This is a genomic window from Apilactobacillus xinyiensis, from assembly GCF_019656235.1.
GTDB lineage: Bacteria > Bacillota > Bacilli > Lactobacillales > Lactobacillaceae > Apilactobacillus > Apilactobacillus xinyiensis.
Window position 1 is genome coordinate 1 of sequence record NZ_BPLL01000006.1, and the last position, 56716, is coordinate 56716.

At 32.1% G+C, this 56716-nt stretch carries 72 protein-coding genes, 1 tRNA gene and 1 other annotated feature (1 of these 74 cut by a window edge); of the genes, 65 read left to right on the forward strand and 8 right to left on the reverse strand.

The window, feature by feature from the left end; all coding sequences use genetic code 11:
• The first annotated feature begins 312 nt into the window (after positions 1-312).
• The 36 genes from rpsJ to K5Q11_RS02230 all read left to right on the forward strand — a co-directional run bounded on the left by rpsJ (position 313) and on the right by K5Q11_RS02230 (position 19325).
• Positions 313-621, forward strand: coding sequence for a 30S ribosomal protein S10 (rpsJ, locus tag K5Q11_RS02055; protein ID WP_056966150.1), 309 nt, complete (start codon positions 313-315; stop codon positions 619-621).
• Between the two features lie 38 nt (positions 622-659).
• A complete protein-coding gene (gene rplC / locus K5Q11_RS02060; RefSeq protein ID WP_220728635.1) occupies positions 660-1295 on the forward strand; it encodes a 50S ribosomal protein L3 in 636 nt (211 codons plus the stop codon).
• A 17-nt stretch (positions 1296-1312) separates the two neighbouring features.
• Entirely contained in the window at positions 1313-1936 is a 624-nt protein-coding gene (rplD, locus tag K5Q11_RS02065) for a 50S ribosomal protein L4 (RefSeq protein ID WP_220751059.1), read from the forward strand.
• Positions 1936-2223: a 50S ribosomal protein L23 gene (rplW, locus tag K5Q11_RS02070; RefSeq protein WP_220728637.1), complete on the forward strand. Its 288-nt coding sequence runs from the start codon at positions 1936-1938 to the stop codon at positions 2221-2223. Before rplD ends, rplW begins: the two co-directional genes overlap by 1 nt.
• Positions 2224-2249: 26 nt before the next feature.
• Complete coding sequence (gene rplB, locus K5Q11_RS02075; protein WP_220751060.1) at positions 2250-3086, forward strand: 50S ribosomal protein L2; 837 nt, start codon at positions 2250-2252, stop codon at positions 3084-3086.
• A gap of 63 nt (positions 3087-3149) precedes the next feature.
• The gene (gene rpsS / locus K5Q11_RS02080) at positions 3150-3428 is read left to right on the forward strand and encodes a 30S ribosomal protein S19 (protein ID WP_220728639.1); all 279 of its coding nucleotides are present in this window, start codon (positions 3150-3152) and stop codon (positions 3426-3428) included.
• 16 nt (positions 3429-3444) lie between these two features.
• Positions 3445-3792, forward strand: a complete 348-nt coding sequence (rplV, locus tag K5Q11_RS02085; protein ID WP_054657574.1) for a 50S ribosomal protein L22 — start codon at positions 3445-3447, stop codon at positions 3790-3792.
• Positions 3793-3805: 13 nt separating this feature from the next.
• Positions 3806-4471, forward strand: a complete 666-nt coding sequence (gene rpsC, locus K5Q11_RS02090; RefSeq protein ID WP_220728640.1) for a 30S ribosomal protein S3 — start codon at positions 3806-3808, stop codon at positions 4469-4471.
• Between the two features lie 2 nt (positions 4472-4473).
• Positions 4474-4908 (forward strand): 50S ribosomal protein L16, encoded by a 435-nt coding sequence (gene rplP / locus K5Q11_RS02095; protein WP_220728641.1) that lies wholly within the window; start codon positions 4474-4476, stop codon positions 4906-4908.
• Positions 4898-5092: a 50S ribosomal protein L29 gene (rpmC, locus tag K5Q11_RS02100; RefSeq protein ID WP_054657580.1), complete on the forward strand. Its 195-nt coding sequence runs from the start codon at positions 4898-4900 to the stop codon at positions 5090-5092. Before rplP ends, rpmC begins: the two co-directional genes overlap by 11 nt.
• A 26-nt stretch (positions 5093-5118) precedes the next feature.
• Positions 5119-5379: a 30S ribosomal protein S17 gene (gene rpsQ / locus K5Q11_RS02105; RefSeq protein WP_220728642.1), complete on the forward strand. Its 261-nt coding sequence runs from the start codon at positions 5119-5121 to the stop codon at positions 5377-5379.
• A gap of 51 nt (positions 5380-5430) precedes the next feature.
• Positions 5431-5799 carry a 50S ribosomal protein L14 gene (gene rplN, locus K5Q11_RS02110; RefSeq protein WP_054657584.1) on the forward strand — a complete coding sequence of 123 codons (369 nt, stop codon included), beginning with the start codon at positions 5431-5433 and terminating at the stop codon, positions 5797-5799.
• 30 nt (positions 5800-5829) lie between these two features.
• On the forward strand, positions 5830-6138 hold the full coding sequence (rplX, locus tag K5Q11_RS02115) for a 50S ribosomal protein L24 (protein WP_054657586.1): 309 nt from the start codon (positions 5830-5832) through the stop codon (positions 6136-6138).
• 28 nt (positions 6139-6166) lie between these two features.
• Positions 6167-6709 carry a 50S ribosomal protein L5 gene (gene rplE / locus K5Q11_RS02120; RefSeq protein WP_054657587.1) on the forward strand — a complete coding sequence of 181 codons (543 nt, stop codon included), beginning with the start codon at positions 6167-6169 and terminating at the stop codon, positions 6707-6709.
• 14 nt (positions 6710-6723) lie between these two features.
• Positions 6724-6909, forward strand: a complete 186-nt coding sequence (locus K5Q11_RS02125) for a type Z 30S ribosomal protein S14 (protein ID WP_054657589.1) — start codon at positions 6724-6726, stop codon at positions 6907-6909.
• Positions 6910-6941: 32 nt separating this feature from the next.
• Positions 6942-7340: a 30S ribosomal protein S8 gene (gene rpsH / locus K5Q11_RS02130; RefSeq protein WP_220728643.1), complete on the forward strand. Its 399-nt coding sequence runs from the start codon at positions 6942-6944 to the stop codon at positions 7338-7340.
• Between the two features lie 29 nt (positions 7341-7369).
• A complete protein-coding gene (gene rplF / locus K5Q11_RS02135; RefSeq protein WP_220751061.1) occupies positions 7370-7909 on the forward strand; it encodes a 50S ribosomal protein L6 in 540 nt (179 codons plus the stop codon).
• Between the two features lie 50 nt (positions 7910-7959).
• Positions 7960-8316, forward strand: a complete 357-nt coding sequence (gene rplR / locus K5Q11_RS02140; RefSeq protein WP_220728645.1) for a 50S ribosomal protein L18 — start codon at positions 7960-7962, stop codon at positions 8314-8316.
• Positions 8317-8338: 22 nt separating this feature from the next.
• Positions 8339-8842 carry a 30S ribosomal protein S5 gene (rpsE, locus tag K5Q11_RS02145; RefSeq protein WP_220728646.1) on the forward strand — a complete coding sequence of 168 codons (504 nt, stop codon included), beginning with the start codon at positions 8339-8341 and terminating at the stop codon, positions 8840-8842.
• 14 nt (positions 8843-8856) lie between these two features.
• A complete protein-coding gene (gene rpmD / locus K5Q11_RS02150) occupies positions 8857-9039 on the forward strand; it encodes a 50S ribosomal protein L30 (protein ID WP_056966161.1) in 183 nt (60 codons plus the stop codon).
• Positions 9040-9062: 23 nt separating this feature from the next.
• On the forward strand, positions 9063-9494 hold the full coding sequence (rplO, locus tag K5Q11_RS02155) for a 50S ribosomal protein L15 (protein WP_054657599.1): 432 nt from the start codon (positions 9063-9065) through the stop codon (positions 9492-9494).
• Positions 9494-10810: a preprotein translocase subunit SecY gene (gene secY, locus K5Q11_RS02160; RefSeq protein ID WP_220751062.1), complete on the forward strand. Its 1317-nt coding sequence runs from the start codon at positions 9494-9496 to the stop codon at positions 10808-10810. The genes rplO and secY overlap by 1 nt, the downstream gene beginning before the upstream one ends.
• Positions 10811-10837: 27 nt before the next feature.
• Positions 10838-11488, forward strand: coding sequence for an adenylate kinase (locus K5Q11_RS02165; protein WP_285289884.1), 651 nt, complete (start codon positions 10838-10840; stop codon positions 11486-11488).
• A 156-nt stretch (positions 11489-11644) separates the two neighbouring features.
• Positions 11645-11863: a translation initiation factor IF-1 gene (infA, locus tag K5Q11_RS02170; protein ID WP_054657603.1), complete on the forward strand. Its 219-nt coding sequence runs from the start codon at positions 11645-11647 to the stop codon at positions 11861-11863.
• Positions 11864-11893: 30 nt separating this feature from the next.
• The gene (rpmJ, locus tag K5Q11_RS02175) at positions 11894-12010 is read left to right on the forward strand and encodes a 50S ribosomal protein L36 (RefSeq protein WP_034531530.1); all 117 of its coding nucleotides are present in this window, start codon (positions 11894-11896) and stop codon (positions 12008-12010) included.
• Positions 12011-12040: 30 nt separating this feature from the next.
• A complete protein-coding gene (gene rpsM / locus K5Q11_RS02180; RefSeq protein WP_220728649.1) occupies positions 12041-12403 on the forward strand; it encodes a 30S ribosomal protein S13 in 363 nt (120 codons plus the stop codon).
• Positions 12404-12425: 22 nt separating this feature from the next.
• Entirely contained in the window at positions 12426-12815 is a 390-nt protein-coding gene (gene rpsK, locus K5Q11_RS02185) for a 30S ribosomal protein S11 (protein ID WP_220728650.1), read from the forward strand.
• A gap of 72 nt (positions 12816-12887) precedes the next feature.
• Positions 12888-13838 (forward strand): DNA-directed RNA polymerase subunit alpha, encoded by a 951-nt coding sequence (locus K5Q11_RS02190; RefSeq protein ID WP_056966168.1) that lies wholly within the window; start codon positions 12888-12890, stop codon positions 13836-13838.
• A 21-nt stretch (positions 13839-13859) separates the two neighbouring features.
• A complete protein-coding gene (rplQ, locus tag K5Q11_RS02195) occupies positions 13860-14243 on the forward strand; it encodes a 50S ribosomal protein L17 (RefSeq protein ID WP_054657608.1) in 384 nt (127 codons plus the stop codon).
• A gap of 172 nt (positions 14244-14415) precedes the next feature.
• A complete protein-coding gene (locus K5Q11_RS02200) occupies positions 14416-15255 on the forward strand; it encodes an energy-coupling factor transporter ATPase (protein ID WP_220751064.1) in 840 nt (279 codons plus the stop codon).
• On the forward strand, positions 15225-16097 hold the full coding sequence (locus K5Q11_RS02205; protein WP_220751065.1) for an energy-coupling factor transporter ATPase: 873 nt from the start codon (positions 15225-15227) through the stop codon (positions 16095-16097). Before K5Q11_RS02200 ends, K5Q11_RS02205 begins: the two co-directional genes overlap by 31 nt.
• A 1-nt stretch (position 16098) precedes the next feature.
• The gene (locus K5Q11_RS02210) at positions 16099-16893 is read left to right on the forward strand and encodes an energy-coupling factor transporter transmembrane component T family protein (protein ID WP_220751066.1); all 795 of its coding nucleotides are present in this window, start codon (positions 16099-16101) and stop codon (positions 16891-16893) included.
• A 9-nt stretch (positions 16894-16902) separates the two neighbouring features.
• Positions 16903-17688, forward strand: coding sequence for a tRNA pseudouridine(38-40) synthase TruA (truA, locus tag K5Q11_RS02215; RefSeq protein WP_220751099.1), 786 nt, complete (start codon positions 16903-16905; stop codon positions 17686-17688).
• Between the two features lie 125 nt (positions 17689-17813).
• Positions 17814-18257 carry a 50S ribosomal protein L13 gene (gene rplM, locus K5Q11_RS02220; protein ID WP_220728654.1) on the forward strand — a complete coding sequence of 148 codons (444 nt, stop codon included), beginning with the start codon at positions 17814-17816 and terminating at the stop codon, positions 18255-18257.
• A gap of 13 nt (positions 18258-18270) precedes the next feature.
• Positions 18271-18663, forward strand: coding sequence for a 30S ribosomal protein S9 (gene rpsI / locus K5Q11_RS02225; protein ID WP_054657612.1), 393 nt, complete (start codon positions 18271-18273; stop codon positions 18661-18663).
• Positions 18664-18749: 86 nt separating this feature from the next.
• Complete coding sequence (locus K5Q11_RS02230) at positions 18750-19325, forward strand: ECF transporter S component (protein ID WP_220751067.1); 576 nt, start codon at positions 18750-18752, stop codon at positions 19323-19325.
• Positions 19326-19355: 30 nt separating this feature from the next.
• Here the strand turns inward: K5Q11_RS02230 and K5Q11_RS02235 are convergent, their stop codons facing one another.
• Entirely contained in the window at positions 19356-19577 is a 222-nt protein-coding gene (locus K5Q11_RS02235) for a DUF2187 family protein (RefSeq protein ID WP_220728656.1), read from the reverse strand.
• Between the two features lie 136 nt (positions 19578-19713).
• Between K5Q11_RS02235 and K5Q11_RS02240 the strand changes: the two genes are divergently transcribed.
• The 12 genes from K5Q11_RS02240 (at position 19714) to asnB (ending at position 35251) form a co-directional block, all read left to right on the forward strand.
• A complete protein-coding gene (locus tag K5Q11_RS02240) occupies positions 19714-20340 on the forward strand; it encodes a glycoside hydrolase family 73 protein (RefSeq protein ID WP_251067897.1) in 627 nt (208 codons plus the stop codon).
• A gap of 17 nt (positions 20341-20357) precedes the next feature.
• A complete protein-coding gene (locus K5Q11_RS02245; protein ID WP_220751068.1) occupies positions 20358-20930 on the forward strand; it encodes a xanthine phosphoribosyltransferase in 573 nt (190 codons plus the stop codon).
• Between the two features lie 21 nt (positions 20931-20951).
• Positions 20952-21989: an ATP-grasp domain-containing protein gene (locus tag K5Q11_RS02250; protein ID WP_220751069.1), complete on the forward strand. Its 1038-nt coding sequence runs from the start codon at positions 20952-20954 to the stop codon at positions 21987-21989.
• Positions 21990-22105: 116 nt separating this feature from the next.
• Complete coding sequence (pcrA, locus tag K5Q11_RS02255) at positions 22106-24352, forward strand: DNA helicase PcrA (RefSeq protein WP_220751070.1); 2247 nt, start codon at positions 22106-22108, stop codon at positions 24350-24352.
• A 15-nt stretch (positions 24353-24367) separates the two neighbouring features.
• The gene (ligA, locus tag K5Q11_RS02260; RefSeq protein ID WP_220751071.1) at positions 24368-26398 is read left to right on the forward strand and encodes an NAD-dependent DNA ligase LigA; all 2031 of its coding nucleotides are present in this window, start codon (positions 24368-24370) and stop codon (positions 26396-26398) included.
• Positions 26399-26414: 16 nt separating this feature from the next.
• Positions 26415-27524 carry a CamS family sex pheromone protein gene (locus K5Q11_RS02265; protein ID WP_220751072.1) on the forward strand — a complete coding sequence of 370 codons (1110 nt, stop codon included), beginning with the start codon at positions 26415-26417 and terminating at the stop codon, positions 27522-27524.
• Positions 27525-27592: 68 nt separating this feature from the next.
• On the forward strand, positions 27593-27898 hold the full coding sequence (gene gatC / locus K5Q11_RS02270; RefSeq protein WP_220728662.1) for an Asp-tRNA(Asn)/Glu-tRNA(Gln) amidotransferase subunit GatC: 306 nt from the start codon (positions 27593-27595) through the stop codon (positions 27896-27898).
• Positions 27899-27900: 2 nt separating this feature from the next.
• Entirely contained in the window at positions 27901-29370 is a 1470-nt protein-coding gene (gene gatA, locus K5Q11_RS02275; RefSeq protein ID WP_220751073.1) for an Asp-tRNA(Asn)/Glu-tRNA(Gln) amidotransferase subunit GatA, read from the forward strand.
• The gene (gene gatB, locus K5Q11_RS02280) at positions 29370-30791 is read left to right on the forward strand and encodes an Asp-tRNA(Asn)/Glu-tRNA(Gln) amidotransferase subunit GatB (protein ID WP_220728664.1); all 1422 of its coding nucleotides are present in this window, start codon (positions 29370-29372) and stop codon (positions 30789-30791) included. The genes gatA and gatB overlap by 1 nt, the downstream gene beginning before the upstream one ends.
• Before the next feature lie 21 nt (positions 30792-30812).
• The gene (locus K5Q11_RS02285; RefSeq protein ID WP_220751074.1) at positions 30813-31793 is read left to right on the forward strand and encodes a diacylglycerol kinase; all 981 of its coding nucleotides are present in this window, start codon (positions 30813-30815) and stop codon (positions 31791-31793) included.
• 78 nt (positions 31794-31871) lie between these two features.
• Positions 31872-33242: a 23S rRNA (uracil(1939)-C(5))-methyltransferase RlmD gene (gene rlmD / locus K5Q11_RS02290; protein ID WP_220751075.1), complete on the forward strand. Its 1371-nt coding sequence runs from the start codon at positions 31872-31874 to the stop codon at positions 33240-33242.
• Between the two features lie 93 nt (positions 33243-33335).
• Positions 33336-33595, forward strand: a binding site (T-box leader).
• A 66-nt stretch (positions 33596-33661) separates the two neighbouring features.
• Positions 33662-35251, forward strand: coding sequence for an asparagine synthase B (gene asnB / locus K5Q11_RS02295; protein ID WP_220751076.1), 1590 nt, complete (start codon positions 33662-33664; stop codon positions 35249-35251).
• 41 nt (positions 35252-35292) lie between these two features.
• Here asnB and K5Q11_RS02300 read toward each other — a convergent pair whose 3' ends face one another.
• From K5Q11_RS02300 to K5Q11_RS02310, 3 genes are all read right to left on the reverse strand, one after another.
• Entirely contained in the window at positions 35293-36615 is a 1323-nt protein-coding gene (locus tag K5Q11_RS02300; protein ID WP_251067898.1) for an APC family permease, read from the reverse strand.
• A gap of 105 nt (positions 36616-36720) precedes the next feature.
• Complete coding sequence (gene gntK / locus K5Q11_RS02305) at positions 36721-38262, reverse strand: gluconokinase (RefSeq protein WP_220751077.1); 1542 nt, start codon at positions 38260-38262, stop codon at positions 36721-36723.
• A gap of 17 nt (positions 38263-38279) precedes the next feature.
• Entirely contained in the window at positions 38280-38654 is a 375-nt protein-coding gene (locus tag K5Q11_RS02310; protein ID WP_220751078.1) for a DUF4828 domain-containing protein, read from the reverse strand.
• Positions 38655-38797: 143 nt separating this feature from the next.
• On the opposite strand from K5Q11_RS02310, the gene K5Q11_RS02315 reads away from it, so the two are divergent.
• The 10 genes from K5Q11_RS02315 to K5Q11_RS02360 all read left to right on the forward strand — a co-directional run bounded on the left by K5Q11_RS02315 (position 38798) and on the right by K5Q11_RS02360 (position 47176).
• Entirely contained in the window at positions 38798-40120 is a 1323-nt protein-coding gene (locus K5Q11_RS02315; RefSeq protein ID WP_220751079.1) for a DEAD/DEAH box helicase, read from the forward strand.
• 67 nt (positions 40121-40187) lie between these two features.
• Positions 40188-40260: transfer RNA gene (locus K5Q11_RS02320), tRNA-Arg, on the forward strand.
• A gap of 156 nt (positions 40261-40416) precedes the next feature.
• Complete coding sequence (locus K5Q11_RS02325) at positions 40417-41271, forward strand: phosphate ABC transporter substrate-binding protein PstS family protein (RefSeq protein WP_220751080.1); 855 nt, start codon at positions 40417-40419, stop codon at positions 41269-41271.
• A gap of 137 nt (positions 41272-41408) precedes the next feature.
• Positions 41409-42272, forward strand: a complete 864-nt coding sequence (locus tag K5Q11_RS02330) for a phosphate ABC transporter substrate-binding protein PstS family protein (protein WP_220751081.1) — start codon at positions 41409-41411, stop codon at positions 42270-42272.
• A 23-nt stretch (positions 42273-42295) separates the two neighbouring features.
• Positions 42296-43228: a phosphate ABC transporter permease subunit PstC gene (gene pstC / locus K5Q11_RS02335; protein WP_220751082.1), complete on the forward strand. Its 933-nt coding sequence runs from the start codon at positions 42296-42298 to the stop codon at positions 43226-43228.
• A complete protein-coding gene (gene pstA, locus K5Q11_RS02340; protein ID WP_220751083.1) occupies positions 43218-44111 on the forward strand; it encodes a phosphate ABC transporter permease PstA in 894 nt (297 codons plus the stop codon). The genes pstC and pstA overlap by 11 nt, the downstream gene beginning before the upstream one ends.
• Positions 44111-44908 (forward strand): phosphate ABC transporter ATP-binding protein PstB, encoded by a 798-nt coding sequence (gene pstB, locus K5Q11_RS02345; protein WP_220751084.1) that lies wholly within the window; start codon positions 44111-44113, stop codon positions 44906-44908. Before pstA ends, pstB (K5Q11_RS02345) begins: the two co-directional genes overlap by 1 nt.
• A gap of 14 nt (positions 44909-44922) precedes the next feature.
• The gene (gene pstB / locus K5Q11_RS02350) at positions 44923-45678 is read left to right on the forward strand and encodes a phosphate ABC transporter ATP-binding protein PstB (RefSeq protein WP_220728675.1); all 756 of its coding nucleotides are present in this window, start codon (positions 44923-44925) and stop codon (positions 45676-45678) included.
• Between the two features lie 14 nt (positions 45679-45692).
• A complete protein-coding gene (gene phoU, locus K5Q11_RS02355; RefSeq protein ID WP_220728676.1) occupies positions 45693-46430 on the forward strand; it encodes a phosphate signaling complex protein PhoU in 738 nt (245 codons plus the stop codon).
• A gap of 26 nt (positions 46431-46456) precedes the next feature.
• Positions 46457-47176 (forward strand): winged helix-turn-helix transcriptional regulator, encoded by a 720-nt coding sequence (locus K5Q11_RS02360; protein WP_220751085.1) that lies wholly within the window; start codon positions 46457-46459, stop codon positions 47174-47176.
• A gap of 44 nt (positions 47177-47220) precedes the next feature.
• Here K5Q11_RS02360 and rbsU read toward each other — a convergent pair whose 3' ends face one another.
• From rbsU to K5Q11_RS02375, 3 genes are all read right to left on the reverse strand, one after another.
• Positions 47221-48102 (reverse strand): ribose/proton symporter RbsU, encoded by an 882-nt coding sequence (gene rbsU / locus K5Q11_RS02365; RefSeq protein WP_220751086.1) that lies wholly within the window; start codon positions 48100-48102, stop codon positions 47221-47223.
• 173 nt (positions 48103-48275) lie between these two features.
• Positions 48276-48686, reverse strand: a complete 411-nt coding sequence (locus tag K5Q11_RS02370; protein WP_220728679.1) for a GtrA family protein — start codon at positions 48684-48686, stop codon at positions 48276-48278.
• Between the two features lies 1 nt (position 48687).
• Positions 48688-49614, reverse strand: coding sequence for a glycosyltransferase (locus K5Q11_RS02375; protein ID WP_220728680.1), 927 nt, complete (start codon positions 49612-49614; stop codon positions 48688-48690).
• Positions 49615-49813: 199 nt separating this feature from the next.
• Between K5Q11_RS02375 and wecB the strand changes: the two genes are divergently transcribed.
• Both wecB and K5Q11_RS02385 read left to right on the forward strand, forming a co-directional pair.
• A complete protein-coding gene (gene wecB, locus K5Q11_RS02380; RefSeq protein WP_220751102.1) occupies positions 49814-50908 on the forward strand; it encodes a non-hydrolyzing UDP-N-acetylglucosamine 2-epimerase in 1095 nt (364 codons plus the stop codon).
• Positions 50909-50922: 14 nt separating this feature from the next.
• A complete protein-coding gene (locus K5Q11_RS02385; protein ID WP_220751087.1) occupies positions 50923-51819 on the forward strand; it encodes a YihY/virulence factor BrkB family protein in 897 nt (298 codons plus the stop codon).
• A 23-nt stretch (positions 51820-51842) separates the two neighbouring features.
• Here K5Q11_RS02385 and K5Q11_RS02390 read toward each other — a convergent pair whose 3' ends face one another.
• On the reverse strand, positions 51843-52298 hold the full coding sequence (locus K5Q11_RS02390) for a flavodoxin (protein ID WP_220751088.1): 456 nt from the start codon (positions 52296-52298) through the stop codon (positions 51843-51845).
• 91 nt (positions 52299-52389) lie between these two features.
• On the opposite strand from K5Q11_RS02390, the gene K5Q11_RS02395 reads away from it, so the two are divergent.
• From K5Q11_RS02395 to K5Q11_RS02415, 5 genes are all read left to right on the forward strand, one after another.
• Positions 52390-53214: a regulatory protein RecX gene (locus K5Q11_RS02395; RefSeq protein WP_220751089.1), complete on the forward strand. Its 825-nt coding sequence runs from the start codon at positions 52390-52392 to the stop codon at positions 53212-53214.
• A complete protein-coding gene (locus tag K5Q11_RS02400) occupies positions 53207-54328 on the forward strand; it encodes an AI-2E family transporter (protein WP_220751090.1) in 1122 nt (373 codons plus the stop codon). The genes K5Q11_RS02395 and K5Q11_RS02400 overlap by 8 nt, the downstream gene beginning before the upstream one ends.
• Before the next feature lie 72 nt (positions 54329-54400).
• The gene (gene tagD, locus K5Q11_RS02405) at positions 54401-54811 is read left to right on the forward strand and encodes a glycerol-3-phosphate cytidylyltransferase (protein ID WP_220728685.1); all 411 of its coding nucleotides are present in this window, start codon (positions 54401-54403) and stop codon (positions 54809-54811) included.
• Positions 54812-54919: 108 nt separating this feature from the next.
• Positions 54920-56497 carry a peptide chain release factor 3 gene (locus K5Q11_RS02410; RefSeq protein ID WP_220751091.1) on the forward strand — a complete coding sequence of 526 codons (1578 nt, stop codon included), beginning with the start codon at positions 54920-54922 and terminating at the stop codon, positions 56495-56497.
• A gap of 55 nt (positions 56498-56552) precedes the next feature.
• Positions 56553-56716, forward strand: the beginning of a protein-coding gene (locus K5Q11_RS02415) for a C69 family dipeptidase (protein ID WP_220751092.1). It continues 1261 nt past the right edge of the window; the window shows 164 of its 1425 coding nt (coding positions 1-164); it begins with the start codon at positions 56553-56555; its stop codon lies beyond the right edge, outside the window.

The window sequence follows — 56716 nt, forward strand, 5'->3', positions numbered from 1 at the left end:
TTTTAGTTGAATATTTTGACATAAAAAAACCGCCTTAAAAAATTAGATATTATGTCTAACTTTTTTAAGGCGGTACAAAAAGCATTACTCTTTTTTTATTTTTATATTTATAACCCCTTGCATTTATATAATAAATCTAGTATTATAAATAGGTAATTGCCGCAGGGGATTAGTATGCTCTTGGGGTATATGTTTACATTCGGCTTTGATGTGAAAGGTTGCGACACACCCGGCCGCTTTGCCATGATAGGGCGTGGCGGTAATTTTCACGGAGCTAGTCTTATTTTCAAATAAAGGCGAGGAGGGAAAACAATGGCAAAACAAAAAATTCGTATTCGTTTAAAGGCATATGAACACCGTATCTTAGATCAATCTGCTGAAAAGATTGTTGCTACTGCGCAAAGAACTGGAGCAAACATTTCTGGTCCAATTCCATTGCCAACAGATAGAACTGTTTATACTGTTTTGGCTTCACCACATAAATTCAAGAAGTCACGTGAACAATTTGAAATGTTAACTCATAAACGTTTAATCGATATTTTGAATCCAACACCAAAAACTGTTGATTCATTAATGAAACTTGATTTACCAAGTGGCGTTGATATCGAAATCAAACTATAATAAAAACTATAAAATACATTAATATCGGAGGTGTACTCATGACCAAAAAAGGAATCTTAGGTAAAAAAGTTGGAATGACTCAAGTTTTCGATGAAAACGGTGAGTTAATTCCAGTAACTGTTGTTGACGTAACTCCTAACGTTGTATTACAAACTAAGTCTGCAGAGGCTGATGGTTACAACGCTATTCAATTAGGTTACGATGACAAGAGAACTGTTTTAAGTAACAAACCAGAACAAGGTCATGTAGCAAAAGCAAAAACAGATCCTAAGCGCTTCATTAAAGAAATCAGAGATGTTGAGCTTGGTGATTATAAAGTATCAGATGAAATCAAGGCAGATATTTTCCAAGCAGGAGATGTCGTTGATGTAACTGGAATTACTAAAGGTCATGGATACCAAGGTAACGTTCATAAAGATGGTCAAGCTCGTGGACCTGAAACTCATGGTTCAAGATATCACCGTCGTCCTGGTTCTCTTGGTGTTATTATTAACCGAGTAACTAAGGGTATGAAACTTCCTGGTAGAATGGGTAACAAACAAGTTACTATTCAAAACCTTGAAATTGTTAAAGCTGATGCTGAAAACAACGTTCTTTTAATTAAAGGTAACGTACCAGGTGCAAATAAATCATTCTTAACTATTAAATCTGCTTCACGCGGATCACAAAAATAAGAAAGGAGGAACCATAAATGACAAGCGTAGCATTATATAAACAAGATGGTAGCAAAAACGGAAACGTTGATTTAAACGATGCAATTTTTGCTATTGAACAAAACGATAACGTAGTATTCGACGCCGTAACTATGCAAAGAGCATGTTTACGTCAAGGTACTCACGCTGTTAAGAATAGAAGTGCTGTTCGCGGTGGTGGTAAAAAACCATGGCGTCAAAAGGGTACTGGACGTGCTCGTCAAGGTTCAATTCGTTCACCACAATGGCGTGGAGGCGGTATTGTATTTGGACCAACTCCTCGTTCATACAGTTACCACTTACCTAAAAAAGTTAGTCGTTTAGCTTTAAAATCTGTATTAACAGAAAAAGTTACTAACGATAATTTCGTAGTTGTTGACTCAATTAACTTCGATGCTCCTAAAACAAAGAGTTTTAAAGACATGCTAAGTAAATTAGATTCTGCAGCTAAAACATTAGTAGTTTTGGAAGAAGACAACAAAAACGCTGCTATTTCAGCTCGTAACATTGAAAATGTTAGAGTAGTAAACGCTGAAGGTATTAATACTTTAGACGTTTTACGTAGTGAAAAAGTTGTCATCACAAAGGCTGCTCTTTCTCAAGTAGAGGAGGTGCTCGCATAATGGAATCACGCGATATTATTTTACGTCCAGTTATTACTGAAGCATCTACTTCATTAATGGACGACAAGAGATATACATTTGATGTTGATTTACGAGCAACTAAGACACAAGTAAAGAAAGCAATTGAAGATATCTTTGATGTTAAGGTTGTTAAAGTTAACATAATGAACCTTAAAGGTAAATTAAAACGCCAAGGTCGTTATGTTGGATATACTAAGAAACGTCGTAAAGCAATTGTTACTTTATCTGACGATTCAAAAGAAATTAAATTATTTAGCGATAAATAAAATAAATAATATAGGAGGGAAATACAGTGGCGATTAAAAAATACAAGGCAACCACTAATGGTCGTCGTAATATGACTGGTTTTGATTACAGTGTTATCACTACTTCAACACCTGAAAAGTCATTATTAGCTGCTAAAAAGCATACTGCTGGTCGTAATAACTACGGTCACATGACTGTTCGCCATCGTGGTGGCGGTAACAAAAACCAATACCGTATTATTGATTTCAAGAGAAATCATGATGACGTAGATGGTATTGTTAAGACTATTGAATACGATCCAAACCGTACTGCTAACATCGCTTTAGTTGTTTATACTGATGGTATTAAATCATACATTATTGCACCTAAAGGATTAAAAGTTGGCGACAAAGTTCAATCAGGTTCAAACGCTGATATCAAGGTGGGTAACGCACTACCATTAAAGGACATTCCTGTTGGTACCGTTATTCATAATATTGAATTAAAACCTGGTAAGGGTGGACAATTAGTTCGTTCTGCTGGTGGTTCAGCTCAATTACTTGGTAAGGAAGGTAAATACGTATTAGTAAGATTATCTTCTGGTGAAGTTCGTATGATTCTTTCTGTTAACCGTGCCACAATCGGTAGCATTGGTAACGAAGAACACGAATTAATCAACATTGGTAAAGCTGGTCGTAACCGTTACAAAGGTCAACGTCCTCACGTTCGTGGTTCTGTAATGAACCCTAACGATCACCCTCATGGTGGTGGTGAAGGTAAAGCTCCTGTTGGTTACCCATCACCATTATCACCATGGCACAAGAAGACTAACGGTAAGAAAACTCGTTCTAAGAAAGCTCGTTCTAACAAGTTTATCGTTCGTCGTCGTAAAGCAAGAAAATAATATAATATATCTGCAAGAAAATGTAGATTATTTTGATAAAGTTATCGAAGAGGAGGTTTCATAATGGGTCGTAGTTTAAAAAAGGGACCTTTTGCCGACAAACATCTTTTGAAAAAAATCGATGCTCAAAAAGATCAAGAAAAGAAATCAGTAATTAAAACTTGGTCACGTCGTTCAACTATTTTCCCTAGTTTCATTGGTTACACTATCGCAGTTTATGATGGGAGAAAACATGTCCCAGTTTACGTTCAAGAAGATATGGTAGGCCATAAATTAGGTGAATTCGTACCAACTCGCACATTCCATGGTCATGGTAGTGGCGACGATAAGAAAACTGTTTAACAAGGGAGGATAACTAATGGCTGAACAAATTACATCAGCAAAAGCTACTGCTAGAACTGTTCGTATTGCAGCTCGTAAGGTCCGCCTTGTAGTTGATCTTATTAGAGGTAAAAGCGTTTCAGAAGCAAATGCAATTTTGAAGTTCACTCCAAGGAGTGCATCTCCAGTTGTATCAAAAGTTCTTATGTCTGCCGTAGCTAATGCAGAAAACAATTTTGATTTAGATAGAGAAGACTTGGTAGTAAGCGAAGTTTTTGTTAACGAAGGACCAACTTTAAAACGTTTCCGTCCTCGTGCTAAAGGTTCTGCTTCTCCAATTAACAAACGTACTAGTCACATTACAGTAGTAGTCTCAGAAAAATAGGAGGGATAAAGCCGTGGGTCAAAAAATTAATCCAACCGGATTACGTGTAGGAATCATTCGTGATTGGGAAGCCAAATGGTATGCAGAAAAAGATTTTGCTGCTAATTTGAATGAAGACTTAAAAATCCGTGCTTATATTGAAAAAAGACTCGCTGACGCATCCGTCTCAACAGTAGAAATTGAACGTGCAGCTAAACGCGTTAACGTTTCAATTCATACTGCAAAACCAGGAATGGTTATTGGTAAAGGCGGTTCAGAAGTCGAAAATCTTCGTAAAGAATTAAATGCTTTAACAAGCAAACGTGTACACATCAACATCATTGAAATCAAGAAACCTGATTTAGATGCTAAATTAGTTGGTGAAAACATTGCTCGTCAACTAGAAGGCCGTGTAGCTTTCCGTCGTGCAATGCGTCAAGGTATGCAACGTGCAATGCGTTCAGGAGCAAAGGGTATTAAAACTCAAGTTGCTGGTCGTTTAAATGGTGCAGATATGGCTCGTATCGAAACATATTCTGATGGAACTGTTCCTTTGCATACATTAAGAGCAGATATTGATTACTCATGGGTAGAAGCACATACTACTTATGGTTCAATTGGTGTTAAGACTTGGATTTACCGTGGTGAAGTATTACCAACTAAACCAAGTGATAAGAAAGAAAATAAAGGAGGGAAATAAACATGCTAGTACCTAAACGTGTTAAGTTCCGTCGTGAACACCGTGGTAAGTTACGTGGACACTCAAAGGGTGGAACTAAGGTAGCTTTCGGTAGTTATGGATTACAAGCTTTAGATTCACATTGGATTTCAAACCGTCAAATCGAAGCTTGTCGTATTGCTATTACTCGTTATATGAAACGTGGTGGGAAAGTTTGGATCAAGATTTTCCCTCATAAATCATACACTGAAAAAGGTGTAGGAGTTCGTATGGGTAACGGAAAAGGTTCTCCAGCAGGATGGGTAGCACCCGTTAAACGTGGAAAAGTATTATTTGAAGTTGGAGAAGTTTCTGATGAAGTTGCTAAAGAAGCTTTGCGTTTAGCTTCAACAAAACTTCCTGTTCGAACTAAGATTATTAAACGTGAGGAAGTAGGTGGCGAATCAAATGAAGGCTAAAGAAATTAATGAACTAACCACTGCTCAAAAAATTGAGAAGGAACAAAGTTATAAAGAAGAATTGTTCAACCTTCGTTTTCAATTAGCTACTGGTCAATTGGAAAACACTGCAAGATTGAAACAAGTTCGCAAAAATATTGCTAGAATTAAGACATCTTTACGTCAAGAAGAATTAAACAAGTAGAATACGATAAAAGGAGGTTGTAATGTATGGAACGTAATATGCGTAAGGTCTACAAAGGCCGTGTGGTTTCAGACAAGATGGATAAAACTATCTCTGTTGTTGTTGAAACATATAAAATCCATCCTACTTACGGAAAACGTGTTAAATACTCTAAAAAGTACAAAGCTCATGATGAAAACAACGCAGCTAAAGTTGGCGATGTTGTTGAAATTATGGAAACACGTAAGCTTTCAGCTACTAAGCATTTCCGTTTAGTAAATATCGTTGAAAAAGCGGTAACTATCTAGGTTTTATATTTTATCGTATTCTGAGTAAATACCGGAAGGAGGGTATTAACTGTGATTCAACAAGAAAGTCGTTTAAAAGTTGCTGATAACTCAGGTGCCCGTGAACTTTTAACTATTAAAGTTTTAGGTGGATCAAGTAGAAGATACGCTGGTATCGGTGATATAATTGTTGCTACTGTTAAGCAAGCAACACCAGGTGGCGTTGTCAAAAAAGGTGACGTTGTAAAAGCTGTTATTGTTAGAACAAAGGCGGTTTCTCGTCGTGCAGATGGTTCATACATTCGTTTTGATGAAAATGCTGCTGTTTTAGTACAAGACGATAAGAGTCCAAAGGGAACACGTATTTTTGGACCAGTTGCTCGTGAACTACGTGACAACCAATTTATGAAGATTGTTTCCTTAGCGCCTGAAGTACTTTAATACTATTGTTGACCAAGGAGGTGCCGTTAAATGTTTATTAAGACCGGTGACAAAGTTCGCGTTATTAGTGGTAAAGATAAAGGTAAAGAAGGAACTGTTACCAAAACTATTGCCTCAAAAGACCGCGTAGTCGTTGAAGGTATTAACAAAGTTAAGAAACATCAAAAAGCTTCACAAGCTAATCCACAAGGTGGAATTCAAGAAGTTGAAGCTCCTATTCATGTTTCAAACGTTATGTTAATTGATCCATCAAACAATGAACCTACTCGTGTTGGTTTCAAAGTTGAAGATGGAAAGAAAGTTCGTATTTCTAAAAAGACAAACAAATCTATCGATTAATACTTAATTGAAAGGAGGATACCTTTTCATGTCAAACCGTTTGCAAGACAAATACAAGAATGAAATAAGCAAATCTTTAGTTGAAAAATTCAACTACTCATCAATTATGCAAGCTCCTAAGCTTGACAAAATTGTTCTAAACATGGGTGTTGGTGACGCAGTTACTAACGCTAAAAACCTAGACGAAGCTGTTGCTGAATTAGCATTAATTTCAGGTCAAAAACCTTTAATTACTAAAGCTAAAAAATCAATTGCTGGTTTTAGATTACGTGAAGGTAACGCTATCGGAGCTAAAGTTACTCTTCGTGGAGAACGTATGTATGATTTCTTAGACAAATTAATTAATGTTTCATTACCTCGTGTTCGTGATTTCCATGGTGTAAACAATAGATCATTTGATGGTCGCGGTAATTACACTTTAGGTATTCGTGAACAATTAATTTTCCCAGAAATTAACTATGATAACGTTAACCGTGTTCGTGGTTTAGACATTGTTATTGTTACAACTGCTAACACTGATGAAGAATCAAAAGAATTGTTAGGTCAATTCGGAATGCCATTCGCTAAATAAGAGGAGGTTATACAATGGCTAGAAAAGCATTAGTTGTAAAGAGTGAACGTCCAGCAAAGTTTTCTACTCAAAACTACACACGTTGTGAACGTTGTGGACGCCCTCATTCAGTTTACAAGAAGTTTCATTTGTGCCGACTCTGCTTAAGACAACTTGCTCATAAGGGACAAATTCCTGGTATGAAAAAGGCTAGTTGGTAAAATATATTTAAAAACAAGGGAGGTTTACGTTAATGTCCATGACAGACCCAATTGCAGACTTTTTAACACGTATTCGTAACGCTAACATGGTTCGTCACGAATCTGTTGAAGTTCCTGCTTCAAAAATCAAGCGTAACATTGCTGAAATTTTAAAACGTGAAGGTTTTATTCGCGATGTTGAATACATTGATGACGACAAACAAGGCGTTATTCGTGTATTTCTTAAATATGGTAAAAACAATGAACAAGTTATCTCTGGCTTAAAGAGAATTTCTAAACCAGGTTTACGTTCATATGTTAAATCTGATTCAGTTCCTAAGGTTTTAAACGGTTTAGGAATTGCTATCATCTCAACTTCTGAAGGTTTAATTACTGATAAAGAAGCTCGTGCTAAAAAAATTGGTGGAGAAGTATTAGCATACATTTGGTAATACTTTTTTAAAGAAATGGAGGTGTAATAATGAGTCGTATCGGTTATAGAAAAGTTGTATTACCTGAAGGTGTTGAAGTAAAAAGAGATGGTGATATGGTTACTGTTAAAGGTGCAAAGGGTACTTTAACCCGCGAATTTTCACCAATGATTAAAATGAACATTAACGATAACATCGTAACTTTTGAACCTACTGGTAAGTACGATAACAAAGAACGTGCAATGCACGGAACAATGCGTGCTAACTTCAACAATATGGTTGAAGGTGTTACTAAAGGCTTTAGTAAAACTCTTAAATTAGTCGGTGTTGGTTACCGTGCACAAGCTAAGGGTAGTAACTTAACTTTAAATGTTGGTTACTCAAACCCAGTTGAAATTGCTATCAATGATGATTTAACTGTTGAAACACCTAACAACACTACAATTAATATTAGTGGTATTAACAAACAATTTGTTGGTGACTTTGCTGCTAAAGTTCGTGCCGTTCGTTCACCAGAACCTTACAAAGGTAAAGGTATTCGTTACGAAAACGAAGTTGTACGTCGTAAAGAAGGTAAAACTGGTAAATAATCTATTTGATTATATTACTTTATTAATATTTGAATTTAGAGGTGACTATTTTGATTTCAAAACCAGACAAAAACAAAACACGTCAACGTCGTCATTTGCGTGTTCGTAACAAAATTTCTGGTACTGCTGAGTGCCCACGCTTAAACGTTTACCGTTCTAATAAAAACATCTACGCTCAAGTTATTGATGATGTAGAGGGTGTAACGCTTGCTAGTGCCTCTACTCTTGACAAAGAAGTTAGTGGTAGCAACAAGACTGAACAAGCAAACTCTGTTGGTTCATTAGTTGCAAAGCGTGCTGCTGACAAGAAAATTAAAAATGTTGTTTTCGATCGTGGTGGATACTTATACCATGGACGTGTTAAAGCCTTAGCTGAAGGCGCACGTGAAAACGGATTAGAATTTTAAGAAAAGGAGGAATTAACCACAAATGGCAGAATTTATTGATCCAAGTAAATTAGAACTTGAAGACACTGTTGTTTCAATCAACCGTATTACTAAGGTTGTTAAAGGTGGTCGTCGTCTTAGATTTGCCGCTTTAGTAGTTGTTGGTGATAAAAATGGACATGTTGGATTCGGTACTGGAAAAGCTCAAGAAGTTCCAGAAGCTATTCGCAAAGCCGTTGAAGATGGTCGTAAGAATTTAATCACTGTTCCAATTGTTGGTACAACTATTCCTCATGAAATTATCGGTACTTACGGTGGTGGTAAGATCATGTTAAAACCAGCTGAAGAAGGTTCTGGAGTTGCAGCCGGTGGTGCTGTACGTTCAGTTATGGAATTAGCTGGTGTTGCTGATGTTACAAGTAAACGTTTGGGTTCAGATACCCCAATCAATGCTATTCGTGCAACATTTGCAGGATTAAAATCATTAAAGAGTGCAGAAGAAGTTTCCGCTTTACGTGGTGTTTCTACTCAACACTTAGCAGAATAAGGAGGGGTTAGAAGATGGCTAAATTACACGTTACTTTAACTCATAGTGCTGCTCACCGACTCCCCAAACAACGTAAGATTGTTAAAGCTCTTGGCTTAGGCCGTGTTAACAGTCAAGTTGAGTTACCAGACAATGAAGCTACTCGTGGAGCTTTGTTTAAAATTGCACACTTAGTTAAAGTTGAACAAGTTAAGTAAAATAACAAGGAGGTGCGCTTCTCATGAAATTACATGAATTAAAATACGCTGAAGGTTCACGTAGTTCAAGACAAAGATTAGGTCGAGGACTTGGAAGTAAAGGTAAGACTTCTGGTCGTGGACAAAAAGGTCAAAAAGCTCGTAGCAAAACTCGTTTAGGTTTTGAAGGGGGCCAAATGCCTTTATACCGTAGAATTCCAAAACGTGGTTTCACTAACATTAGTCGTAAAGAATACGCTGTTGTTAATTTAACTACTTTAGAACAATTCGATAACGGTACTGAAGTTACACCAGAATTATTAAAAGAATCTGGTATTGTTAAGAATACTAAGAGCGGTATCAAAGTTCTTGCAAATGGTAGTTTAAGCAAAAAGCTTACAGTTAAAGCAAGTAAATTTTCTGCTACTGCTAAGGCAGCAATTGAAGACGCTGGCGGTAAGATTGAGGTGATCTAATGCTATCAACCATGAAAAACGCTTTTAAGGTTAAAGACATTAGAAATAAAATTCTTTTTACCTTAGGAGTATTGATCGTATTTAGGCTTGGAGCTTTTATAACTGTTCCTGGAATAAACGCAAATGCACTCCAAAGCGTTGCCTCATCTGGATTGGTTAGCATTTTGAACACCTTTAGTGGTGGTGGATTAACAAATTATTCACTTTTCGCTATGGGTGTTTCGCCCTATATTACAGCACAAATAGTTGTTCAACTTCTTCAAATGGATATAGTTCCTCGCTTCGTTGAATGGAGTAAACAAGGAGAAGTTGGTCGGAAAAAATTAAATCAAGTTACACGGGTGTTAACCGTTTTTCTTGCTTTTATCCAATCTATTGGAATTACAGCTGGATTTAACGCTTTAAGTAGTTTAAATCTTGTTCAAAATCCTGGACCTTCTACTTATATAAGTATCGGATTAATTCTTACAGGTGGTTCTATGTTAACTACTTGGATGGGTGATATGATTACAGATAGAGGTATCGGTCAAGGTGTTTCAATGATTATTTTTGCCGGTATTATTGCTAGAATTCCTGTTGGAATTCAACAAATTTACAAAGAATATTTTGTTGGGGATTCTAATTCACAATTATGGCAATCAATAGCTTTTGTTGTAGCATTGTTTATAGTTATTCTTATCATAGTTACTTTTGTAACATGGGTTCAACAAGCTGAACGTAGAATTCCTATTCAATACACCAAGAGAGTTTCAGGTTCATCTAGTAACAGTTACTTACCTTTGAAGGTTAATGTAGCTGGGGTTATACCTGTAATTTTTGCTAGTTCTTTCATATCTACGCCACAAACAATTTTGATGGCTTTTGCTAAGAATCACTCTGGTGATACTTGGTATCAAGTTATGAGTAATGTCTTTAATATGCAAACTGTTTATGGAGCAACATTGTATACATTATTAATTATCTTATTTACTTTCTTCTATGCTTTCGTTCAGGTTAACCCTGAAAAGTTATCCGAGAACTTGCAAAAACAAGGAAGTTATATACCAGGCGTTTGGCCTGGTCATGAGACACAAAGTTACGTTTCATCATTATTAATGAGATTAAGTGCCGTTGGTGCTATTTTCTTAGGTGTAGTTGCTTTGATTCCTTTGATTGCTCAAAATGTTTGGAATCTGGATGAATCTATTGGTTTAGGTGGTACTAGCTTACTAATCGTTGTTGGTGTTGCAATCGAAACCATTAGACAAATAAAAGGTCTTATGATGAAACGAGAATATGTAGGTTTCATTAAGGATTCTCGTCCTGATAAATTATAATTTGAGCTGGAGGATATTATTATGTCAATGAATTTAATTTTAATGGGTCTTCCTGGTGCTGGAAAAGGTACACAAGCTGAAGACATTGTTGCAAAGTATAAGATACCTCATATATCTACTGGGGATATTTTTAGAGCAGCGATTAGCAATAAGACTGACTTAGGATTAAAAGCAAAACAATATATTGATAAGGGTAATTTGGTACCTGACGACGTTACTTGTGGAATTGTGAAAGAAAGACTATCTGAAGATGACACTAAAGTTGGTTATATGCTAGATGGTTTTCCAAGAACAATTGATCAAGCTAATAGTTTAGAAAATATCACTTCTGAGTTAGATAATAAATTAGATGCTGTTATTAATATTGATGTTGATCCTGATGTTTTAGTTGAAAGACTCTCAGGCAGATTTATTTGCAAAAACTGTGGCGCTACTTACCATAAAATCTACAAAATGCCTAAAGTTAATGATACTTGTGATATCTGTGGTGGACATGAATTTTATCAACGTAGTGATGACAAACCCGAAACTGTAAAAAATCGTTTAGATGTTAACATTAAAATGAACACACCTTTAATAGATTTTTACAAACAAAAAGGTTTGCTATACACAGTTGATGGTAATCAAAATATTGATGATGTTAAAAAAGACATTGATAAAATATTACAAAGATTTTAATAAGATACTTTGATTATAATGTTTATTGTAGCTATATTATTTGTATGATAGACTTTTGTGTATAATAATTGTGTTTTAATAGAATCTTTTAATGTTTTGTTTACTAATATAATTTATTTATTGATGTAAATTAACTATTTTCGAGGAGGAAATTCTTTGTCTAAGGATAATGTTATTGAAATTGAAGGTAAGGTTACTGAAACTTTACCTAATGCTATGTTTCGTGTTGAACTTGAAAATGGACATGAAATTTTAGCACATGTTTCTGGTAAAATACGTATGCATTATATTAGAATTTTACCTGGAGATCGCGTTACTGTTGAAATGTCACCATATGATTTAAGCAAGGGACGTATTACTTATAGATTTAAGTAATCGTTTTGCATAGTATAGGAGGTTTATAGTATGAAAGTTCGTCCATCAGTAAAACCGATGTGTGAAAACTGTAAAGTTATTAAGAGAAAAGGCCGCGTTATGGTTATTTGCTCAAACCCTAAACATAAACAAAGACAAGGTAAATAATTTACCTATAAAAACAGGAGGTGTATTCTAATGGCTCGTATCGCCGGAATTGATTTACCACGTGAAAAACGTATCGTTATTGGTCTAACATACATTTATGGTATTGGTCAAAGTACTTCTGCTGAAATTCTTGCTAAAGCTGGCGTTTCAGAAGATGTTCGTGTTCGTGATTTGACACCAGATCAAGAAGATAAAATCCGTGAAGTTGTAGATAGTTACAAAATCGAAGGTGACTTACGTCGTGAAGTAAGTATGAACATCAAGAAACTTCAAGAAATTGGTTCATACAGAGGTATTCGTCATCGTCGTGGATTACCAGTTAGAGGTCAACATACAAAGAACAACGCCCGTACTCGTAAGGGTAAGAAAACCACAATGGCTGGTAAAAAATAGTATAAAAGGAGGTTTGTAAACCATGGTTCAAAAGAGAAACAGTCGTAAACGTAGAGTAAAGAAGAATATTGAAGCCGGTGTTGCTCATATTCACTCTACTTTCAATAATACTTTAGTTATGATTACTGATGTTCAAGGTAACGCAATTGCTTGGTCATCAGCTGGTGCTTTAGGTTTCCGTGGAAGTCGTAAGTCAACTCCTTTTGCTGCCCAAATGGCTGCAGAAGCTGCTGCTAAAACTGCAATGGAACACGGTATGAAATCCGTAGAAGTTTCAGTTAAAGGACCTGGTTCTGGTCGTGAATCCGCAATTCGTGCACTTCAAGCTACCGGTTTAGAAGTTGCTGCAATTCGTGATGTTACCCCAGTTCCTCATAACGGTTCTCGTCCTCCAAAGCGTCGTCGAGTTTAATTTCTTATTCATCTTGTTCAAGATGAAAATAATTTTTGACTCATAGCGTTTTGAAAGGGGTAAAGGATAAGAATGATTGAATTTGAAAAACCTAATATTCATAAGATTGATGAAACTGATAATTATGGAGAAGTTGTCGTAGAACCATTAGAACGTGGTTATGGTACAACTCTTGGAAACTCGTTGCGAAGAATTTTACTTTCATCTTTACCTGGTGCCGCTGTTACTAGTATTCAAATTGATGATGTGTTGCATGAATTTTCCACTGTTAAAGGTGTTGTAGAAGATGTAGCTCAAATCATTTTGAATGTAAAGAAAATTTCTTTGAAACTTGATATCGCTGACGATGAAGAGAAATCAATGGAAATTAACGTAACTGGACCTGCTCAGGTAACTGCTGGCGATATCCAAGCTGATGGAGACGTTACTGTTCTAAACCCTGATCTTAAGATTTGTACAGTTGCTGAAGGTGCAACATTCCATATGAGAATGACTGCCAACAAAGGCCGTGGATATGTTTCTGCTGATGAAAATAAGGCTCGTAATGATGGAATGCCAATCGGTGTCTTACCAGTTGATTCCATTTATACCCCAATCGAACGTGTTAATTATCAAGTTGAAAATGCACGTGTTGGTCAAAGAGCTGATTTTGATAAACTAACATTAGATGTATGGACTGACGGTTCTATTACTCCTAGTGAGGCTGTTAGTTTAGCAGCTAAGATTTTAAGTGAACATTTATCTATGTTTGTTGATTTAACCGATGAAGCTAAAAATGCTGAAGTCATGGTTGAAAAAGAAGAAACACATAAAGAAAAAATGCTTGAAATGACTATTGAAGAATTAGATTTATCTGTTCGTTCATACAATTGTTTGAAACGTGCTGGAATCAACACTGTTCAAGAATTGACTGACAAAAGTGAAATGGATATGATGAAGGTTCGTAACTTAGGACGTAAGTCTTTAGTTGAAGTAAGAGAAAAACTTGCTAACCTTGGATTATCATTTCGTAAAGAAGATTAGTATAAAGGAGGATATCCAATTATGAGTTACCGTAAATTGCAACGTACTAGTGCGCATCGTCGTTCATTATTAAGAAATTTAACTACTGACTTATTAGTTAATGGTCAAATTAAAACTACTGAAGCACGTGCTAAAGAAGTACGCTCAACTGCAGACAAAATGATTACCCTTGGTAAACGTGGTGATCTTCATGCTCGTCGTCAAGCAGCTGCATTTTTACAAAATGTTGTTGCTGATGCCAAAGAAGATGGTAATGGTGTTAAGGTTACAACTGCATTACAAAAGCTTTTTGATGAAATTGCACCAAAATATGCTGATCGTAATGGTGGTTACACTAGAATCTTAAAGACTATGCCTCGTCGTGGTGATGGAGCATCAATGGTTATATTACAATTAGTTGATTAATATTTACTTTTTTAATATCTTATCATAGGAATCACTAGGGTTTTATAGTATAAAGCGTTATGATGATGGAATTATTCCAAGTCTAGCTTGAATGGAGATTAATTCTTCGTACTATAAAACCTTATAGTGATTTTTTTATACATAAAAATAACTTATAGGAGGTGTGATTAAAATGTTAAATAACATAATAGAAGTTAAAAATATTAATTTTAAATATAATGATTCTGAAACAAAAACAATTAATAATATTAGTTTTAATATAAAAACCGGTGAATGGGTATCTATCATTGGACATAATGGAAGCGGCAAAAGTACTTTAATTAAACTTTTAGATGGTTTAGTACAGCTTGATAGTGGTAGTATTAGTATGAATGGCGATGAAATTAATGAAAAAAATGTAAATAAAATACGAAAAAATATAGGTTTAGTTTTTCAAAATCCTGATAATCAATTTGTTGGAGCAACAGTAGAAGATGATATTGCCTTTGGTTTAGAAAATTATCAATTTTCTCGTGATGAAATGATTAAAATAATTGATAATGTTTTAGATCTAGTTGATATGCAAAAGTATCGTAAACATGAACCTAGTAAATTATCAGGTGGTCAAAAGCAACGAATAGCGCTTGCTGGAGTGCTAGCCTTAAATCCTAAAATATTAATACTTGATGAATCTACAAGCATGATAGATCCACAGGGTAGAAATAATATTTTGAATGTAATTGATGAATTTAGTCGTAAAAGTAATATGACGGTTATATCAATAACACATGATGTTGAAGAAATAAAACTTTCTAATCGAGTATTACTTTTGAGTAATGGTGAGTTAGTTGAAGATACTAGTCCAGAAAAATTATTTGAAAATGTTAAAGATTTAGAGGAGTATGCTTTAGAATTGCCGTTTTCTGCTCAATTATCTAAGTATCTAATTAAACATAAATTACAATTACCTAACAGATACATGAATGAAGGGGAACTAATTGAATGCATAAAGAAATTATATTTAAAAATGTAGATTATTATTATCAACACGACACTCCATATGAATATAAAGCTTTAGAAAACGTTAATTTGAATATCCCTATAGGTTCATTTACGTCTATTATTGGAAAAACAGGTAGTGGTAAATCTACATTAGTTCAAATGTTAAATGTTTTAATTAAACCGACAAACGGATCAATTGAAATTGATGATTTTAAAATTAACTCTAAGACTACTAATAAAAATTTGAAACCACTTAGAAAAAAAGTTGGTTTGATTTTTCAATTTCCAGAAAAACAATTATTTGCTGATTCTGTTAGAGAAGATATTGCGTTTGGACCATTAAACTTTGGAATGGATGAATCTAAAATAGATTCTGTTGTTGAAGAAAGTTTAAAATTAGTTCAATTGCCAATTAGTATTATGAATAAATCACCATTTGAAATATCTGGTGGACAGATGAGAAGAGTAGCTATAGCTGGTGTTTTAGCAATGAAACCTGAGATTCTTGTTTTGGATGAACCTACGGTGGGCTTAGATCCTAAGGGGCAAAAATTTATTATGAATTTAATTCATAAACTACATGTTGAACAAAATATGACAATAATATTGATAAGTCATCAAATGGATATAGTTGCTTCATATTCTGAAAATGTTGTTATTATGCATAATGGAAAAGTTGTAGCATTTGATACTGCGCAAAATATTTTTAGTAATGAATCACTCTTAAACAAGTATGATTTAACTTTGCCATCTTCAATAAAATTTTATAATCAATTAATTGCAAATCAATTACCATTGAATGAATCCGTTCCCATGCATGTTAATCAGTTAGGAGATCAAATTATAAAAATGTTTTCTAGAGGGAGAAATTAAAATGGAGAACTTTATTTTTGGAAGATATATGCCTGGAAATTCTTTAGTTCATAATTTAAATCCAGCTATGAAAATATTAATTAGTTTTTATTTTATTGTGATTGTTTTTTTTGCTAACAATTATTTAACCTATGCATTGTTATTTTTTTTATGTTTTATTTCTTTGTATCTTTCTAAAATTTCATTTGGATTTTTCTTAAAAGGAATTAGACCGTTAATATTACTAATAATTATTACTGTTTTGTTGCAACTATTCTTTAGTGCAGGTGGACATATTTATTTTTCTTTTTGGATTTTTAAGATTACTTCTTTAGGTTTAATAAGTGCTGCGTATATCTTTATGCGATTTATGTTAATTATTACTATTTCTACACTATTAACTTTGACAACTAGTCCGCTAGCTATATCTTATGGGATTGAAAAAATATTATCACCTTTAAAAAAAATTCATTGTCCAGTTGATACGATTGCTTTAATGATATCGATTGCTTTGCGGTTTGTACCAACGTTGACAGATGAAGCTACGAGTATAATGAATGCACAGCGTTCCAGGGGAGTAGACTTTGGTAATGGCAATCTTGTTAAAAGAATTAAATCATTAATTCCATTATTAGTTCCTTTATTTGTTAGTGCATTTAAGCATGCTGATGAGTTAAGTGTTGCAATGGAAGCCAGAGGATATTCACCTGAAATGAAAAGAACTAAATTTAAGTCATATTTAATAGGAATGAACGATTATATTAGTATGATGTTGTTTTTTGTAATTAGTTTAATGATTATATTTTTTAGAAATTAGGGAGAGATCATTTTGCGATATAAAGTGACAGTTGCTTATGATGGCACTAACTTTGCAGGATTTCAAAGACAGCCAAATCAAAGAACTGTTGAAGGTACCCTTACTAAGGCAGTCAATAAAATGGCTCATTCAAGCGACATTGAAGTGTTCGGATCTGGTCGAACAGATTCTGGCGTACATGCATTAGGTCAAGTTGTTCATTTTGATTTTCCATTTAATTTAAATGAAATTAATATGTTCAAAGCTTTAAATAGTTTGATGCCGTTAGACGTCGAGATAATAAAAGTGGAAAAAGTTTCCGATGATTTTCATGCTAGGTATGATGTTTCGGGAAAAAAATATGTATACAAAGTTTATCTAGGAGAATTCATTAACCCATTTAAAAGATTTTATACTGCTCATTGGCGTTTCCCAATTGAAATGGACAATATAAAAGTTGCTTTGAATGATTTAGTTGGTGAACATGATTTTACTAGTTTTGTTGCATCTGGCTCTACTGCTAAGAGTAATGTTAGAACTATTTATAATGCTACTTGTTCATATAATAAAGATAAGAATGAACTAGAATTTGAGTTTTATGGAAATGGTTTTTTATATAATATGGTTCGAATAATGGTTGGAGTGCTTTTAGAAATTGGTTCTAACTATCGAGATAAACATGATATTTTGAGACTGTATAAAGTTAAAGATAGGGATCAGGCTCGTCGAACAGCAGCGGCATGTGGACTATATTTAAAAAAGGTTTATTATAAAGGGGAGGATCCGGAGCATCCTACTAAATTACCATATCGTTAACACATATTATGGTTGACTTTGTTGACATTTATTTGTATTATGGTAACTGGTATTGTTTGCCCCACAATAAGCCCCGGAAACTTATATTGGTGTCGAACAAACACAGAAACATGGAGGAATTTAAAGTGCGTACAACATATATGGCAAAACCAGGTGAAGTTGAAAGCAAATGGTTCATTATTGATGCGACTGATGTAAGTCTAGGTCGTCTTACTTCTACAGTTGCTAAGATTTTACGTGGAAAAAATAAACCAACATTTACACCTAACGTAGATACTGGTGATAATGTAATTGTGATTAATGCTGAAAAAGTTGCATTAACAGGTCGTAAAGCAAGTCGTAAAGTATACTCCCATCATACTGGTTATTTAGGTGGTCTTAAACAAAAGACTGCTGGAGAAATGCGTAAAAACACTCCAGACAAATTAATCGAAACATCAGTTAAAGGTATGCTTCCTCATAACACACTAGGTCGCAAACAAATGTTACACTTACATGTTTACGCTGGTGCTGATCATGGTCATGAAGCTCAAAAACCTGAAGTATTAGACATTAATAACCTAATTTAAGGAGGAAACTTAATTGGCTCAAGTACAATATCGCGGCACAGGCCGTCGTAAAGATTCAGTTGCTCGTGTACTTTTAGTACCAGGAACTGGTAAAGTTGTTATGAACAAAAAATCTATCGAAGACTACATTCCATTCCCAAGTTTGAGAGAAGTAGTTGCTCAACCATTCAACGTTACTGAAACTCTAGGTAACTACGATGCTTTAGTTAATGTTCATGGTGGTGGATACTCTGGACAAGCTGGTGCTACTCGTCACGGAATCGCTCGTGCATTACTAGAAGTAGACCCAGACTTCCGTGGTCCATTGAAGAGCGCCGGTTTATTAACTCGTGATGCTCGTATGAAAGAACGTAAGAAACCTGGTCTTAAGAAAGCTCGTAAGTCAGGACAATTCTCAAAACGTTAATATTTTTAACGTTAAAAGACACTTTACTTGTTTAAAGTGTCTTTTTCTTTTATTATCTTGTTTGATAATCTTGAAAGGAAACCAAAATGAAAAAAAGAAATAATTATAACGTTATGTTGGCAATGTTTATTGCCTTGATAATAGTTCAAACCACAGTTCCAATCATTGGCAATATACCATTTGGTCCTTTAAGTATAACGATTATTCCTATAACTGTGATTGTTTCTGCAATTTTAATGGGACCTAAATTTGGTGGAATTGTTGGTTTTACATGGGGATTTATCACATTTATTAGAGCTTATTGGTGGCCTACTAGTCCGTTAGCTGCCATTGTATTAGTAAATCCAGTAATTTCGATTCTTCCACGTACATTGATAGGAATTGTCATAGGATTTTTATATTTAAAACTAAAAAAGAAATATAATTCTAAAATTCTATTGTCAGCAATGGGAATTCTAGGTTCTTTGATCAATACAGTTATATTTCTTAGCCTAATATATGTTTTTTATAGTAATCAATCTTTTCAACTTTATCATATAGATAGTTCATCAATGCTTCCATTTTTACTAGGTGTTGCTGGAACTAATGGAGTTATCGAAATGATTGTTTCAGGTTTAGTAGTTCCTTTTGTAGTAAAACCATTGCAAAAAATTGTTAAATAAAAAATACGTTGCTTTAAGCAACGTATTTTTTTAATGTTTTTTAACCATTTTTAATTTTTTGTTATTGATAACTACTTTATCATGATATTTGTCTTCTAATTCAACGTCATTGGATTTAAATCCAATTAAGAAAGCGTTTGTATAGCTTTTTTCAATAGTTCCGGTAAATTCCTTCTTTTCAAGTTGAAATTTAACAGTATCTCCTACGTCAAAGGGGGATTTTTCATTACTAGTAGTCTTGTCTTTTGGCATATTTAGCATCTCCTATTTGTGTCTATCTTTCAAACTAACCAAAAAAGCAGTTTTTGTCAATTAATTATATTTATAAACGTTGTAAAATGGTTTATTTACAGTTAAAATATTCATTAATAAAAGGAGCGCTAAATAATTGCCGAAAAAAAAACGTAAAAAAAATTTTCAAATAACGGTTAGTTTTAATAAGTTACTGATTGCAGTAGTTCTTTTTATGGGATTATTTTTTTCAGGAATTTATTATTTTAGTCATCATACATATGATGCTTATAATCCAAGTGACGTTAATCAAAAACATAAAGTTTTTATAAATAAAATTTTGCCATCTGCATGTCGTGCGCAAAAACAATATAATATATTGGCTAGTATTAGTATTGCTCAAGCCATTTTGGAATCTGATTGGGGTAATAGTGGCTTGTCAGTTAAATACAATAATTTGTATGGCATGAAGGCAGATGTTAATGATAGTCAAGCAGTTAAACTATCAACGCAAGAATTTGTAAATGGTAAATTTATAACTACTACAGGTAGATTTAAAGTTTATAACAGTTGGGAAGAATCCATAATGTCACATGCAGCTTTACTTAGAAATGGGACTTATTGGAATCGCCAACAATATCAAGATGTAGTTAATTCAGATAATTATGTTGAAGCAGCTGCTGGCTTACAAAGTGATGGTTATGCTACTGATCCATCTTATACTAAAAAAATAATTAAAATTATAGAAAAATATTATTTAAACCAATATGATAAACATAAATAATTAGGGAGAAAACAAATATGAAACTATTAGAAGATCGTATCGTTAAAGATGGAACTGTCTTATCAGGAGATATTTTAAAGGTTGACACCTTTTTGAATCATCAAGTAGATCCTCAATTAATGAAGCTAATTGGGAAAGAATTTAAAAAGTTATTTGATAAGAACAATGTAACTAGAATTTTAACTGTAGAATCTTCTGGAATAGCTCCAGCAGTGTTAACTGGCCTACAAATGAATGTTCCAGTGGTTTTTGCTAGAAAGCATAAAAGCGTTACTATGAGTGATAATGCTTTTGTAAGTGATGTTTATTCATATACTAAAAAAGTAACTAATCATATTAGTATTGATAAACGTTTTATTAATTCTGATGACAATGTACTTATAATTGATGATTTTTTGGCTAATGGTCAAGCTGTTCATGGTTTAGTAGACATCATTCATCAAGCTAAAGCCAATGTTTCTGGAATTGGAATTGTAATTGAAAAGAGTTTTCAACCTGGAAGAAAACAGTTGGAAAAAGATGGTTTCAATGTAAAATCATTGGCTAGAATTGCTTCACTAGATAATAATAAGGTAACTTTTGTAGAATAATGATAAAGGGTAGGCAGTTTTATGAATAATATTAATTTAGGTGATAGTATAGGAATTATTGGGTCATCGATTATTAATTTAGATCTAATTGTTTTTTTGCATAATCACGGGTTTAAAGTTGGTTTGTATGAAGATACCAAGTCTACTGAAATGAATAAATACGTTGACTACTATAATGTAAGTAGTCTAAATGATTTAGATGAGCTTAAGAGATTTGTACATAAATCTGACTTTGTTATTTATAATTCTGAAAATCTAGATTCAGATTTTATTAAACAAAATGATAAATTTATACAAGGTAATAATGTATTAGATTTTATTCAGGATCGAATTGTTGCCAAAACTTTTTTTGAACAATTAAACATTAATACTGCCCCATACGTAACCGTTTTAAACATCGAAGACTTAGAGAATGGAATTAAACAAATTGGATTTCCAGCAATTTTAAAACCCATTCAAAAAAGTACGGTTAATGGGGATGAACTTATTTTACGTAGTCCTAATGACTTAGTTTATGCAGAAGGTATTTTAAGATCTGGAACTTTTATTTTAGAGGCTTATTTAGATGACAAAAAAGATTATTCTATTATTGTTTCTAAAGGTTTAAACGGCTTTCAAATTTCACCAGTTATTAATAATTATTATGATAATCCTAATGAAATATTTGCTACTTTAAGTGTAAATGAAAGTATTGAAACTATTGAAGAGTTACAAGATATTGCTAGAAAATTAGCTACGAACGTAGATTATTTAGGACCTTTTATGATTTCTATGTACATCGGTTCAAACAAAGTTATTTATTTAGATCAAATTAGTATTTTGTTAAATAGTTCAATCCATCTCTTTAAAGATATAGTTTTTGAAAATTATTTAAGAGGAATTTTAGGTAATAAATTAATCCCTTATCAAATCAACAATGATAAAAAAACGCTTTATAATTTTTCCTTAGATAATTGTGAAAATGCTTTTAAAATTGTTATGCAAGACACTGATAGTAGAGTTAAATTTTATCAAGACAAACGATTTAACATTGGTGGATATGTTATTAAGACCAACTAAATTTATAATTAGAAGTCGGTTTAGACCGGCTTTTTTGTGTTTTGAATAAGATAAATCAATCGAGCCTTTATGATATAATTAAGTGAATAAAAAATACGGAGAGGATTGTGTTTTACTTGCCAGATAAAGATTTAGTTGCAGGAATGAATGATAAACAAAAAGAAGCAGTTTTATGTACCGAGGGTCCTCTATTAATTATGGCAGGTGCCGGTAGTGGTAAAACTAGGGTATTAACTCATAGAATTTCATACTTAATTCAAGCTAAAAATGTTTTACCATGGAATATCTTGGCGATTACTTTTACTAATAAAGCTGCTAAAGAAATGCGTGAACGTGTAGGGAAACTTTTAGAATCTGGTGGCAAAGAAGTTTGGGTTTCTACTTTTCATGCTCTTTGCGTAAGAATTTTGAGAAGAGACATTGATAAGCTTGGTTATAATCGAGCATTCACAATTGCTGGAACATCAGAGCAAAGAACTTTAGTTAAAAGAATTATGAAAGAACTTAATATAGATCCTAAAAAAAATGATCCTAGAGCAGTTTTGTCTTCAATTTCTAATGCTAAAAATGATTTGCAAACTCCAGAAGATTACATTAGCAACCATGGCGAATCTAATCCATTTGAAAAAAACGTGGGTTTAATTTACCAGGCATATCAAAAACAATTACATAGTAATCAAGCATTAGATTTTGATGATCTTATTATGCTTACGATTGATTTATTTAATCAAAATCCTGATGTGTTAACTTACTATCAAGATAAATTTAAATATATTCACGTTGATGAATACCAGGATACTAACGAAGCTCAATATAAATTAGTTAGAATGTTAGCAAACAAGTATAGAAATATTTGTGTAGTTGGAGATGCTGATCAGAGTATTTACGGTTGGCGAGGAGCTAACATGAACAATATTTTGAATTTTCAAAATGATTATAAAGATGCACATGTAACCTTGTTGGAACAAAATTATCGTTCTACTAAAAACATTTTACGTGCTGCTAATTCAGTAATTCAAAATAATGCTGAAAGAAAAGATAAAAACCTTTGGACTGAAAATGATGAAGGTGAAAAAATATCTTATTACCGTGGGCAAAGTGAAGTTGATGAATCTTTATTTGTTGTTTCAAAAATTAAAGCAGGAATAGAATCAAAATATTCATATGGTGATTTTGCTGTATTGTATCGAACGAATGCACAATCACGTATTATTGAAGAAACTTTTCTTAAATCTAATATTCCATATACAATTGTTGGCGGTCATAAATTCTACGATCGAAAAGAAATTCAAGATATTTTAGCTTATTTAACTTTAATTGCTAATCCTAGTGATTCTATTAGTTTTGAACGAGTAATTAATGAACCAAAACGAGGAATTGGTAGTACTAGTGTTGATAAATTACGTTCTTTTGCACAAATGAATAATTGGACTTTATTAGAAGCAGCTAAAAATGTTGAATTAAGTGGTGATTTATCTGCACGAGCTAGAAGTGCTATTTCTGATTTTGGAATGTTAATTGGTAAATTGCAACTTCAACAAAGTACGTTATCGGTTACTGAGTTGACCAATGTTATATTGAATCAAACTGGATATTTAGACATTTTAAAGGCATCTAAATCTTTAGAATCAAAAGCTAGAATTGAAAATATTGAAGAATTTTTATCAGTAACTAAACAATTTGATGATAATTATCAAAAAAACGAAGATAGTAATTCTATGCTGGCAGATTTCTTATCTGATTTAGCATTAGTTTCTGCTCAAGATGATGTTGAAGATAATGCACCTCAAGTAACTTTGATGACTTTGCATGCTGCTAAAGGATTAGAATTTCCAGTAGTATTTTTAATGGGAATGGAAGAAGGTATTTTCCCATTAGGAAGGGCCGCAGCTGATGACTCTGAACTAGAAGAAGAACGTAGACTGGCCTATGTTGGAATTACTCGAGCGCAAGAAAAGCTATATATAACTAATGCCTTTTCACGTATGTTATATGGTAGACGTCAAAATAATCCAGAATCTCGTTTTGTTAATGAAATTGATAGTGACTTAATACAAAGCGAAAATCAAGGCTTAGATAGCATTAACAAAACACCATTTGATTCTAAAACAAGCAGTTATAATAGCAAAAGAGCTAAATATAGATCATATCATCAACCAGTTAACAAAGTTGAAAAGCCTAAAGAAACTGGTGCTAATAAGCAAGCTTGGACAATTGGAGATAAGGTAACACATAAAGCTTGGGGAACTGGAACGGTAGTTAAAATTACTGGTACAGGAGAAGATATGGAATTAGATATTGCATTCCCAGATAAAGGATTAAAACGTTTATTAGCTGCTTTTGCTCCTATTAATAAAGCTTAAAAGGGAGGAATTGGTATGGATAGCTTTTCAGTTGAAAATTTAAGTAAAGATGATGCTAAAAGTGAATTAGTTAAATTAGTTAATCAGTTAAATCAATGGAGTCATGAATATTATGAATTGGATAGTCCTACAGTTGAAGATTCTGTTTATGACCATCTATATGAAAAATTAGTTCAAATTGAACGAAAATATCCAGATTTAATTTCTCCAGACTCACCTACACAAAAAGTTGGTGGCGATGTTTTAGATGATTTAAGCAAAGTAAATTATAAAGTTCCAATGCTTTCGTTGGGAGATGTTTTTTCTAAACAAGAATTAGCCGAATTTTTAAAAAGATTAGTTAATAACAATCCCGAAGTTGATGCTTATAATTGTGAACTAAAAATTGATGGATTATCGATATCCTTAAGATACGAAAACGGAATTTTTATTCAAGGATCTACTAGAGGAAATGGGTTAATTGGTGAAGATATAACCAACAATTTGAAGACCATCCCATCGATTCCACAAAAGCTTACGCATCCAGTAAACATTGAAGTTCGTGGAGAATGTTATATGCCAAAAGCATCTTTTGTGTCACTTAATGAACAACGCGAAAAAGATGGGCAAAAGCCATTTGCTAATCCACGAAACGCGGCTGCTGGTAGTTTAAGACAGTTAGATCCAGCTGTGACTAAATCCCGAAACTTAAGCACTTTTATGTATAATGTTGCTAATTATGACGATTTAAATTCCAACACTCAAAGTGGGATGTTAAAAGAGTTACAGGAATTAGGTTTTTCAGTTAATGATACTTATCAAGTAGCTCGTAATGAATCAGAAATTAATGAGTATATCGATAAATATACTAGCAAACGTAATGATTTGAGTTATGGTATTGACGGTATAGTAGTTAAGACTAATAATTTAAAGTTACAAGAAAAAATAGGTCATACTGTTAAAGTTCCTCGATGGGCAATTGCTTATAAATTTCCACCTGAAGAAGCTGAAACTAAGTTATTGGATGTTGAATGGACAATTGGACGTACAGGTGTAGTTACACCCACGGCAATTATGAATGAAGTTACTTTAGCTGGAACTAAAGTATCAAGAGCATCATTGCATAATCCTGACTATTTAAATGAAAAAGCTTTAAGAATTGGCGACGTTGTTAAGCTTCATAAAGCTGGCGATATAATTCCTGAGATATCTGAATATATTCCAGAAAGACGACCTGTTGAAAGTTTACCAATTATAGTTCCTACAAATTGTCCATCGTGTGGAGCTAAACTGGTACATTTAGATGAAGAAGTAGTTTTAAGATGTATAAATCCACAATGTCCAGCTCAATTAACTGAACAAATTAATCATTTTGCATCTAGAAATGCAATGAATATTGATGGCTTAGGTCCTAAAATAGTAAATCAATTATTTGAAAATAATTTAGTTAGTAACGTAGCTAGTTTATATAGTTTAAGTAATGATCAATTACTTAAATTGGATAAATTTGGCGAAAAGGCTGCTGATAATTTGATTAAATCGATTAACAACAGTAAAAGTAATTCTCTGGAAAGATTGTTGTTTGGTTTAGGAATACGTCATGTAGGTGTAAAAGCATCAAAATTAGTTGCTAAACATTTTAAAGATATTAATGCTATTATTAATGCCAATGCGGATGAAATTTTAGAAATCGACACAATTGGTCAAACAATAGCTGATAGTATCGTTACCTACTTTTCTAATGAAGATTCTATTGAACTAATAACTGAACTAAAGAAATTTAACTTAAATATGCGTTATTTAGGTGTTAGTAATGATATACCAGACAATGTTTTTATGAACAAAAGAATCGTTTTAACTGGTAAATTAAATGAAATGAGTCGACCTAAAGCTAGTGAAATTCTAGAACAATTAGGAGCTAAAATAATCGGTAGTGTTTCTAAAAACACAGATATTTTAATTGCTGGTGAAAAGGCTGGAAGTAAGTTGAACAAAGCTGAGTCTTTAAATGTTAAAATAATGTCTGAGAATGAATTTTTAGAAGAAATTAATCGGATTAATTATTAATCCAGGAGGAAATAACATGAAGAAGTTCAAGATTATTATGTTATTGATGACTTGTGCACTATTTTTGTCAGCGTGTGGTAAGTCGGATAGTGGAAAAAAGAGTAAAGAGAACAGTTCGAATACACAATTAATAGGACAAACTAGTAATAAGTACTATCAAGGAGTTATAAAAGATGGTCATTATCAAACTAGTAAATCACGTGGAGTTTCAGTTCAACAAAATGATAATCAATTAAACTTAAAGAGCTTTGAAAATGGTTTATTGAACATTTCTAAGTCACATTTTTCTACTGATAAATACATTTTTCAAGAGGGTCAATATATCAACACTAGCACTACTGAAAAATGGTTAGGTAGAAAGACAAAGAAAAATCCAGAGGGGCTAAATCCAGCTGGTAAAGATAGTAAAGTACCAATGTATTTACAACAAATTGACGAACAAGACTTTATGACACAACAAAATAATTCTCTAAAAATTAGTGGAATGACTATTGGTGTGGGGATAAATTCAGTTTATTATTATCGTAAAGAAGCATACGGTGCTATTTATCAAAAGAAATTAACTAACTCTGAAATTAAAGAACAAGGTAAACAAATAGGTAACATTATTTTACAAAGATTACGTAAAAACAAAGATTTAAAAAATATTCCAATTGTAATAGCGTTATATAAACAAGCACCTAATGATAGTCTTGTTGGTGGTAATTTCTTTGCTTACTCCGTAAATAATGATGGTGCTAATAAAGTTTCCAGTTGGCAAAAAATGAACATTAAAAATGAAGTTTTGCCATCGCAAAGTAGTAAAACTAATAATAATGATGAAGATGCTTTTGATAACTTTAAGAGTCAAGTTCAAAACTTTTTCCCTAATCTAAGTGGAATTACAGCTCAAGCACATTATGTAGATGGTAAACTAAGTGGAATGCACGTAAACATTACTACACAATTTTACGGAGAAAGTGAAATCATTAGTTTTACTCAGTATGTAGAAACACAAGCCGAAAAATACTTGCCAACAGGGATACCTATTGACATAAGTATAAGCTCTACTGAAGGAATGCAAAGCTTCTTATCTAGAAGCTCTAGTAGCAAAGATTTCTATTCACACGTATTTTCAAGCTATTAATTAACATATGATTTTGTATGTTAAAATTATTATTAAAATAATAAATATTAAAGGGGAATGAGTTCACTATGAGTAACAGAATTACTAAAGAACAAGTCGAACATGTTGCGTCTTTAGCTAAATTAGAGTTGAGCGAAAAACAACTTCCTTATTTTACTGATCAACTAAGTAATATTATGGGACTATTTGAAAGCTTTGAAGAAGTTGATACTTCTGATATTGAACCTACTTTCAACGTTACTGACCAAATAAATACTATGCGTGAAGACGTAGCTGATAATTGGAACGAAAAAGAATCGTTATTACAAAATGCACCTGATGTAGCTGATGATTTGATTAGAACTCCAACAATTATTGATGAAAGTGAGGACTAGTAATGAATTTATTAAATAAAAATATTGCTGAAATTCATGAATCTTTAGTTAACGGTGATATTACTGCTGAACAATTAACTACAGAAGTAATTAAAAATGCCAAAAATAACGAAGATAAAATTGGTGCTTTCATTACAATTAATGAAGAACAAGCAATTGCTGAAGCTAAAAAAGTAGATGAAAAAGGAATTGATCCAGATAATTTGTTATCTGGAATTCCGGTAGCTTTAAAAGATAATTTATTAACAAAAGATATTTTAACGACAGCAGGTTCTAAAATGCTATACAATTTTAAACCTATAATTGATGCAACTGTTGTTAAAAAATTAAGTGATTTAGGTACTATTAGTATTGGTAAAACCAACATGGATGAATTTGCTATGGGTGGTTCTACTGAAACTTCAGCTATGAAGATTACTAAAAATCCTTGGAACTTAACTAAAGTACCAGGTGGTTCTTCTGGTGGTTCAGCAGCTGCAGTTGCTGCTGGAGATGTATTAGCAGCTCTTGGATCTGACACTGGTGGTTCAATTCGTCAACCAGCTTCATTTAATGGAATTGTTGGAATGAAACCCACTTATGGTCGAGTATCTCGTTGGGGATTAATTGCTTTTGCTTCCAGCTTTGACCAAGTTGGTCCATTAACTAAAAATGTTTATGACAATGCATTGCTACTTAATGCTATTTCTGGTCATGATGAACATGACATGACTAGTTCTGATCAAAAAGTACCTGATTTTACTAAGAATATTAAATCAGGAGTTAAGGGTATGAAAATTGGTTTGCCTAAGGAATACTTAGGTGAAGGTATTGATGAAGACGTTAAGCAAGCTATTTTAAAAGCAGCTGATGTCTACCGCGAATTAGGTGCAGAAGTGGAAGAAGTTTCATTACCACATAATAAATATGGAGTAGCAGCTTACTACATTATTGCCCCATCTGAAGCATCATCTAATCTACAAAGATTTGATGGAATTAGATACGGTTATCGTGCTAAAGATGCTAAAAACCTTGAAGAATTATACGTTAAAAGTCGTTCAGAAGGATTTGGTGATGAAGTTAAACGTCGTATTATGTTAGGAACTTATTCCTTATCTGCTGGTTCTTATGATGCTTACTTTAAAAAAGCAGCTGAAATTAGAACTTTAATCATTAACGACTTTAAAAAAGTATTTAATGATTACGATTTAATTATGACACCAACTACACCAACTCCAGCTTTTGGTATTGGTGAAGAAAATGATGATCCTTTAACTATGTATATGAATGATGCATTAACTATTCCTGCTAATATGGCTGGTATCCCAGGAATGTCAGTTCCTGCCGGATTCTCTAAGGATGGTATGCCTATTGGTATGCAATTGCTGGCTCGTCATTTTGATGAAGAATCAATCTATAAAGCGGGTTATGCATTTGAACAAAACACTGATTTTCATACAAAGACACCTAAGATGATGGGAGGAGAAAAGTAATGAACTTTGAAACAACAATTGGACTTGAAGTTCACGTTGAGTTAAAAACAAATTCTAAAATTTTTAGTCCTTCTCCTGTGGAATATGGGGATGAACCTAATAAGAATACTAATGTTATTGATTGGGGATATCCTGGAGTTTTGCCTACTACCAATAAAGGTGTAGTTAAATCTGGAATTATGGCAGCTTTAGCTTTACATGCTGAGATTGAAAGACATCCTCACTTTGATCGTAAGAACTACTTCTATCCTGATAATCCAAAAGCTTATCAAATTACGCAACATGATACTCCGGACGCTCATGATGGTTGGATCGAAATTGAAGTTGATGGTAAGAAGAAAAAAATTGGAATTGAAGAAATGCATATTGAAGAAGATGCTGGTAAAAATACTCACGGAAATAAATTTTCTTATGTGGATTTAAACCGTCAAGGTACTCCTTTGATTGAAATTGTTTCTAAACCAGACATTGCTTCACCTGATGAAGCTTATGCTTATTTGGAAGCTTTAAGACAACGTTTGTTATTTACTGGAATTTCTGACGTTAAAATGGAAGAAGGTTCCATGCGTGTTGATGTTAATATTTCAATTCGACCATATGGACAAAAAGAATTTGGAACTAAAGTTGAGCTTAAAAACTTGAACTCATTTAACTATGTACGTAAAGGTTTGGCTTATGAAGAAAAACGTCAACAACAAGTTTTAATGTCTGGCGGAAAAATTCAACAAGAAACTAGACGTTTTGATGAAACTAACGGAACAACCATTTTAATGCGTGTTAAAGAAGGTGCGGATGACTACCGTTACTTCCCAGAACCTGATTTACCTTCATTAAACATTTCAGATGATTGGATTAATGAAATTCATGATGAATTACCTGAAATGCCAGCTAGTCGTAGAGATAGATACATTAATAAACTAGGTTTAACTGATTATGATGCTATGGTTATTACTCAAACTAAACAAATGTCTGATTTCTATGATAAGATGATTGAATTAGGTGCTGATCCTAAAATGGCATCTAATTACTTACAAGTTAATGTAAATGAATATTTAAATTCTAAACAAGTTGATTTAGATGATACTGAGATAACACCAGAAAATCTAACCACTATGATTAAGTTAATTAGTGATGGAACTATCTCTTCTAAGATGGCTAAAAAAGTATTTAAAGCAATTACTGAAGGTAAAGAACCTAAACAATTTGTGCATGATAATGGAATGGTTCAACTATCTGATCCTAAAGAATTACAACCAATTATTGATCAAATCTTGTCTGACAATCCTCAATCTATTGAAGATTTTCATAATGGTAAAGATCGAGCAATTGGTTTCTTAGTGGGTCAAATAATGAAACAAACTCGTGGAAAAGCTAACCCTCAAGTTGTTAATAAATTATTAATGCAATCAATTAACAAGTAGAGATAGGAAGTATTTATTAACATGCAAAAACGTGCTCGAGTAATTTATAATCCCACCTCTGGTCGTGAAGCCTTAAAACAAAATATGATTGATATTTTGAATGTTTTTGAACAAGCTGGTTATGAAACCAGTGCATATGCTACCACTCCAGAGAAAAATTCTGCACAAAATGAGGCTACTAGAGCTGCCAAAGCAGGTTTTGATTTAATTGTGGCTGCTGGTGGTGATGGTACAATTAATGAAGTAGTAAATGGAATAGCATTTTTAGAGCATCGACCTAAAATGGCCATTATTCCGGCGGGAACTACTAATGATTTTGCAAGGGCTTTGCATATTCCTCGTGAAAATCCAGTTGATGCCGCTAAAATTGTCTTGAAAGATCAAACTTTTAATATGGATATTGGTAAAGCTGGTAATAAGTATTTTATGAACATTGCTGGTGGTGGTTTGCTTACAGAATTGACCTATGATGTTCCATCTAATTTGAAAACTATTTTTGGTTATTTAGCTTATTTGGTTAAGGGTGCTGAACTTTTGCCACGTATTAAACCAATTGATATGAATTTAGAATATGATGGTGGTAAATTTGAAGGTAAAGCGTCCATCTTTTTACTTGCTATGACTAATTCTATTGGAGGTCTAGAACGAATCGTTCCAGATGCGTCTCTAGATGATGGTAATTTTACAATGATTATTGTGAAAACTAGTAATATTATTGAAATTTTACAATTATTAGCAAAAGTACTTAGTGGTGGTCGTCATATAAATGATTCTAGAATTATTTATAAAAAAACTTCTAAATTAGTCGCACGTCCAGTGAACGATAAAATGCAAATTAATTTAGATGGTGAATATGGTGGCGATGCTCCAATGGAATTTGTTAATTTAAAACAGCATATTGAAATGTATGCTAATTTGGATAGCATGCCTAAAAAAGCTATTAGCTATGACTCAGTTAAAGCAGAAAAACAATTTATTGATGAAGTTGACAATTTAAAATAATTTTTTATTTAAAAAGTTTTACTGTATTATAATAAATGAGATAATACAGTAAAACTTTTTGTTTATTAAGGAGAAAATATGAAAATAGATACACCAGTTATTAAAAATAACGAATATGAAGTAAATATTATGGACTTAACTTACCAAGGGTTAGGTGTTGCAAAAATTGACGATTTCCCTATTTTTATTGAAGATACTCTTCCAGGAGAAGTAGCTAAAGTAAAGATTACTAAGGTCAATAAAAACTTTAGTTTTGGTAAACTAATTACTTTAATTAAAAAGAGCAGTGATAGAGTTGAAGATGTAAATCGAGATTATATTAAAACAGGTATTGCACCATTACAACATTTAAAATATGACGCACAATTAAATTTCAAACAACATCAAGTTCAAGAACTATTTGAAAAAGCTAAAATGGATGTTGATGTATTGCCTACTATTGGTATGGATACACCGAATAAATATCGCAATAAAGCGCAAGTTCCAGTTAGAAAAATTCATGGAAAGTTAGAAACTGGTTTTTACCGTAGACACTCACACGACCTAATTCCAATTGAAGATTTTTATATTCAAGATCCTAAAATTGACGAAGCTATTTTAGTGGTTAGAGATGTTTTAAGAAGATTTCATGTGGCGCCTTATAATGAAGGTGGTCACAATGGTGTAATTAGAAACATTATAGTACGTAGAGGTTATTATACTGGTGAAATGATGATTGGTTTAGTTACTAGAACTAAAAAATTGCCTATGTCAGATTTAGTAGTTAAAACCATAACTGAACAATTGCCAGAAGTTAAGAGCATTATTCAAAATATTAATCTTAGTGATGGTAATGCTATTTTTGGTAAAAAGAATGTTAAATTATTTGGTAAGAATTATATTGAAGATAAATTGTTAGGTTTAACCTTTGCAATTTCATTAAATTCTTTTTATCAAGTTAATCCAACTCAAACTGAAAAATTATATTCATTAGCAATTGAAAAGGCTAATTTAACATCTGATCAAACAGTTATTGATGCTTATTGTGGTATTGGAACCATTTCATTAGCAATGGCGCAACATGTCAAGAAGGTTTATGGAGTTGAAATAGTTGCAAATGCAATTGAAGATGCTAAAATTAATGCACAAAAAAATCATATTAATAATGCTAGATTTGTTGTTGGTAAAGCTGAAGAACAAATGGCAAGATGGCAAGAAAATGGTTTGAAACCAGATGTTATTATGGTGGACCCACCACGTAAGGGATTAGATGAGAGTTTCATTAATAGTGCTGCTAAAATGAACCCACAAAAAATTGTTTATATTTCTTGTAATCCAGCCACATTAGTACGAGATGCACAAATACTATCAGATTTAGGATATGAAATAAATCAACCAGTTCAACCAGTTGATCAATTTCCACAAACTGTGCATGTCGAGACAGTAACTGTATTTGATAAAATAAATTAGTTTTAGACTCTTGATTAAATAAAAATTAAAAAATAATCATTTTATTTTAACTTTGTTATTGCATTTTAATTTATTTTGAGTTATTATGCTTATAACAAATTAACTAGAAAGACGAGTAAATAAATTTAATCGTTAAGTGAGCTAGTGATAGTGTGAAACTAGTCGACCCTGATTTATTGAAAAACCCTTTCCCAAGTTGCTAACCCAAATGACTTAGTCAGAGTAGGCTTAGACGTATCCGATACGTTACAATCGGTGGAGTATTATTTGTACTCTTATATGAGTTGGTCTACTTTAAATATGTTTGTAGGCAACTTGGGTGGTACCGCGGAAATAAGCCTTCCGTCCCTTGTAAATTAAGGGATGGAAGGCTTATTTTTTATCTCTAAATAAATATTTATTAGATAAGGAGCGATATTATGTGTGGATTTTTAGCTGTTGATTCAATGAAATTCGATTTAAAAACTTTCGATGAGGCCTTGGAAAAGAATTTCCATCGTGGACCAGATATGACTGGTAAACTTCAAGCTGACGAAATGATGTTTGGTTTCAATCGTTTAGCAATTATGGATTTAAGTGATGATGGAATGCAACCATTTAAAGCTGATAAATGTACTTTAGTTTGTAATGGAGAAATCTATAACTACCTTACTTTAAAAGATAATCTAAAAGATGATTATGAATTTGAAAGTGGCAGTGATTGTGAAGTTTTAATTCCGTTATATCGTAAATATGGTTTAGATACCATGTGCAAAATGCTAGATGCTGAATTTGCTTTTGTGTTGTATGATCAAACTACTAAAAAAGTAATGGCTGCACGTGACCCAGTAGGAATTAGACCAATGTTTTATGGATACACTAAAGAAGATAACCAAATTGCATTTGGTTCAACTGCTAAAACACTAATGCCTTTATGTGATAAAATATTGCCATTTCCACCAGGACACTATTATGATGGCGAAAAATTTGTTTGCTATCATGATCCTGCAATGGTTTCAAAAATGATTACTCCAAGTTTGAAAGAAGCTACTAAAGGAATTCATGATCGTTTAGTAGCAGCCGTTAAAAAACGTCTTCAATCTGATGCACCAGTTGGATACTTACTTTCAGGTGGTTTAGACTCTTCCTTGGTATGTTCAATTGCTTCTAAATTAAAGGGTGGTAAGCCGATTAAAACTTTTGCAATTGGAATGGACCGTAACCCAATTGACTTAAAATATGCTCGAGAAGTTGCTGACTATTTAGGTACAGATCATACTGAGTTTATTATGACTCGTGAAGATGTATTAGGTGCGCTTAGAGATGTTATTTATACTTTAGAAACATGGGATATTACAACTATTAGAGCATCAATTGGTATGTATTTATTATGTAAAAACATTCATGAAACAACTGACTTAAAAGTTATTTTAACTGGTGAATGTTCAGATGAAATGTTTGGATACAAATACACCGATTATGCTCCAAATGCAGAAGAATTCCAAAAAGAAGCCATGAAAAGAGTTAGAGAACTATATATGTATGATGTATTAAGAGCTGATCGTTGTATATCATCTAACTCCTTAGAAGGTAGAGTTCCTTTTGCTGATAAAGACTTTATGGAATACGTAATGTCAATTGACCCAGCAATGAAAATGAATAAATATGATAAAGGTAAATATTTATTAAGAGAAGCGTTTGCTGGACAAGATTACTTATCAGATGATATTTTAATGCGTGAAAAAGCAGCCTTTAGTGATGCAGTTGGTCATTCTTTAGTAGATGATTTAAAAGCTTATGCTGATGAAATGTATACTGATGAGGATGTGGCTAAAGCTAAAGATAAATATGAATATCGCACGCCATTCACTAAAGAATCATTGTTGTATCGTGATATCTTTGAAGAATATTTCCCTGGTAAAGCTAGTTGGATAAAAAATTTTTGGATGCCAAACAAAAACTGGGAAAACTGTGATGTTGATGATCCTAGTGCACGTGTATTAAAAAATTATGGTGATAGTGGAAAATAAAACAAAAAATAAAGACCTCTAATTTTTAGAGGTCTTTATTTTTATTTATTGATTTGATATTTATGGAAATAGTAGATAGGGTAAGAAATTAAGGTTAATAGTATACCAATTAAAGCTAGATTGAATTGAGTTATTAAAGTCTCAACCAATATAAATCCACCACCAATTAATGCAATAGCTGGAATGATTGGGTACCAAGGAACTTTGTAAGGCCTAATCATTTCAGGATTTTTAATTCTAAGTTTAAACACTGCTATGAATAATAGACAGTTAAATATCCACATAACAAACACAAGCATATCAGTTAACAAGTCAAAAGTTCCTAAGAAAATCATTATAACTGCGATTGCCACTTGAAATAATCCGGCAACATAGGGAACAGCTGTTTTCTTAGTTAATTTAACAAAATATTTACTAAATGGTAATGTGTCACTAACTCCCATTGCATATGGAATTCGCATTCCACTAAGTGTATAACCGTTAATTGAACCATATACAGAAATTAGGATTCCAATAGTAACCAATTTACCACCTAATTCACCAAAAATTTTCATGGCAGCTTCAGCAGCCGCATTTTGGTTACCAGCAATTTGATCTAATGGTAAAGTTTTTAAAAATACGAAGTTGATTAAAGTATAAATAATCGTTATAAAACTCAAACCTAAAATAATAGCTTTAGGAAGATTTTTTTTAGGATTTTTAATTTCTCCAGCAACATCACAAATACCAATCCAACCATCATATGCAAACATGGTAGCTAATAAACCAGCACTAAATGCAAAAAATGGATTAGCACCATTAGTTGGAGTCGCTGGAAATAATGAAATATTAACGTTTCCGGGGGTCATTAAACCAACAATAGATATCAATGCAATTGGCACTAGTTTAAGAATTAATGTGGTAGTTTGAAAATATCCGGTAACTTTTGCGCCTAATAAATTAACAAATAATATACTGAATGCAGAAATAATAGCTATAGGAACATTTAAAGACGCATTTAAATGAAATAAATTAATTAGTTGTGTAGCGAAAATTATTGATTCGGCAGCAATATTTGCTGGATAATAAACCAATATTTGCGCCCACCCCATTGCAAAACCAGTAGTAGGTCCATAAGTATAATCAAGATACTTAATTGCTCCTCCAGTTTTAGGAATAGCCGCTGCAAGTTCTGAAACCGTTAAACCAGCACAAATTGTTAATAATCCTCCAACAATCCAAGCTAAAATGGTTAAAGAAAATGAATGCGTGCTATTTACTACGCTTGCTGTTTTAAAGAAAACTCCAGCTCCAATAACAGTTCCCATTACTGTTGATAAAGCTGCAGTCATTCCAATTCCTCGTTTTAAGTTGTTATTTTCCAACTTTCTTTCCTCCTGACTTTTAGACTACAGTATTTTAACATATTCACATCTTACAATCACTTAAAAAAATAGCCGCAGACTGTTTGTTATGACTGCGGTTATTTTTTATTCATCATTATTATGAGTTCTTTGAAATTTTGCAATATTACAATACTCAGGTTTTAGTAAACGATTTAAACGAATGTATATAGGCACTAATTCTCTATATACATGATAATTTTGCGGATTAGGTTCATATGATTTAACTTTACCTACCAAGGATTTAACTTGTTCTAGATTATCAATCATTCCTAAACTATACATACCAATAGTAGCTGCTCCTAAAGCAGTTCCTTGAACATTTTCAGGAATACTAACTTCTTGTTCAAATACATCCGATAAGATTTGTCGCCATAAAGATGACTTGGCAAATCCTCCGGTAGCTTGGATAGCTTTAGGTTTTCCAACAACTTCTTCAAGAGCCAAACTAACGGTATATAAATTATAAATGATGCCTTCTAAAACGGCTCTAATCATATCAGCTCTAGTATGATTTCTAGTTAATCCAAAAAATGAGCCACGTGCATCTGAGTCCCAAATAGGTGCACGTTCTCCTCCTAAGTAGGGGTGAAAAATTAAACCCTTGGCACCCACTGGAACTCTTGAAGCAATTCCAGAAAGGACACTATATGCGTTAATTTTCATTTGCTCAGCAATAGTTTTCTCTGGTGCACAAAGTTGATCACGAACCCATTTAAATACAATTCCACCGTTATTTACAGGTCCACCTACAACCCACTTATTTTTTGCTAAATAATAGCAAAAAACTCTTCCCTTAGGGTCAATAGTAGGCTTATTAGTTACAACTCTTACGGCTCCAGAAGTTCCGATGGTAACTGCTAAAACACCCTCATCAATGGCATTCACGCCTAAATTAGCTAATGGTCCATCAGAAGAACCAATTACAAATGGAGTATTTTCTTTAATACCAATAACTTTGGCATACGACGTATCAATTCCATGAAATTGGTATGTAGTATCTACTAATTCTGGAAGTTGTGATTTGCTAATTCCAGTTAATTTGAGTGCTTGGGAATCCCAGTCCATATTAAAAATGTTAAACATACCAGTAGCATTGGCAATTGAATAATCTTCTTTTAATTCACCAAACAGTTTGTAAAATATATATTCTTTGATACCTACAAACCAGTTAGCTTGTTGATACAAATCATTTTTTTCATTTTTTAACCACACGATTTTAGATAATGGTGTCATGGGATGAATGGGGGTTCCAGTATTCTCATATAGTTTTTTACCTAAATCGCTTTCTTTAATTTCTTTGGCATATTTGGAAGCTCGATTATCAGCCCAAGTAATTGCTCTAGTAATAGGTTTAAAATCTTTATCTAACAAAATTAAACTATGCATTGCACATGAAAATGATACTCCTGATAAATCTTCATTGTTAATTTTTGACTTTCTTATTACTTTGCTCATGCCTGACATTACCGCTGAAAAAATTTCATCAGGGTCTTCCTCAGCCATTCCATATGAATCTTGATATAATGGGTAATCATCATTTGATGATTCGATTACTTTACCATCTTTATCAAATAAAATGGTCTTAGTACTTGTAGTTCCAATGTCTACACCTATGATGTATTTCATTTGTCTACCTCCGTTACTTATTTTCCTTCTTTGGCTCCTATTATATTGTAAGTATAATCATCTGCTTCGTCATATAGTGAAGTAGGTATTTTGTTTTTATTGGTTCTAATGACTAGTAGATATCCAAAATTGTCAATTAACGTAAGCTTTTTTTCGTCGATTTCTTTAGTTTTAGTTGTAACATTGTTGTTATCCAATTCAATAGATAAATCAGGGTTGATTGTGAGCGAATGTTTAGCATTGCGCCTATCTAAAAAGGTCCATTCACCTATATAATATAATTGAATTGGGACGTTTTTTGTTTTTTTACTTTTTTTGCCGACTTTAATAACTTCATTTGCTATTCCAACAAAAAAAGTCGCTCCCAGTAGGACTAAACTTCTTTTTCTCACAATATAACCCCTTTCTAAATAACTTATTTTTATATCTTGATGTAAGATTGAAATGAATGAACAATCTAGATATATTATAGTGCTAATCTTTTTGTTATTATAGTTATAATGATTGTTTTTATAAAAAAATTAGGAGTAATTTAATGAACGAATATTTTAAAAACTATTTTGAAAAATTAGGCTTTAGTGAACAAACTATTATTCAATCATCAGTCTATGAACCGCTTAAAAGTGGTAAGAATGTTTTAGGTTTGTCACCAACTGGTTCAGGTAAAACTTTGGCATTTTTGATGCCTACAATTGAAAAATTACAAGCGGGTGAAGGAACCCAATTGATGATTATTGAACCTTCACAAGAGTTGGCGATGCAGGTGACTAGAATTGCTCGCAATTGGGCTAAATTATTAGACTGTAAAGTGTTATCATTAACCGGTGGTGCAAATGTAAAGCGTCAGACAGAAAGCTTAAAGAAACGACCAGAAGTAGTTGTTGGAACTGCTGGTAGAATTAAAAGTCTAATTAATGATAAAAAATTAAAAACTAATTATGTTAAAACGGTTATAGTTGATGAAGCCGATGATTTATTGCAAGGTGAAACTTTAACTACGGTTCGTCAAATTATTAATTCATGTTATTCTGACATTCAACTAGGTTTCTTTTCAGCAACTGAAACGGAAATCTTAGAAGAATTAGATAAGTGGTTTGGAAATAAAATTATTGAAAAATTTGATGTTCGAAACATTGATAAGACTCGTGGTGAAGTAAGACATGGGCTGCTAGAAGTACTACGATCTAATCGAAATAAAATGTTAGTTAGACTAACTCATATTAAGGAATTTAAAGCTTTAGTATTTTTTAATCAAATGAATGATTTAAATAAAGCGTACAGTTATTTTGTGCATGAACATTATAATAATATTGCTAAATTAACTTCTGATCAAAACAAAATAAAGCGTCAAAAAGCGATGGAAGACTTTAGACTAGGTCGTGTAAAACTATTATTAACCACTGATGTAGCCGCCAGAGGAATTGATATTCCTAAACTTCCAGCAGTTATAAATTATGATTTACCGGATAATGCAATTGACTATATTCATCGAGTAGGTCGTACAGGTCGAATGGGTGAAAAAGGGGTAGTGCTTAATTTTGGTGATGATCATGATTTAAGAGATTTGAAAAATTTACTTAAAGATGAGGAATATACTTTACAACCAATTTATTTCTTTAAAAATAAGTTGGTTGATAATGTACCTGATCAACCTAAGAAGCCTAATTCTACTAAAAATAATCACCAAAAAGATGCTAAAAAAGTTAATTTGACTAAAAATAAACCTGCCAAGCGTAAGAAAGTAGAGAGTAAATTTCCGTCATCTAAAGTTAATTCCAACAAAAAGAAGAAAAAAAATAAGCATACTAAGAATAAAGGGATGCGTAAAAAATGGCGTGATATGAGTAAAAATAAATAGTTAAAGCCATCTTTACTTTATACAATTTACGTGAGAAAATATATATTGTCTTATTTAAATTGTATATGACTCCATAGCACAACGGGATAGGGCGACCGCCTCCTAAGCGGCTGATCTCGGTTCGAGTCCGAGTGGAGTCATAAAATGAAAATCAACAGAATAAAAAAGGCCTAGTAATTACTGGGCCTTTTTTATTTTACTAATATGTTTACATAAACAATACATAAAAATTATAGTTTATTTACGTTAGTTTGATATCTTATAAGTGTACTAATTAACTTAAGGGGTGGTTATACATGAAAAGACTAGCATATTTATTTTCAATAGTTGGCATTTGTATTTTATTTTTAGCTGGTTGTAACAATAAATCTAATTCCAAAGAGGTAACAGCTGTAGGATCTACCGCTTTACAACCTTTAGTAGAGCAAGCTGCTGAACAATATGATAGTAAGTCTAACGGTAAAATTACCGTGCAAGGTGGCGGTTCTGGTACAGGACTTAGTCAAGTATCGCAGGGTTCTGTGTCAATTGGAAATTCAGATATTTTTGCTAATCATCAGTTAGGAATTGATGCTAAAAAGCTTTTAGATCATCAAGTAGCAGTTGTTGGAATTGCTCCCGTTACCAATAAAGATGTTGGAGTTACTAACTTATCAACTAAACAATTAAAAGCTATTTTTACTGGTAAGATAACCAATTGGAAACAAGTTGGCGGTAAAAGCCAAAAAATCGTTGTAATCAATCGAGTAAAAGGAAGTGGAACTAGAACCACTTTTGAGAATGCTATACTTGGTAATCAATCATCTGTAAATACTCAAGAACAAGATTCAAATGGAACTGTGAAAAAAATATTATCTAAAACCCCAGGATCAATTAGCTACCTGTCTTTTTCATTTTTAGACAAAACATTGCAACCTTTATCTATAGATAATATTTATCCAAATAATAAAAATGTTACTAATAACAAATGGAAAATATGGTCTTATGAACATATGTATACACAGACAAACCCTAGTAAAGAGGCTAAAGAGTTCATTAAATATTTGCAATCTAAAAAAATTCAAAGTACTTTAGTTAAAAAATTAGGTTACATTAGTATTCATGACATGAAAGTTATAAAAAACTCAGATAATACAGTAATTAAAAAATAATAAAAGAGGTTTCTGGCACTAGCTAGAAACCTTTTTTTAAATAATTTACAAAAAATTTACAAAAAAATCATAATGAATTTACACTAGTTTGTTAAATTAATAAGCATATTAGTACGAGAAATTTATGGAGGCTTATTATGAATAACAGATTAATTCATTTTATATCTGCATTAGGAATCTTAATTTTATTTTTAACTGGTTGTTCATCTAATAATGGATCTAAGTCCAAAGAAATTACTTCTGTGGGGTCAACCGCTTTACAACCATTGGTTGAACAAGCAGCTCATCAATATAGTACAGAAAAAGGTTTAACAATTAATGTGCAAGGTGGCGGTTCAGGAACTGGATTAAGTCAAGTTTCACAAGGAGCCGTTAATATTGGAAATTCAGATGTTTTTGCTGATAAACAAACTGGTATTGATGCTAAAAAATTAACTGATTATAAAGTAGCGGTAGTTGGTATTACACCAGTTGTTAATAAAGGGGTAGGGGTTAAAAATATTTCTTTTAAACAACTACGTGATATATTTACAGGAAAATTTACTAATTGGAAACAGTTAGGTGGCAAGAATCAAGAAATTATTGTAATTAATCGAGTAAAAGGAAGTGGAACTAGAAACACTTTTGAATCATCCGTTTTAAATGGTGAAAAAGCTTTAAATGCTCAAGAACAAGACTCAAATGGAACTGTTAAACGAATAGTATCTAGTACTCCTGGAGCAATTAGTTATCTATCATTTTCTTTCTTAGACAATACTCTTCAACCACTTTCAATTGATGGAGTTAAACCAGAAGATAAGAACGTTGAGGATAATTCTTGGAAAATATGGTCTTACGAACACATGTACACTGCTAAGGATGCTAAAAAGAATGTAAAAGACTTTATTCAATATTTACAATCTAAACCAACACAAGATGGGTTAGTTAAAAAACTTGGATATATTAGTATTCATGATATGAAGGTTGTAAAAAGTTCAGATAATGTTGTTACTAAAAAATAATAGTATTGCGAGGTAAAGCAACGATGAAAAATAGCTTAAAGGAAAAATTTTTATCTCCTTCCAAACAAACTTATCAAGAATCATTTGGAAAGATAATATCTTCTTTTTGTATTTTAATAATTATTGCATTAGTAGTTTCTATATTAGGATTTGTGACTACTAAGGGAATTGATACTTTTACACAGAGTAAGATAAACGTTTTTGATTTTCTATTCGGTAATGTTTGGAGCCCATCTTCAACGGGAGCTAATGGTAAACCAGAAGTTGGTGCAGCACCAATGATTGTGACTTCATTTACTGTAACTTTAATTTCAGCAGCCATTGCTACACCGTTTGCAATTGCTTGTGCTATCTTCATGACTTTTATTGCAAATAACCGAGGCAGCCGTTTGTTAAGATCAACGATTGAATTATTAGTAGGAATTCCATCTGTTATATATGGATACATTGGATTAACACTGGTTGTGCCACTAGTTAGAAGTATTTATGGTGGAACTGGATTTGGTATTTTAGCAGGTGCAATTGTTTTATTCGTAATGATTTTACCGACTGTGACTTCATTAACAGTAGATAGTATTAAATCAGTACCTGATTATTACATCAAAGCATCTTATGGTTTAGGTGCTACTAGATGGCAGACTATTTATAAAGTAGTCTTAAAAATTTCATTACCAGGAATATTAACTGCGGTAATTTTTGGAATGACTAGAGCTTTTGGTGAAGCCTTAGCAGTACAAATGGTAATTGGTAACTCTATTACAATGCCTACTAATCTAACTACACCTGCTTCAACCTTAACTAGTCAACTGACTACTGGAATTGGAAATACTATCATGGGAACTCTACAAAATAATGCATTGTGGTCACTAGCATTAGTGCTATTGTTTATGTCATTGTTCTTCAATATTTTAATTAAGATTATTGGTAAACGAGGTGCAGCTAAATATGAATCCTAAATCAGTTAATCGTATTGCAACTACAGTAATTAATTCTTTAGTTGGAGTAGTTGTAGCTTTATTAGTATTATTAATTTCATATATTTTAGTGACAGGCTTGCCACATATGTCATTAGATTTCTTACTCTCACCATCACAATCTTATCAAGCTGGGGGAGGAATTAGAGATCAGTTATTTAATTCTATCTACTTGGTAATATTAACGTTAATTATATCTTTTCCAATTGCTTTAGGAGCTGGTATTTATTTAGCAGAATATGCCCCTAAAAATTGGATCGTAGATGTTATTAGAACCTTGATTGAAGTTTTAAGTTCATTACCTTCAGTGGTGGTAGGATTATTTGCTTACCTAGTTTTCGTTATTAAATTTCAGGTTGGCTTTTCAATCATATCGGGAGCTGTAGCTTTAACTATTTTTAACTTGCCACTTCTAACTAGAAATATTGAAGATTCAATTAAGTCTGTACCAGATTTTCAAATGCAAGGTGCATTAGCTTTAGGATTATCAAAGTGGACTACAATTATTAAAATAATTTTTCCTTCAGCCATTCCGGGAATTATAACAGGGATTATTTTAAGCTCTGGAAGAATTTTTGGTGAAGCAGCAGCTTTAATATACACATCGGGTCAAAGTGCCCCTGTTTTAAACTACGCTAATTGGAATCCATTTAGTCCGGATAGTTTTCTAAATCCGATGCGTCCAGCAGAGACCTTAGCAGTTCATATTTGGAAAGTTAATTCTGAAGGAATTACTCCAGATGCAAACGCTATTTCTAGTGGTGCTTCAGCAGTATTAATTTTAGTTATCATTTTGTTCAACTTCTTTGCACACTGGATAGGTAAGAAGTTATATAAGAAATTTACAGTTGGGGAAGTGAAATAATGCAAAAGTATGATTTGAGCAAATCGTATGTAAAAGAAGTAAACTCAAATATTGCCCTAGAGACTGATCAATTAAGTGTTTTTTATGGCAAAAAGCAAGCTACCTATGATATTAGTCTTAAAATACCCAAACACAGTATTACAGCACTAATTGGTGCTTCTGGTTCTGGTAAATCAACTTATTTGCGCTCCTTAAATCGAATGAATGAAAATGGAAATACAAATGTTAAGGGTAAAATTATTTATGAAGGAATTGATATTAACAGCTCTAAAGTAAATGTATATGAAGTTAGAAAACATATTGGAATGGTTTTTCAAGAACCTAATCCATTTGCTAAATCAATTCGCGGCAATATTACCTTTGCCTTAAAAAATCATGGAATTAAAGACAAAAAAGTTCTTGAAGAACGGGTAGTTAGTAGTTTAAAACAAGCTGCTATCTGGGATGAAGTAAAAGACCATTTAGATGATAGTGCAATGTCTTTATCAGGAGGACAAAAGCAAAGACTTTGTATTGCTAGAGCAATTGCAATGCAACCAGATATATTATTACTAGATGAGCCAACTAGTGCTTTAGATCCGGTATCGACTGGTAAAATAGAAGAAACTTTAAGAGAATTAAAAAAGAACTATACAATTATTATAGTTACACATAATATTCAACAAGCATCTAGAGTTAGTGACTATACTGCTTTTATGCATTCAGGACATCTATTGGAATACAACGACACTAATTCAATTTTTAACAATCCAGAAATGCAGATTACTAATGATTACATTTCAGGACACTTTGGATAGTAAGGAGATTATAAATGGGTAAAATACTAAGTACTAAAAATTTACGTTTATACTATGGAAAATCTGAAGCTTTACATGGAATTAGTTTAAAATTTTTAGATGGTGAAATTACAGCATTAATCGGCCCATCGGGTTGTGGTAAATCTACCTATTTAAGATGTTTAAATCGTATGAATGATTTATTAGACAACGTAACGATTACGGGAACTATCAAGTTACAAGGAAAAGATATTTATTCACCTAAGATGTCTAAATCAGAAATTCGCAAAAAAATTGGAATGGTTTTCCAACAACCCAATCCATTTCCATTCTCTATCTATGATAATGTAGCTTACGGTCCAAGAATATCAGGAGTTAAAGATAAAAAAGTACTAGATGAAATTGTAGAAACTAGTTTAAAAAAAGCTGCAATTTGGGATGAAGTAAAAGATGATTTAAAGAAAAATGCGGTTGCTTTATCCGGTGGACAACAACAAAGAGTTTGTATTGCACGCACTTTAGCAGTTAATCCAGATGTCATTTTACTAGATGAACCTACCAGTGCTTTAGATCCCATTTCTAGTGTCAAAGTAGAATCCACACTTATGGACATTAAAAAAGACTACAATATTATTTTAGTTACACATAATATGCAACAAGCATCTAGGATTTCTGATAAAACTGCATTTATGCTGAATGGACGCTTAATTGAATTTGATAAAACAGAAAAAATGTTTTTAAATCCAGAAAATAAAATAACTAGTGACTATTTGAATGGTCGCTTTGGCTAGAAAGGTGATGCGTTATGGCGAAAAAATTTACCGAAGAATTAAAGAAATTGCAAAATAATTTTATCTCAATGGGAATTGATGTTAACGAAGAGATATATCAAGCTACTAAATTATTTTTAAGTTCTAATCATGCTGATAAAAACATTGTTTCTAATCAAGATAAAAATGTTAATCAAAAAGAAGTTAACTTAGAAGAACAAGCTTTAAACTTAATTGCTTTACAACAACCAGTAGCCAATGACTTTAGAGAAATTATTTGTATTTTAAAAGCTAGTTCTGATTTAGAAAGAATTGGAGACCATGCAGCATCAATTGCTAACGAAGCTGTACATTTAAAAGCTGTAATTCAAAATCCTGATGTTGAAAGAATTATTACTCAAATGTCACTTAAAGTTAGGACGATGCTAGAATCGTTCTTAAATTCTTACTATCACAATGATAGTTATGAATCCAGAGTTATTGCACAAGAAGATATTTTGGTCGATAAATATTTTGTTCAAGCCCGTAAGTTAATTATGCAAGAAGCTGAAGAACATGATTTAGCTATTGATGCTTTATACAATTATCTAAGAGTTATTAGATTACTTGAAAGAATTGGTGATCACATTGTTAATTTAACTGAATGGATTTTATATCGTAATTCAGGTGAATTAGTAGAATTAAATCCGGGTAAAATTGAACCAGATTTAGTGAGAAGAGATTTGGAAAAAAATAAAAATAATGGTTTAATAGATGATAAAGACAATCAATAACTTTCTAAATCAAAGAGGTGTTAATTTTGAAAACGGTTCTTCTTTTGACTAACCAATTGCACTTAGCATTAAAAATAAGTTCGGCTGGAAATAAACGAAATATATTTATTAATAATGTTAGTCAATTTGATAAAGTCACTTCTTTGTTAGATAGCTATGATTTTGCTGCCTTTATAATTGATTTAAACCTTTGGAAAACGACTACTGCAGCGCTAAAAAGTATTGATTCTTTAAAACAAGATTACAATGTGCCGTTTGTTGTTTTTAAAGATAAACTAACTAATGATGAACAATCTGCTATATATGAACATCATCTTGATGATTTTGTTTATCAGCCAATTGATGCTGAAGAAATAATTATTAGAACCATTCATTGGATTAATAATTATGCTAAATTTAGCATTAATACACATAAAAAAAAGAAAAAAGATATTAAAACTTTTAACAATTTCGTAGTTAACCTAAAAAATTTCAAAATTATCTATAATGATGTTGATTTAGAACTAACGCCCAAAGAATTCCATTTAATGTATTTTTTAATTCAACAAAGCAATCAAGTATTAAGTAGGGAACAGATATTTAATGGTGTTTGGAAGAGTGATAATGATGGGGATTCTTATATACCATCAAGAATTGTTGATATTCACATTAGTCATTTAAGAGACAAAATTAATGAAGTTAAAAAAGATGATAACGTTAATATTGAAACTGTTAGAGGATTTGGATACTTACTTAAAAACAAATAAAAAAGAGCTTAGTTATAAAACTAAACTCTTTTTTATTTGTTGAATTATTTCAAGAAAACAGTTACGCAAGCTGATATAAGAATCAACACTAAACCAATTATTGTAACTACAGTTTCTTTAGGAGTTTTCTTTTCACGTAAAACGTAAATTCCAGTTAACGTTGCTAAAACTACTGAAGTTTGAGATAACACAAATCCAGTTGCTAAGCCGTTCATATTTGGTTGAGCAGAAACTAAATATGTTAAAGCAGCAAAAGCAAAGAAGAAACCAGAAATAATTTGTTTGTATGAAACAGGATTTGTAAATACATTGTGTTCTTTAATATCAAATGCACAATATATAACGGCTACTAAAACCATTCCAATTGCTTGTGGTAGGAATGCGTGCATTCCGTCAATGTGAGCAGCTTGAGGAGCCGCAGAATATCCCCAGTAACCGACAACTCCAATTACTAATAAAATAACTGCTTTTTTTAGATTAGCAGAACTATCTTCACTACCGTTTTCTTCCCAGGCAGTCATAGTAGCACCAATGATAATAACAATAAGTGCAAGGAATCCAATGATTTTAAATGCAAGACCAGGCCAGTTACCTAAAACAAATACTCCCCACAAAGCAGTTACAATTAATTGTAATGCAGTAGTAATCGGCATAACTCTTGATGAACCTACCAGTCTAAAAGCTTTAAAAGACATGATTTGACCAAAAGCCCAACCAGCTCCAGATAATAATGATAAGAAAAATTGCATGCCAGTTGGAATTGATAGCCCTGAAATCATCATATAAACAATTGCGAAAATCAAAGTACCAAGTGTTGAACCAAAAATTTGATTCGTTGGACGTCCACCAAATTTAGATGTAACGGTTGGATAAATACCCCAACCAATAAGTGGTCCTAAACCAATTAATAAAGCTACAGAATTCACGATAAACTCCTCCTTGTATTAACTAAATGCTCTTTTTGTAAGCGCTAACAACATTATAACAGCAAAACATTTTAAATGTACATATATTGTTTAAACTTAACAATTACTTTGAATAATATAACATATATAATCACTATTTTAATTGGTAAAATAAAAAAGATTACTAAAATTTTTTAGCAATCTTTTTTATTTTTGAATACTGCTAACTTAGACCAGAAGTAGTTGAACACAATTACAACCACTTGTCCGACTACTTTAGCAATACCAGCATTTAGACCTAAAGCCGTTATAAATACCCATAAAATAATTTCTTCCATTATGAAAGAAGCAAATCTACCAAAAGAAAAAGATATAAATTCTTTTAAATATTCATTAATAGAACTGCTTTTAGAATGAAATACCCATTTTCGATTAGTTACATATGCAAATACTACACTAGCAATCCAAGCAATACTATTGTTTATATTGTAGTTCCAACTAGTTAATTTTTGTAAAAGCATAAATACGACAATGTTTATTAATGTAGTCATTACTCCCCAAAATAGGTATGAAATAACTTGTTTATTGTTTTGTATAATTTTCATATTATTTTTTCTCTTTAATAATATATTGTGGTCTATGTTTACTTTCTAAATGAATTTTTCCTACATAATTACCTAATATTCCTAAACAAAATAGTTGAATACCACCAATGAACAAAATGATAGAAACTAATGATGGCCATCCTGCAACTGCACCACCAAATAGTAGGGCTCTAAAGATAACAAATAACATACCTAATATAGATAATAGACATGATAATACACCTATCCAAGTCGCCATTTTTAATGGAACATCAGAAAAATCAATAATTCCTTCAAGTGAATACTCTAATAATTGATATAAGGACCAGTGAGTTTCACCGGCAGCTCTTGAAACACCCTGATATTCTAAGTATTTAGTCTTAAAGCCAACCCAACTAAACATTCCTTTAGAAAAGCGATTATATTCCTTTAATGAAATAACAGCATCTACGTATTGTCTAGTCATTAATCGGTAATCTCTAACGTTTTGTTTAATTTCTACATCTGACATCCAGTTTATTACTTTATAAAAACTAGATGATAAGAAAGCACGAATTGGATTTTGCTTTCTTGAAGTTTGAATACATCCAACACAGTCATAATCTTCATCGCGGATGTATTTTATCATCTTAGGTAGTAAAGTTGGAGGATCTTGTAAGTCCACGTCCATAACTGCTATGTAGTCACCTTGAGCATTATTTAAACCTGCGGACATGGCTGCTTCTTTACCAAAGTTTCTTGAGAAAGATACGAAGTGTACATTTTCATCAGTTTCTTTTAACTTTTTTATTTTGTCTAAAGTACCGTCGCTGGATCCGTCATTTATAAACCAGTATTCATGAGTATAATTTTCTTTTATTTCATCAAATACTTTTTCAACTGCATTATAAAAAATGTCAATTGATGGTTCCTCATTATAACATGGGACAATTAGACCAATGTTTTTCAATTGAATGTCCTCCTCAAAAAATATAAAAATATAATTTATAAATGTATAACAACGAATTTAATTTTAACACACTACTTATCACATAAACTACAAATATTGTTAAATTTATATCTATCGGCAATTACGTGCATATTTGTTATAATTAAAGTTATTATATTATAAATATGGGGGTTTTAGAGTGAAAGCTCCAATTAGAGTAATGACAGTTTTTGGAACTAGACCAGAAGCTATTAAGATGGCTCCAATCATTCTGAAAATGAATCAAAATTTAGATAAATTTTGTCCAATAACTGTTTTAACTGGTCAACATCGCGAAATGTTAGATCAAGTTATGGATATTTTCAAAATTAAAGCGGATTACAACATGCATATTATGAAGTCACAGCAAACATTAAGTTCAATTACCACTTCGGTGATTAGTAAATTGGATGAAATCATAAATGAAACTAAACCAGATGTGATTTTAGTGCATGGCGACACAACTAGTACATTTGCCGCTGCAATTACATCTTTTTATCATAAAATACCATTAGGTCATGTAGAGGCAGGTCTTAGAACTTGGGATAAATATTCACCATATCCAGAAGAAATCAATCGCCAACTTACAGATGTATTGTCTGACATGTATTTTGCACCAACTGAGTTAAGTAAGAATAATTTATTAAAAGAAAATCATGATATAAATAATATCTATGTGACTGGTAATACTGCTATTGATGCATTAAATCAAACAGTTAGTGACCAATACAAACATTCTGTTTTGAATAATATTGATAAGCGTCATAAATTGATTTTGCTGACTATGCACCGTCGTGAAAATCAAGGTGAACCTATGCGTAGAACTTTTAAAGCCATTAAACAAGAGATAAAAAAGCACAGTGATATAGAAATTGTTTATCCAGTGCATTTAAGTCCAGCAGTACAAAAAGTAGCGCATGAAGAATTTGATAATGTTGAACGAGTTCATTTAATTGAACCCTTAGATGTTTTGGATTTTCATAATATTGCAGCTAGAAGTTATTTCATCATGACTGATTCCGGTGGAGTACAAGAAGAAGCCCCATCTTTAGGTAAACCAGTACTAGTTTTGCGTGAAGATACTGAAAGACCCGAAGGGGTTACAGCAGGAACATTAAAATTAGTTGGAACTGATTCAACACAAATTCAAGCCAATATGGATCTATTATTGGATAACCAAGACTTCTATAACGACATGTCCAATGCTAAGAATCCATATGGTGATGGTAAAGCAGCTGAATATATATTGAATGCAATTTTTGATAGATTTAGTTAGGATGGATTTTATCGATGCGTGATATAAAATATTTTATAAAAGATGTTAAATCTGCGTTTTTATTGTTAAAGAGTAGATTTAAAATGGCTAATGTTTCAGATTCAGCAGCAGTTACTTCATTTTATGCAATTTTATCCCTGTTTCCAATCGGGATAGTTTTGGGCAACGTTTTAAGAATGCTTAACGTTAGCGTATATAGAATACTTTATTATCTGAAGCCGGTGTTGCCAGAAACTATTTTTTCTATTATAAAGCCAATTATTACTTCAGCTTTGCAGGGTAGTAATAGTGAGAAACTTTCGATTGGATTAATAATAACTATTTGGTCAGCTAGTCGTGCGATTGCAGCTTTTCAACGTAATGTAGATCGAGCTTATGGCATTGAAAAAAATGGTGCATTTATTAATCGAATTATATCTTTTGTTTGGACGTTACTGTTAATTTTACTAATAATGGTACTCATTTTGTTTTTAGGTTTCAGTAAGTTTATCATTAATTATGTAGTTGATTTTATAGGAATATCGGCGAATATAGCTGACATTTTTTCTTTGTTAAGAATTCCAATAACCTTGTTAGGGTTGTTTGCGTTGATCGTTTTACTTTTTTATTTTGTACCTAGTGCAAATGTGAAAATGAAATATGTTTGGGTAGGTTCCTTATTTTCTTTATTAGGATCAATTATTTTATCTAAGGGTTTTACCATTTATTTACATTATTTCATGAAAAATATTGATGCATATAAAACATTAGGTGCTTTTGTCGTTTTGATGATGTGGTTTTACTTATTAGGAATAATTTTTCTTTCGGGAACAGTTATTAATGCTACACTTCAAGATATTAATCATGAAAAAATATATCGGACTACTCCAAATCTTAAAGAATTGAAAATAGCTAAAAGAAAAAACCGTTGATATATTCAACGGTTTAATACTAGTTATTTTATTTTTTTAAAACTTGTTACTAATTGATTGGAAAATTCATCTAATTTTTCAATGTCAGCTTCTTCAGGAGCTAAGTTTATTTTTAAGCTATTAGCACCTTTTTTAGCACCAGTTTTGGTTAATTGATCTGTGAACTTATCTACTGCTAAATTATAAAATTCTTGGTAGTAAACATCACCAGAACCAGCTACACCAAACACTTTTCCGTTTAGATCTAAGTTTTCTAAATCTTCGAAAAAGTCTAATCCTTCTTCAGGAAGGGATCCTTCGTCATATGTGTAGGCACAAATAACACATATATCAGCTGACTTAAGTTCACTAGCATCGGTTTGTGACATTTCAGTTTGAGTTACCTCGACATCTAAGTCCTCTAATCCTTCAGTAATAATATCAGCTACATCTTCATTATTACCAGTGATTGTAGCAAAAACAACGTGTGCTTTTATCATATCAATGATTCCTTTCAGTATTTATTCAGTTAAGTTAGTATATCAGAACTTTTATGACTTGTTAATTTTTATGATAGGGGGGATTTTAATTATGTTAAATAAAATAACTAAAATAGTTTCACAAAAACGTAAAGGCCGCTTTAATGTTTTTATTAATGATAAATATGCGTTTCCAATTAGTGAAGAGGTAATGATTAAGTACCGCATTTTTAAAGGAACGGAAATTGATGATGAATTAAAAAATAAGTTAATTGCGGAAGATAATAAATCTAAGCTTTACGATAAAGCGATTAATTATTTATCTTATAAACTGAGAACTGAATATGAAATTAAACAATTTTTAAAGAAAAGTACTGATGATGAAGACCAAATTAATTCAATTATGGATAAATTATTAGAACAAAAATTATTAGGAGACCAAAATTATGCTGATAGCTTTGTGCGTACAGAGCTCAGAAAACATGATAAAGGACCTAATGATATTTTTAATAAATTAAAGTTTAACCATATCGACGAAGAAAAAATTAATTTAGCCATTAATAACAATTATAAGTCTGATGATATAATTAATAACGGTATTTTCCAAGCTAAAAAAGCGTTTAAACACTACAAGAATGATGGTTATAATTTAAGATTACAAAAGGTTAGGCAACACTTGATTAAAAAAGGATATCCAATAAATGACTTGGATACAATAATTAATTTATCTAATTTAGAAAATGACGTTGATCAACAACAAGACGCTTTACAGATGCAAGGAGACAAAGCATATCGTCGATACAGTCGGTTAGAACCAATCAAACGTGATTTAAAATTGAGACAATTTTTATATCGTAAAGGTTTTGACTTAGATGATATTAATGTCTATTTAGAAAATAAAAAAATAAGTGAATCAGAGGAATTTAAAGATGAATAATTTAAAAAAATCACCCATTATATTTTGGTCTTTAGAACTTCTAATTGTGGTGTCTATAATATTTGTTTGTACCAATATTAGTTTTGTATTTTCACCTATTGGGATTTTTATTTCAACTGTATTTGCTCCAATTTTAATTGCTGGAGTTTTATTCTATATGTTGAATCCAATTGTTAATTTATTAGAAAAAATTAGAATTAAACGATTTCATGTTACACGAACCATTGCTACAATTATTGTTTTTGTATTTTTAATTGGAATATTAGTATATTTAATTTCTTCATTTTTACCAAGATTAGTTACTCAAATTTCTAATCTAGTTTACAATATTCCATCATTAGCCAAAACTACTACTAAATCTATTAATAGTTATTCACATAGTGGGATTTTAAAAAATGCACATATTAGTGATTATATCGATAAATTACAAAGCAATGCTTATACGTATGCACAAAATTCGCTAGGCAGCATTACATCTAGTGTTGGTCAAATTATTTCAATGGCAACTAGTTTTGTAATTTTAATAATTACAGTGCCAGTTATATTATTTTACATGCTTAAAGATGGTCATAAATTGTTGCCTAGTATAAAAAAATTATTACCACCTAAACACCGCGAACAAACTATAGATTTGATTACTAAAATGAGTCAAACCATTTCTAAATATATTGGTGGACAAATGATTGAGTGTTTATTTGTTGGGACATTTACGTCGTTAGGATACTTTTTTATTGGCCAAAATTATGCATTATTACTCGGTGTTTTTGCTGGAATATGTAATATTATTCCTTATGTAGGTCCTTATTTAGGAATTGTTCCAGCTGTATTTGTAGCATTATCTGATAGTTGGGTTAAACTAATTTATGTAATTATCGTAGTTCTAATCGTACAACAACTGGATGGTAATTTGGTTTATCCAAATGTTATTGGAAAGTCCTTGCAGATACATCCTTTAACGATTATTATTATTTTATTAGCTGCTGGTAATATAGCTGGTTTGTTAGGGATGATTTTAGCAATTCCTTTATACGCGGTTGTAAAAGTTGTTGTACAATATATATATAATATTTGGCTATTACAAAAGAGAGAGAACGATTCAAATATAAAATTATAAGATTGACGTAGCTGATGTTTATGATAATATTGAAATAAATTTCAATTAATTTAATTGTAAATGGGAGAAATTATGAAAAAAGTTATTACTTACGGGACTTTTGATTTATTACACAAAGGTCATGTTAGATTATTAAAACGTGCTAAAGAATTAGGCGATGATTTAACTGTTTGTTTATCAACAGATGAATTTAATGCAGAAAAAGGTAAAAAAGCTTACACTTCTTTTGAAGATCGTAAGTATGTATTGGAAGCTATTCGTTATGTAGATCGAGTAATTCCTGAAAATGGTTGGGATCAAAAGATAAAAGATGTTGTCGATAACAAAATAGATGTTTTTGTTATGGGTGATGATTGGAATGGTAAATTTGATTTTTTGAAAGATTACTGTGAAGTAGTCTATTTACCACGAACTGAAGGGATTTCAACTACTAAAATTAAGAAAGATTTAGGCATCAAAGATAGTGAAGATTGGAAAGCCTAAATTTTAAGCATCCTTTAATAAGGGTGCTTTTATTTTGGAATGTTGACTACCTAACATATGTTACAATACTTTTAAATAATTAAATTAAAAAATGGAAGGATTCATTAAATGAGTGACGTTAGCTTAGATAAAAGTGTAAACAAGAGAAGAACTTTTGCCATTATATCTCATCCGGATGCTGGTAAAACAACTATTACTGAACAGTTACTTTTGTTTGGTGGAATTATTAGACAAGCCGGAACGGTAAAAGCTAAAAAATCAGGTAATTTTGCTAAGTCTGACTGGATGGAAATTGAAAAGAAGCGTGGAATTTCAGTTACTAGTTCAGTTATGCAATTTGATTATGCTGGTAAAAGAATTAATATTTTGGATACTCCGGGACATGAGGATTTTTCAGAAGATACGTATCGAACTTTAATGGCTGTCGATTCAGCTGTCATGGTTATTGATGCTGCTAAGGGGATTGAACCTCAAACTAAGAAATTATTTAAGATATGTAAAATGCGTGGAATTCCAATTTTTACCTTTATGAACAAATTAGACCGAGATAGTCGTGATCCAATGGAATTAATTAGTCAATTAGAGGATGTTTTAGGAATTGAAGGTTATCCTATGAACTGGCCAATTGGTTCAGGGAAAGTTTTACGTGGTTTATATGATCGTTATAATAAACGAGTTGAATTATATCGTCCAGAAGATAAAGATAATCCATATTTACCACTAGACGATGAAGGAAATCTAAAAAATGATAATCCTATAACTGAAGATAGTGTTTATCAAGATGCTAAAGAAAGTATGGATTTGATTACTGAAGCAGGTAATCCTTTTGATATTGAAAAAATTAAAAAGGGTGATCAGACACCAGTTTTCTTTGGCTCAGCTTTAGTTAATTTTGGAGTACAAACCTTTTTAGATGCCTACTTAAAATTTGCGCCAGCTCCGAATGTTCATGAAACTCAAGATGATAAAACTGTTAAGCCAGATGACGAAGAATTTTCTGGATTTGTTTTTAAAATTCAAGCTAATATGAATCCTCGTCACCGTGACCGTATTGCATTTGTTAGAGTTTGTTCTGGTAAATTTAATCGAGGAATGGATGTTACTCTAGAACGTAACAAAAAATCACTTAGATTGTCTAATGTTACTGAATTTATGGCCAATACACGAGAAAACGTTCAAAACGCGGTTGCTGGTGATATTATTGGACTATATGATACTGGTAATTTCCAAATTGGTGATACTATTTACACAGGTAAACAAGACATTAACTTTAAAAAACTTCCACAATTTACACCTGAATTATTTGTTAAAGTTTCAGCTAAAAATGTGATGAAACAAAAATCATTCCATAAGGGAATTAACCAGTTAGTTCAAGAAGGGGCAGTACAACTATACACTGCATACACTACTGGTGATTACATTTTAGGTGCAGTTGGACAACTTCAATTTGAAGTATTTCAATTTAGAATGCAAAACGAATATAATTCTGAAGTAGTTATGGAAACTATGGGACATAAAACGGCTAGATGGATTAATCCAGAACAGTTAGATGAAAAAATGTCTTCATCTAGAAATATTTTAGTTAAGGATATACATGACGAACCATTATTCTTATTTGAGAACGCATTCGCTGAACGATGGTTTAAAGATAAATATCCAGATGTAGAATTAACCTCTAAGCTATAAAAGGCTATAAAAGAAATTTAACATTGTTTCTTTCTTATTCAAAGGAGATAATAAAATGAGTAAGCATTTATCAGCATGTACAAGTATTTTAGTAGGAAAAGATGCAACCATTGATGGTTCAACTATGATTGCTAGAAATGACGATACTTTTTTGCCATTAACTCCACAAAGATTTTGTGTTGAACCAGCTGTGACTAATCGTAAGGCTACTTGGGTTTC

What these genes read in the sequence shown, in the direction of transcription:
- K5Q11_RS02230 (WP_220751067.1), top strand. Translation starts at nt 18,750, where the DNA reads ATGAAAAAAAGAAATAATTATAACGTTATGTTGGCAATGTTTATTGCC.
- secY (WP_220751062.1), top strand. Translation starts at nt 9,494, where the DNA reads ATGCTATCAACCATGAAAAACGCTTTTAAGGTTAAAGACATTAGAAAT.
- rplC (WP_220728635.1), top strand. Translation starts at nt 660, where the DNA reads ATGACCAAAAAAGGAATCTTAGGTAAAAAAGTTGGAATGACTCAAGTT.
- rpmC (WP_054657580.1), top strand. Translation starts at nt 4,898, where the DNA reads ATGAAGGCTAAAGAAATTAATGAACTAACCACTGCTCAAAAAATTGAG.
- rplF (WP_220751061.1), top strand. Translation starts at nt 7,370, where the DNA reads ATGAGTCGTATCGGTTATAGAAAAGTTGTATTACCTGAAGGTGTTGAA.
- pstB (WP_220751084.1), top strand. Translation starts at nt 44,111, where the DNA reads ATGCAAAAGTATGATTTGAGCAAATCGTATGTAAAAGAAGTAAACTCA.
- rpmD (WP_056966161.1), top strand. Translation starts at nt 8,857, where the DNA reads ATGGCTAAATTACACGTTACTTTAACTCATAGTGCTGCTCACCGACTC.
- K5Q11_RS02250 (WP_220751069.1), top strand. Translation starts at nt 20,952, where the DNA reads ATGAATAATATTAATTTAGGTGATAGTATAGGAATTATTGGGTCATCG.
- asnB (WP_220751076.1), top strand. Translation starts at nt 33,662, where the DNA reads ATGTGTGGATTTTTAGCTGTTGATTCAATGAAATTCGATTTAAAAACT.
- K5Q11_RS02165 (WP_285289884.1), top strand. Translation starts at nt 10,838, where the DNA reads ATGAATTTAATTTTAATGGGTCTTCCTGGTGCTGGAAAAGGTACACAA.
- tagD (WP_220728685.1), top strand. Translation starts at nt 54,401, where the DNA reads ATGAAAAAAGTTATTACTTACGGGACTTTTGATTTATTACACAAAGGT.
- rplD (WP_220751059.1), top strand. Translation starts at nt 1,313, where the DNA reads ATGACAAGCGTAGCATTATATAAACAAGATGGTAGCAAAAACGGAAAC.
- gatA (WP_220751073.1), top strand. Translation starts at nt 27,901, where the DNA reads ATGAATTTATTAAATAAAAATATTGCTGAAATTCATGAATCTTTAGTT.
- K5Q11_RS02385 (WP_220751087.1), top strand. Translation starts at nt 50,923, where the DNA reads ATGCGTGATATAAAATATTTTATAAAAGATGTTAAATCTGCGTTTTTA.
- K5Q11_RS02315 (WP_220751079.1), top strand. Translation starts at nt 38,798, where the DNA reads ATGAACGAATATTTTAAAAACTATTTTGAAAAATTAGGCTTTAGTGAA.
- rplO (WP_054657599.1), top strand. Translation starts at nt 9,063, where the DNA reads ATGAAATTACATGAATTAAAATACGCTGAAGGTTCACGTAGTTCAAGA.
- gatC (WP_220728662.1), top strand. Translation starts at nt 27,593, where the DNA reads ATGAGTAACAGAATTACTAAAGAACAAGTCGAACATGTTGCGTCTTTA.
- rplX (WP_054657586.1), top strand. Translation starts at nt 5,830, where the DNA reads ATGTTTATTAAGACCGGTGACAAAGTTCGCGTTATTAGTGGTAAAGAT.
- K5Q11_RS02125 (WP_054657589.1), top strand. Translation starts at nt 6,724, where the DNA reads ATGGCTAGAAAAGCATTAGTTGTAAAGAGTGAACGTCCAGCAAAGTTT.
- rplV (WP_054657574.1), top strand. Translation starts at nt 3,445, where the DNA reads ATGGCTGAACAAATTACATCAGCAAAAGCTACTGCTAGAACTGTTCGT.
- K5Q11_RS02245 (WP_220751068.1), top strand. Translation starts at nt 20,358, where the DNA reads ATGAAACTATTAGAAGATCGTATCGTTAAAGATGGAACTGTCTTATCA.
- pstC (WP_220751082.1), top strand. Translation starts at nt 42,296, where the DNA reads ATGAAAAATAGCTTAAAGGAAAAATTTTTATCTCCTTCCAAACAAACT.
- K5Q11_RS02400 (WP_220751090.1), top strand. Translation starts at nt 53,207, where the DNA reads ATGAATAATTTAAAAAAATCACCCATTATATTTTGGTCTTTAGAACTT.
- K5Q11_RS02235 (WP_220728656.1), bottom strand. Translation starts at nt 19,577, where the DNA reads ATGCCAAAAGACAAGACTACTAGTAATGAAAAATCCCCCTTTGACGTA.
- rpsS (WP_220728639.1), top strand. Translation starts at nt 3,150, where the DNA reads ATGGGTCGTAGTTTAAAAAAGGGACCTTTTGCCGACAAACATCTTTTG.
- K5Q11_RS02370 (WP_220728679.1), bottom strand. Translation starts at nt 48,686, where the DNA reads ATGAAAATTATACAAAACAATAAACAAGTTATTTCATACCTATTTTGG.
- pstA (WP_220751083.1), top strand. Translation starts at nt 43,218, where the DNA reads ATGAATCCTAAATCAGTTAATCGTATTGCAACTACAGTAATTAATTCT.
- pstB (WP_220728675.1), top strand. Translation starts at nt 44,923, where the DNA reads ATGGGTAAAATACTAAGTACTAAAAATTTACGTTTATACTATGGAAAA.
- rplE (WP_054657587.1), top strand. Translation starts at nt 6,167, where the DNA reads ATGTCAAACCGTTTGCAAGACAAATACAAGAATGAAATAAGCAAATCT.
- K5Q11_RS02390 (WP_220751088.1), bottom strand. Translation starts at nt 52,298, where the DNA reads ATGATAAAAGCACACGTTGTTTTTGCTACAATCACTGGTAATAATGAA.
- K5Q11_RS02200 (WP_220751064.1), top strand. Translation starts at nt 14,416, where the DNA reads ATGTTAAATAACATAATAGAAGTTAAAAATATTAATTTTAAATATAAT.
- K5Q11_RS02330 (WP_220751081.1), top strand. Translation starts at nt 41,409, where the DNA reads ATGAATAACAGATTAATTCATTTTATATCTGCATTAGGAATCTTAATT.
- K5Q11_RS02265 (WP_220751072.1), top strand. Translation starts at nt 26,415, where the DNA reads ATGAAGAAGTTCAAGATTATTATGTTATTGATGACTTGTGCACTATTT.
- K5Q11_RS02285 (WP_220751074.1), top strand. Translation starts at nt 30,813, where the DNA reads ATGCAAAAACGTGCTCGAGTAATTTATAATCCCACCTCTGGTCGTGAA.
- rpmJ (WP_034531530.1), top strand. Translation starts at nt 11,894, where the DNA reads ATGAAAGTTCGTCCATCAGTAAAACCGATGTGTGAAAACTGTAAAGTT.
- rlmD (WP_220751075.1), top strand. Translation starts at nt 31,872, where the DNA reads ATGAAAATAGATACACCAGTTATTAAAAATAACGAATATGAAGTAAAT.
- K5Q11_RS02205 (WP_220751065.1), top strand. Translation starts at nt 15,225, where the DNA reads ATGCATAAAGAAATTATATTTAAAAATGTAGATTATTATTATCAACAC.
- rpsJ (WP_056966150.1), top strand. Translation starts at nt 313, where the DNA reads ATGGCAAAACAAAAAATTCGTATTCGTTTAAAGGCATATGAACACCGT.
- rplP (WP_220728641.1), top strand. Translation starts at nt 4,474, where the DNA reads ATGCTAGTACCTAAACGTGTTAAGTTCCGTCGTGAACACCGTGGTAAG.
- ligA (WP_220751071.1), top strand. Translation starts at nt 24,368, where the DNA reads ATGGATAGCTTTTCAGTTGAAAATTTAAGTAAAGATGATGCTAAAAGT.
- K5Q11_RS02325 (WP_220751080.1), top strand. Translation starts at nt 40,417, where the DNA reads ATGAAAAGACTAGCATATTTATTTTCAATAGTTGGCATTTGTATTTTA.
- rplQ (WP_054657608.1), top strand. Translation starts at nt 13,860, where the DNA reads ATGAGTTACCGTAAATTGCAACGTACTAGTGCGCATCGTCGTTCATTA.
- K5Q11_RS02210 (WP_220751066.1), top strand. Translation starts at nt 16,099, where the DNA reads ATGGAGAACTTTATTTTTGGAAGATATATGCCTGGAAATTCTTTAGTT.
- K5Q11_RS02395 (WP_220751089.1), top strand. Translation starts at nt 52,390, where the DNA reads ATGTTAAATAAAATAACTAAAATAGTTTCACAAAAACGTAAAGGCCGC.
- wecB (WP_220751102.1), top strand. Translation starts at nt 49,814, where the DNA reads ATGACAGTTTTTGGAACTAGACCAGAAGCTATTAAGATGGCTCCAATC.
- phoU (WP_220728676.1), top strand. Translation starts at nt 45,693, where the DNA reads ATGGCGAAAAAATTTACCGAAGAATTAAAGAAATTGCAAAATAATTTT.
- rpsH (WP_220728643.1), top strand. Translation starts at nt 6,942, where the DNA reads ATGTCCATGACAGACCCAATTGCAGACTTTTTAACACGTATTCGTAAC.
- K5Q11_RS02410 (WP_220751091.1), top strand. Translation starts at nt 54,920, where the DNA reads ATGAGTGACGTTAGCTTAGATAAAAGTGTAAACAAGAGAAGAACTTTT.
- K5Q11_RS02190 (WP_056966168.1), top strand. Translation starts at nt 12,888, where the DNA reads ATGATTGAATTTGAAAAACCTAATATTCATAAGATTGATGAAACTGAT.
- rpsM (WP_220728649.1), top strand. Translation starts at nt 12,041, where the DNA reads ATGGCTCGTATCGCCGGAATTGATTTACCACGTGAAAAACGTATCGTT.
- gatB (WP_220728664.1), top strand. Translation starts at nt 29,370, where the DNA reads ATGAACTTTGAAACAACAATTGGACTTGAAGTTCACGTTGAGTTAAAA.
- rpsE (WP_220728646.1), top strand. Translation starts at nt 8,339, where the DNA reads ATGGCAGAATTTATTGATCCAAGTAAATTAGAACTTGAAGACACTGTT.
- rpsQ (WP_220728642.1), top strand. Translation starts at nt 5,119, where the DNA reads ATGGAACGTAATATGCGTAAGGTCTACAAAGGCCGTGTGGTTTCAGAC.
- rpsK (WP_220728650.1), top strand. Translation starts at nt 12,426, where the DNA reads ATGGTTCAAAAGAGAAACAGTCGTAAACGTAGAGTAAAGAAGAATATT.
- gntK (WP_220751077.1), bottom strand. Translation starts at nt 38,262, where the DNA reads ATGAAATACATCATAGGTGTAGACATTGGAACTACAAGTACTAAGACC.
- rplW (WP_220728637.1), top strand. Translation starts at nt 1,936, where the DNA reads ATGGAATCACGCGATATTATTTTACGTCCAGTTATTACTGAAGCATCT.